The organism is Escherichia sp. E.sYA108 (genome assembly GCF_011754335.1).
GTDB classification, from domain to species: domain Bacteria; phylum Pseudomonadota; class Gammaproteobacteria; order Enterobacterales; family Enterobacteriaceae; genus Escherichia; species Escherichia coli.
Genome location: NZ_JAAQVZ010000002.1, coordinates 1 through 48356, shown reverse-complemented (window position 1 = coordinate 48356; position 48356 = coordinate 1). Strand labels below are relative to the sequence as shown.

Here is a 48356-nt window from a genome sequence, read left to right as displayed (position 1 = left end):
TTAACAGCCTTTGGCGTTGCCGCAAGCGTTTCAGACGTGCTGTTGGTGGCGCTACTGAGCTGAACTATCCCTTTCCGCGCAGTGGTCGCGTCCTGTGCGGTGTATTTAGCGTTAGCCAGGTCATATGCTGCCTTAACAGCCTTAGGCGTCGCAGCAAGCGTTTCAGACGTGCTATTGGTGGCGCTGCTAAGTTGAACAAAGCCTTTTGAGGTTAAAGTTGCATCAGGATGATTACGTGATTGCTCATGTTTCACAATGGCTTGCTTAAGCCGCTTTGCTGAAACAGCAAGGGAATCATCTGTACCTGCATCAATTTCTTGTTCATTAGCAAATCTTGCAACCCCAACAACAGTTTCGGTCGCGGGAGGATTAATAAACTCAACATCACCAAATATAATATTTTTAGTATCAAGAGTCTTGATTGCTATGTCACTTGATATTAAAGCAATAGTAGATGATGCTTTATTTATTATTGCTTGTTCTTGCGAGTATACAGCAAACAACGTTCCCTTATTTGTATACAATCCTATTGTATGGACAACATACTCATCTTTACTATCATCCTTCGCCGTTACATGAATTGTATCAGGGGAAACAACTTTGCCACCTATTGTGGTAAGTCGTTTTATTTCGTTTGTTATATTTGTTTGTGAGGTTGACGTGACATAATATCTACCACCTAAACCAACAGAAACAATCTCAACTTTATTTGTTCCTGTTTTGTTGGCATTAACCAACTCCTGACGCCCGGCGTCAGTCATCGTAAATAATAATTTACTCACGCTTAATTCCTTGAATAAACAAATTGCGAATTAACACTCGCCAATTAATCGTATATAAGACACAGGCTGACAAGCACCAACAATACCGACACCACCAGAAACATTGGCTGCTTGCGAAAATGTAAATAATGTTCTTGCCGACTTTGCGCTCTTGATACTTCTTAACGTATCTTCCAACATCTCTTTCGAAGGAACGGCACCATCAAAAGAGTTAATCGAAGCAACAATTGAGGCTGTATATGGTTCGCCAGGTGGTGATGTTTCAAACCATTCTATTATGTTTACCTCTCCACCCAAGCTATTTACTACATCTTCAACCGCTGCCCTTGTACCCTTTATTCGCTTTGTTCGTATTATTGATTTGAAAACAGAACGCTTTAACGATACAGGCCAACTATCCCTCCATGTATCAGCATTCCATTGCCAAGCTAAATGATCGAGGACAACTGAATCCAGGTTATCAACAACGCTATATATTTCTGTCTTATATATTAAATTGTTAATTGCTTGTAGTTCATCATCGATAGCTTTCGACATAGCTATCACGTTGGGATCGCTAGCTAAGTTAGGAGGTAAAACATCCAACAAGCTAACATTAAAGATATCAGCCATCCTCTAACCCCGCATACTGGCAATTTATATTTCTCTCTCTGGCGACCTGTGTCTCTCCAACCACAGTAAAAACAGGACTTGATATTTCTAATCTTTTAGCCCCAGCATTTTTTAAACGTTGAATAATTTCATCTGGATTTATATCTCTTCCCATAACCGAACGTTGCCATTGTTTATACTCATCAATAGCTTTCTCAACCTCACTTTGAATTAAAGTTGTTCTGTTTTTGTCCGATGAGTTAATCCAGTATTTAATTATTATATCGTATTCAATGCTCTCTGGTTTCTTAACAAGAACTTTATCTGTGAATGGTCGAATATTAGTTGCAGAGAGAACGCTATTTATCTGCTCTAATAGTTCATCAGAAGGTATATCTCCGTTCTCTAACAAAGAACGGATTTCTACAATTCCGGGCGATGGTGTATATACATTCACATCTTTTATATTCTGATTGGCTGTTCTTGTCCAATATTTATAAGAATCCTCCGGCCCTGCTGTAGACAGTTTTTCCGGCGACAGTTTTATTCTTTCAGCATAATTATCATCTGACTCCGTATCAGCACCAGAATTAGATGTTGTTACATTCCTTACGCTGGAAACATACGGCAACGGAGTCACCAACTCATTTATTTGCCCTGGTAAAAAGCCATTCCCAGATAAACCAGGTATAACAGCATATCCTGAGACTGTACCAACTGTTTTCCCAGCAGGTATTTCCAACAAAATATCTGTTTGGAAAATAACACCATTTCCAGTTGAAACTTGAGTGCCAGCAGGTATTGTATATATCCCCGATAATTTTGTTGACAGATTAAACTCAAATGTAGTCAAGGCAGATTGAGCTTCCAGCCTAGGCGTATCCGTCAGATAGCCTATATGGTCGAGATATTCACCTTCACCATATGTAAGAAGGTTTTGTTTTGCAGAAAAATCGATAGCTTTTCTTTGCTGTATAATAATCTCACACAATGATAAGATGAATAATCTACGTGGATCAGCAGGTGCTAATGTTTCACCTGTTATACTCTCAAAAGCCCTGATTGAACGAGTTGTTATATCAGTCGGGTTAGAATCTGCGAAAGTAATATCTGGCAAACCACCACGCGGCAACGTCATTCTCTAACTCCTATCACAAGTTTTGGCCTAATAAAACCATCAGAAACGTCCGTTCTTTCAAAAGTAACAGAATGGATAATCGCTCTAGGCTCAAACTCACTAATTTTTTGAATTATTTCTCGTGTTGCTGTAGCAATAAAAATTGGACTGGGGCTATCAACAAGACTTGAATTAACTCCTAATTTTCTGGCATATGGTACAGTGCCAATCTGAGTGTTAATAATAGTAGAGACATTTTGCAAAACTTCTTCTACAACTGTTTTGGGCGACCAATCAATCGAGTAAGAAGGTGATAATATGGTAAACGTATTATTCATAATAATTTACCTAACGCACTTCTAGTTTTTGACTCTATATTGCCAGCAATATCAACTAATGCTTCTTTCAGAGAGGTCTGTCCGACTTCCTGTAATTTAATGCCGACGATAATCACTCGCGGATTCCCAGTTGGACCGAAATAAGTCCATGATTCCTCTATATCTGTAATTATAAAATTACCAAAATACTGAATACCAATTACAACAGGATTTACTTCCTGAATTGATTGCATCGTCCTAAGTAATGAAAGCGCAGCCAATGGAACAATGCCAAGTGTTGTATCCAACCGCATATTAAAACTAACTTCATCCAGATCTGGACCTATATCCTCCAGAACAGGTTTAAGCCCAATAACATCATGGCGCGCTACACGACGCTTTGACGTCCTTTTAAAATTGTTGAACGTATTCACTACTATTGATGAGGCAACAAAAGGCATTGTACCAAGCATACCCACAATCATGCCTGAGCCTCCGTTGTCGGAGCGTATTCCCCCTGAGCTGTGTGATGGTGGCCTTTAGATTTAATCCCATCAACATCTATATCACCACCAACAACCTTAACATTCCCAGAAATTGTAGCTGCAACACCTCCAGCAGAAGATCCTTTCATTCCACCTTTGAAGGTTAGTAATCCTTCAACTGTAGCATTTCCGGTAATGATGGTTTCTGGAGCATCAATAGTTACGGTTCCTGTAGCCTTAACGGTTACATCTCCGACAGCATCAACAAGGAGTAAATTAGATTCTCTGTCTATCTCAATACGAGTTCCGTTATTAAATCTAATTACGCGTTTATTAACAGTATTAGATGGCGGCTTCTGTGTTTCATCATAAAAACTACCAAGAATAAAACCTTGTTGCGGCCCTGCGGGATGAAAGATACACAAAACTTGCTCACCAATATCTGGCATCCAGTAATCAGCATTCTTATCTGTATTTTTCACAATAACTGATAACTTTGCCGAAGTGACGTTATCCTGATCATCGAAAGTAACTCTTGCTGTAACATCACCATCATCAATATCAGAAACAACGCCAACTCTTATAGTCTGACGTAATAATGTTTCTAAATCATTCATAATTAATACCCATTAATTACTCTTCGGACATCAATCGAGGTGGTATAACCACTAGCCCCAATTGAATGCACAGCTTTCGATATAAGATATTTTCCAGAAAATGAACCAAATCCGTCCAGATTTATAGTTACACCAGCTACCAATCTGGTGTCTCCAACCAAAACTAAAGATCCGGTATTTTGATATCTATTTTTAAGCCGCAAAGCAGCCTTTGCCTTACGTTTTGCTTCATCTAAATTAGCTACCAGTTTTCTTATCTTAAGATTCGCCCCTTCTTCTACGGATGGATCTACCCAAGTATACGAAAGCGACTTTCTTTTTTTAGGTACGCGATATTTGCACGTGCAACTTTTATACAAATCTGTAGATTGTGTGCTAAAGCTATATCTGATTATCTCATCAATACCTAACGTAAGCGTAGCGATAGGATCTTTTTGCTCAAACATCTCTTGAGCAAATATTATTAATTGGCTATCAGTGACCTTTAACGACACCCCTTCATCCTGGCAAAGTCGATGGAGAAATTTTAAATCGCTTTCCTCCATTTGATCTTCACGCGCATAATATGGATTACTATCACCATCAATAAGAAACAACAGTTCAAGGTTAGCTAATTTAGCTATAGAAGTCGCTATATCTTTAAGAGTTGTTTTTTCCCATGCATTACTTTTTAAATCACGTCTAATGCCTGATGAAACAGGAACAGAAACAGCAGTCACCTCAACAACAGAAGGTGGTCCAGAGCAAGTTATGCCATCCACCTGGAATTTCCCACACTCAAGGACGATTTGATTTATAGGCTTAAAGCTCAAATCAATAAAATCACCCTTTTTAGGTGTCCAGTCTCCAGACCATTTCCCATCATCATTTTTTAATATAATGGAAATATCATCGACCTGACCATCTTCATTATCTGTATAAGACATTGACAAAACATCAGGTGACATATGAGCGGTAATATTTACATTCTGATATACAACATCAAAAAGCGTTTTACGTAACACTATTGCGTCTCCACGGAGGCAAATTATTTACTGATATTGGCATAACCGGAGCATCAGGAACTTTAAGAATAATTCCCGCAGAAAAAAGCACCGTAAAGCGGTGCTCAGTATTAGCATCAATAAGAAGATAAGACAGGTACTCATTACCATACAACTTTAACGCGATACTATCCCATGAGTCCCCTTGAACCGTTCTATAATCATCCAAAACTTAATCTCCGTTGTTGGAACATATGAGCACTCAATTTCTTCTCAAAATCAGAATATCCCGCATCTAATGCTCTTTTAGCTGCCGCCTCAGTTTCCTTTGGTGAACCAGCCGGAAGATTGATTACAGGTGAATAGGTTATTCCACCAGTCACAGCGTTAACGTTCTGGCGAGGTCCAGAAGTCCCGGCGGCAGATATCCCGTGAGGTGATAAATTTGATTGCCCGAACTTGGTTGCTATTGCATTCTGTAAGCTGTTATTCCTGCTAACACCTGATGCCAGAGTAGTCATTATTGCACCACCTGACTTTGTTAGCTGTGAGAATGGACCTTTTTTCGCGTCAGAGAACGGTAAATACTCACGTACAGAAGAAAAAACGCCTTTCACTTCATTAATTAAAGCATTTGCTTTTGATTTTATCCCAGTGATTAACGTCTCAATTATTTTTGCACCTGACTCACTCCAGTTTATTCCAGATAAATAAGCCGTTACAGATTGGAATGCTCTTATAAAGAGTCCAACTGGTGAAAAACGCATAAAAACAGATACCAGTGTATCTATGATTTTCTTTCCTGTTTCGCTCCAGTTAACACCAGAAAGATAATTTTTTACATATTTAAACGCTTTAATTAATAACGGAAGCGGAGACATCCATTTAAAAGCACTAATTAATGTACTGTAAATCTTTACTCCTGCCGAACTCCAGTTTATATTGGAAAGATAATCCCATGCTTTACCAAACATGGATATAATCCATCCATTGAGATCAAAGTTTAAGATAAAGTTTTTTATAGTCTCAAAAGACTTAACAGTGTAATCCTTAATAGCAGGCCAAACTTTTGATGCACATTCTTTTATTTTATCCCAATTCTGATACAACAATATACCTAACGCCACAATGGCTGATATGGCCATCTGAATCCACCCGAAAGGGGTTAGCTTTGTCGCTACAGATAAAGCCAGCATAGCTACCCTACACGCTATAACCACACTTTTCATGGTTAGAAACGCACCTGCCGCCATCACAATCTGAGAAACAAAATTGGGGTTGTTAGCTACAAATTCACTGATTTTTGTAATCAGCGGAACCAAAACACTAAGCGCGGCATTTAAAGCAGGTTGCAAGGCCTGACCAAAACTTAATGATGCATTGCTAGCCTGAATACGTAATTGTTTCAATCGCTCCGCATTATCTTTCGTTATGTTGGCAAAATCGCGGTCAATAACAGCACTTCCAGCTCCAAGAGATGTTGCTTTGATTCTCTGGTATTCCTTCCAGTTTTGAATCATCGGACGAACAAAGTTCTGAACCTGCATATCGCCAAATAGCTCACCAAGTAACTTCTGATCTCCGTTCTTAGTCATTTTCATGACAGAATGCATTGCAGCTTCGAATGGATTCTTCCCTTTTTTCTGCGCTGTTGTGACAATTTTATATAAATCTACACCGAAATTTTTCTTTGCTTTTTTTAGTGTTTCAGGGGAAAGTATTTTCGCCAAAAAGTTGTTCATATTATTAGCAGCCTCATCCGAAGTTGCAGCACCTTTGCGAGCTATCTGCAAAGCTGCCCCCATCGTCGCGGCGGCTTCTTTACCTCCCATTTTTAATGCCTGGAACTGAGCACCAAGCACAGGAAGATTTTTGGCCATATCTTTAAATTCAAAGTTTCCCTCTTTCCCTGCCTGAACCAGAATCCCCATTGCAGACTTCATTTGAGATGGATCAATCTTCAATGAGTCACTTAATGTAAATGATGCTTTCGAGACATCGAGGATATCAGAGCCAGTAGCTGTAGCTGTTCGCCCAATAGTTAGTAGATTCGCCTGAGCCTCTTTATAATCCTGCCCAGCAGCGACAAGAAAACCCTGAGCGGCCTGAATATCAGATGCAAACTGGTTGGTGGCCGTTCCGGTAACAAGCATCGCCTGCCCCATCGCCTGAACTTCTTCCGGCTTCATATCTGCCGTAAGACCAATCATTTTGTTTTCACGATTGAAATTTGCTGCATTGTTAGCAGCAGCAAATGCACCAGCCGCTACAGCACCAGTTTGTAATCCTGACCTTACAAGTTGACTCTTTGCCTCACCAAGATGCTCTCGCTTCAATTCACGCTGCCTTTCCAACGCGCGGTTTAACTCCTCCTGAGCACGTTTTACTGCAAGAACATTTTTCCGTGCTTCAGCCAACGCATTTTTATAGCTGTTAATTTTATCAATACGTTGTTTTTCTAATGCCCGGTTAAGTTCCTCCTGCTGTTTTTTCACTTGCTGAACATTTGCTCTGGCTAAAGCCAAAGCCGTTCTGTAGCGGTTAACCTGCTCAACGCTACGGGCCTGAGCCTCACGATTACGATCAATGCTGGCTTTAAGCTCTTTCTCTCTTGAGGCCAAAGCTCTGGCAGATGTATCAGCTCCCTGATAGGCAGACTTTAAAGCGGCCAGTTCTTCACGCTGAGAACGTAGTGATGCTCGTAAATTCGATGAATGTGTTTTTGCCTTCTCAAAGTCACGAAGCATCGCTCTGGTTGGATTGGCCGTGTTTTTTATTTGCTTCTGTAACTCTTCAACGCGAGCGGCAGCTTTATGATATTCGAGGGCAGTCTGTCCAACCTTTACTTTTACAGATTGTAGCTTTTGAATTTCCCCATGTTCTTTCGTTAATCCAGCAAGCTCGGCATTTAATTTAGCAACAGCCTGATTAGCTGTAGTAAAACTTTTGGGGAGAGAGGCGGCAACTTTGCCGCCAATTTCAAAAGCCAGCTTAAAGTTCTTATTGCTGGCCATTAGTATTAATCCTCATTAAACACGTCAATCCATGCGACGATTCGCCTCAACCGAAGCGAAAGCCAGTAGGATATAGGTGTTGATTGAGATGATTGAGATAGAGAACTCGCGGCCCTCATTATTTGCTTATCAATAGGTTTTTGCTCATCAAAACCTACGAGAGCAAAAAATTCTGTACCTTTTGACAAACTTTAACAAAGTCTTTCGCTGGTAATCCATTCAGATACTCTATTGGACGACCAATACAGCGAGCAGCCAAGGCTGCATGGACTTTATTATCAAGTGATGTTTGAACTGAAACATGCCCTTGAGATTGCAGTAAGTCCGATACCTCTAAAATATCACTGCCTTTTAGGTTGTCTAAATCAAGGTTGAGTTCAGTCACCGGCTCAAAGTCTTCAAAACGATATTCTTTACTTAATTTAACGGTTTCCATTTTGTCACCTTATAAACCTAAATCATCACGAACGCTTTTTAATATATCTTCACCATCAAAGATACAAATAAAGTTCAACTTATCAATTTCCAGGACTTCTTTCCCATCAATAAATAATTTGATATAGAGAACTTCAAATTCATTCTCTGAATCAGTAGCCTTTGCCACCTGTAGCGAACCTAAATCCAGTTTTTTAGGATTTAGCTTCATTGAAGCCCGAATAGGAACCGTTTTATATTTTCCTGTTCCTGCATCATAAACCTGCTGGCTACCGCGAAAATCTACCTGATGCGATGAGGATAGAAATAATTTTGTACCAGCAGAGGTCAGAGTTCGCCATTTAAGAGAGACAGTCATTGGTTTGAAATGCCCCAGCGTTCCGCTCTCAAGCTCTCCAGCGATACCTGCACCACTAACAGTTTCTGTCATCATCTCAATTGATGGCAGCTTTGCGTCAGCAACACCGATAATACGGTTTCCCTCACCGTATACTGTAAAGTTAATAAGTCTCTCAGGAATTTGATTGCTCAAAGCAACCTCCTATTATTTATTCAGAAAACAAGTTCAGCAGATAATCAGGATTATATTCCATGACGAACTCAATATCTCTGGCAGGTGAGAATGGTGTCATTTTTACATGGAATTTAACAATCCCGTCCATTAATGACGTAATCGTGTTTTCAGACTGATCAAAGGTAACAACACCACCTGCAATATCCTGATTACCTGTGAGGCCGTTAAGCCAAATATTCGCACTTGTAACAATCGATTCAATTAATCGACGGTTTGCAGGATTGTCTATTTTTGACCAATGCGAAAGAATTAACGTATTACCCACCCAGTTAAACATACGTCGGCAAACACGAAATGCGTCTTTGGGGTCTGTAGATGTTGGATAAATAGCATTACGGTTTCCCCATGATTTCCAACCATCAAAATTAAGGCTTGTTACAATCCCCTGTCCATTTAAGTAGTTTGCCTGGCTAATGTTAAGCCATACTTCACTGCCATCTTTACGTACAGCACCGTCCATCTGTAGTTTTATATTTGACGGAGAACGTGATGGAATATCACCATACTGACTATCCAGCAAGCATGTTGCGGCCGCTAAATGGGTTGAGTGATGGTAAATATTGTCACCAAGTTTCACCATCGGCCAGCACACTGTCTGGTTAGCGGCCATGTGATTATTGTTCTGTTTCCATTCAGGAACAGCCGAGTAATCACTGATAGTAGATTTATCGGTCGGCGCATCCGTTATAGCTTCTGCTTTGAACAATTCACTAATCAGCGCGGCTTTAGCCGCCATTAGCTGACCAACTTCACTATCAGAACTAAATCCAGGTGCAATCACTTGTCCAGGAACTAACTTGAAGCGGGGATACACATCTGACAGTAACTCAAGCCCTGTATTGGCTTTAGTGTTGGAATCCACACCACCGATAATGTCATTTTTAGTTACGGCACCGGGATCAAGATGCGTATAACTAACCTTAAGAGTAGCGTCTTTTTCGGTAATTTTTCCTCCGCTAATAGCTGTAATGACCGTATAGCCATTATCATCCAGCGCCAGCACATAATCGGTATCAACCGTTAACCCAGGTGAATCACCATCTGCTTTTTTCACAACAACAGATTTATATAAGACACCATCGTTAGAGAGCGTACCTTTCCCGCCAGAAAGTTTTACTAACTCATCAGTAACGTCTTTCTTATGCTTTGCTGGATCAAGCACATTGATAAATACAACTGGCGCAACACCATATATTCCAAATGCGACTTTAATTACTTCGCTTAAAGTATATTTCTCGAAGTTTGTGCTATATCCTATTTTAGATACGGCCTCTGCGTATGTATAAGCAATGATAGGTTTATTTACCGCTGAGGCTGGATCTTCTAACTGATTAACAGGAGCCGTACCAAATGCGACAATCAACCCAGCACTAACTTGCACTGGAGGAGTTATAGATGTAGCCAGTTCAGATATATAAATACCGTGGCGATATCCCATTATTTAATCTCCATGATAGAAGAAGAAACTCTAGAGTACATTACATACTCGACACTGGTTTTATCAGAAAGTCTTTTCTCTGCATCTGCAAAATCACTGGTTGCCACAAACAAACACTTTGCACCAGGAATATGTGATATTAATTTTTTACACTCTGGAGATAAGCCATTCTTAAATAGTTTATGCTTCAAAATTGAGAGTTGAGGGATTGTTGGTCCTATATATACAAATGTTTGAGCAACATCTTCCTTCTTTTCTATATCTTCTTTACTACTTTTCTTATTAGCCATTTAGATAAACTCCTGAGACTGAATATTCTGAGGCTTTAATACTAGCCACGTTCCAGTTGCTTCCGTTATCCAATATGGATACGGTTGATCATCAAACATTCGCCATCTGATATCGCCCTGAAAGAGAAATTTCTCTTCAAGTAAAGGCTTCTCCTGAAAATGAAACATCATCCTTTCAAGAAGAGCCATTACCCATTCATATCCAGTATGGTCCTCACAAAAACCACCTAGAAGAAACTTAACCTTAACTTCATCCGTTTCAGGCTGCATTCCTCCTTCCGTGGGCCTGATAATCACATGAGGAAATTCTGGCGGTTTATCTGGAGATGGTTGTGATTTAGGAGGCAAGTACCCTTTAAATATTGTTGGAACAAACAATTTAATATCGCTGTCTGTTTCATCATAAGGAGGTCCCTGCACTAATAAATCATGGGAAACCTCATGTTCCAACCGATTTTTTATTGCATCTATCAAAAGATTAATCAAATCGGCATTCCTCTGTTAGTATTAACAGTGAGAGTTATTTCCAATACACCAACATTATCTGATACTTCATTAACAATATAATTTTTACCGTTGATTTTCATTGACTGGTCTTTGACAGGGAGAACAGGAAAATCTTTTCTTGAAACAAATAATATTATTTGCCCCTGATTTATTCCCTCTGCAAACTCAGCATATGAGCGTTTATTCCGCTCATGAATAAGGTCTGTATCAATAACGGCAAGGATATCCTTGCCGTCTATGTTATATGTATCGGCAAACTCTTTTTCATTGAGGAATATTGCAGAAATATCTTGCGCTATAACCTCTTTGAAGGAGTTCATTACTTCTTATTACCTTTTTTTTGCGTTGATTTTTTCGCATTACTGGTATCAGAAGTAGCTACAGATTCAGATGAATCATCAGCAACCGTTTCCTCATTGCCGCCATCATCCTCAAACTCAACCTCGAATACACAGCTACCCGCCTCCGTTCGCGTAATCAACCCCGCGTCCACAGCATCATTAACAGCAGATGCGTATCCATGCTCAAAAGCTAACTTAGCAGCATCATAGCCCCCAGCCGATGCCAAATCACCATCCTCTTCGGTGGCAATAGCATGTCCTGACGCAATCAGTTCGGCAATTCTGGAGTTATCCATTAGCCCATTAAGCAAACGGCCCGCTTTTAGCGAGCCGTGGCTTATCGTATCAATGTTTTTAATCAGTCTGGCCATTTAAACCACCTTAGCCACCAGATAGGCATCAGCCACACCAGGATTAGGCAGTGGAGATGACTTCATGGCAACATAACGGCCAGCCGGCTTACGAGTTACCCAGGTGTCTGGAACTCGTGGTGACTCAACAATCGTTAGAGTCTTTTCGGCGTCATCTACAAGCTCTACAGCACCATACAGCATCGTTCCTCGACCAGGAGAGCCAAAGAGGATCTTATCTTCCGGTACTAATGGTTCTGGTTTTCCTGTTTTATCATTGCGAATAAGTTCGTCGTAACCATAAAAATCGACACCTTCAAGATTGCCATAATGAGTTACGCCTTCTTCTAACTCCTTAGGCTCAATATACCCAAGCTCTTTTCGGCGATTATCAAGATATTTAGTTACTGCTTCATTTTTAACGAAAGCATCAACAACTTTTGCGCCCATTACGGCAACACGAGGTGTAAAACCTGAAGTTAGTGATACCCGACGTTTCCAGTTGCGAACATTTACTAACGGATCTGAGTTTGCTGCACTCCATAAATCATCACCTGTCAGTTCAAGATATGGTTTATCTCCTTCCTCTTCAGGCCAAAAATAAACTGTGTCATCCACTCCTTCACCAACAATATCAACCTGCCCCGTAAACAAGACTTGTGCACACATCCATTCTTCACGGCGGTTAACCATTTCATCAAGCTCAAGCAAATCTTTACCTAATTGCTCGGCGGCTCGTTCTGCTGGCGATTTTGCGTTGTAAATATTCTCACCCGGAAGCCTGTTTAAAAGCAGCTCGGCTGTTGTTACCAAATCAGGTGCAACAAGTGGTGGCTCCAGAGTTCTCGTTACAAAGCCGCGTCGCTCAACGGTTTTTGAGCCAAAACCTTTACCAACAAACGGAGCCATAGTACGGCCACCGCGAACAAAATCCAGATCAACTTTCTTTGTATTAAAGGTCTGAACACCAGGAAAAAAGGTACGAAGAAGAAAACGACGAGCCTTGAAATTCTGAATAACAGGCTCAAGCATTGTACGTCGTTCAAAAATATCAATATTCGGCATAAAAATACGACCTCTTTATATTATGCAGATGGATTTTGTTGTGCGGTATTAAGGAATATCCCAACCTTCCGACAAGCCAGATATACATCGGCAATCTTTGCTGATTCAGGAAGGATAACTGCGTGTGCATTGAACATTCCGGTCAGCCATGCTGTTCCAACTTGCGCTGAATCAGTCGCATCAATACTATGTTGAGCGATACAATACGGTTCTTTTGCCACCCCCTCACCAGAGAGATTTATTGGTGCCACAGTGACAACATTTGTTGTCTGATCAATACTGACAAAAGCAAGCAACTCACCTCGATTTACTTTACCGCTGGCAAGTTTAATACTTGTTGTAATTGCTGGCATACCACCAGAAATAATCAGATTATCTGGTTCAAATGAAAAAGACTCTCGCATAAACTCACCTTAATTTTTATCGCGATTTTTAAATACTGACCCAATAACATTTTTTACTACTTCAGCTTGTTTATCGCCGTTGTTTTCTGGTTGATTAACATCAACTGAATTATTCACCTCATTTGCGTCTTCTTGCCGTTGATTAAGAAAGTTTTTGTTACGCGCTCGCTCTGCATTCATAATTTCCAAAGCAAGTTCAGCCGCAGAAATTCCCGTTTTGAATTTTGCATTCTTAACCAGGTCGTCATGACCTGGAATTACGCTATTCTCGATTGTTTCAATGCGCTCGCGTTCTGATTTAACCCCCTCGTCTTTACCAGCATTAAAAACCTGATTGTATAATTCTGGATGTTTATTTTTTAATTCATCAAGAGTCACAACATCGTCCTCATTTTGTTCATTTAATTCAGTAGATAATTCATTTTTATTTTGTGGCAACTTTGCGAGCGAATCAGGTAATTTTGAAAACCTTGATGCTTCAAAAGTTATTCCATTGAGCGAAAGCATCCCTTCCTTTATAGAAGCGGATAAGCGCATTGGTTTTTCAACTTCGTCAGCAAATCCAAGCTCTACAGCCTCTTCTGCATTTAGCCATGTTTCCTGATCCATTAGTTCAATTAATTTATCCTCAGAAAGCCCTGTTTTCTCCTTATATGCAGATAAAATACTATCTCGTACCTTATCCATCATCTCAGCAATATCACGTAGTTCATCCGCATCACCAGCAGCAAATGTCCACGGATTATGGATCATCATCATAGCATTAGATGGGATAACAACTTTATCACCTGCCATTGCAATAATGGTTGCAGCCGATGCAGCAATACCATCAATATAAACAGTAATATTAGCCTTATGACGCTTTAATGATGAAAGAATAGCTTGAGCAGTAAAAACAGAACCACCATAACTATTAATTTTTACGCTGATAGTATTTGATGAAATATCCTTTAATTTATTAACTATGTCAGAAGAAGAAACCTCATCAAATTCACCAATATACCCGTAAATTAAAAGTTCAGCCGGAGAGTCATCTTCACCCGTGCTATTTTTTATTTCCCACCAATTAGGCATCATCAGTCTCCATATTTTGTTCATTTACCTCAGAAACAGGAGGTGTAATAAGCCCCAACTCACGGCGAGCATTCTCTTCTCTGCCACAGATTTGTGCGGTTTCTTCCCAGTTAAGACCTGACATTTCAGCCGCTTCCTTTTCACGGGTAGAGAATGTTTCCTCAACACGCAGTTTTGCAGCTTTGACTTCTTTAAGGGGATCTAATTGGCCTTGTGATGGGCCATACCATTGAGCGCCACTCCATGCAGCGCGATATTCAGGCCCATAAAAAAAACCAGGGGCAATAACACGACCTTTAGCAACGGCTTCGGCCAACCATTCCTCATAGATCGGTTGGCAAAATGACTGAACCATCCAGTCACGTCGCATACGGAACATTTTCCAGGCTTCAAGTAATGCGGCCCTGCTTGCGCTATAACTTGCTGTAAAATGCTTTACCAAGAGTTCGTAAGGGAGTTCTAAAGCAGCCCCAATTTGACGGCATATGGCGACAACAAAACCATCAAATGCCGTATTTGGTCGCCCGGGATTTGCTGTATCTATCGACTCACCTTCACCCAAACTTACTATGGAGCCATTCCCCATTTCTTGGGTGTTATCATCATGGTTATCGATCTGCTCGTACTGAGGGATACCCGATTCACCGACTGGCCCATCAGGAGCGTCTGTTTTAATAAAGACAGTAAACATCCCTGACACAACCGCAGCAACCAATTCAGCATCGGTGTATCGTCCTAACTGCTTCAATGCTTCAATTACAGGAGCAAGGACAGGAACGCCACGGCGTTGCCCAGGCCTTTCAAAATCCTGCATGACATGCAGAATATTTCTTCTTCCTGTTTTACTCCCATATGCGGGAATACGTTCCCACTTGCGGGTTACAAAACCAGAAGTCCCGGCTGGGTGATGTTTTGCAACCCAGTACGCCACAGGCTCGCTAAATTCACCAACCTCTACGCCACCGTAAAGATTTGGTATAAAACGATCCTCTGGATTGCAAACACGATCACCTTCAATTAAATAGACGCACAAATCATATATAACACCCTTACGCTTAATAACTGGTAGCGCAGCAAATATATCGCCAGATGTTAACGCAGATATTTGAACCAATGATTGCAATTGTCCAAAAGTACACATTCTTGATGCATCACAATTTGGAGAATCAGCCCATAATCTAAACTCACGCTCAACATGTTTTTCCCATGCTCGCGCTTCTTCCTGCGTCATCCCCAAGAAATCGGCATCAATGTTCGCATTTAGTTTTAAACCGGAACCAACAACGTTTGTCCTGATAGTTTTTATTGCGCCAACCGATAGCGGGTTTCCCATGAAGAGATCACGAGAACGCTCACGCAATTTATCTATATTTTTAACAATATCATCATCAGGAGAACCAGCTTTACTAAACCAACCCCTTAATGATTTTTTATGAGTGCTTGCACCATGACGTGAATATCCAAGGTTATTAATACCTTCAAGTGCTTCTAACCGTTTTCTTGCCAAAGCTCGATTTAATGCCCTCTGAGGTGAAAACGGCGCAATAACTCGATCAAGAATATTCATAAATCTCTTATCACCACTCGTTTAATTCGTGGGCCTCGGCGTATACCTGCTGATAATCTTTCTACTTCATTACGCCAGTAATCCATCTCTTTTCTGACTTCTGATAAATCCGCACGAGTTAACTGCCGCGTACCAAATTTATATGACTGACCGCCAATAGCAATAGCGCGATATGCTTCCCGCCAGACAGATAACATCTCTCTGGCTTCAGTCAGAGAAAATGCTTCATTGTTCATTTATATTTCCTCTATATGTTTACGCCTTTACTTATAACTCTACGGCGTCTTCTACGTATACCTGACGAGTTCTGCACATACACATTACCTCGCATTTCCTGTTCGGCAAGCCAGTTAAAATTAGGGTTCAGAATTTCCATCGCGGCAGTTGCATAGTTACGGCAATCAAGAGGCTCGTTACGCTCGTAGACTTTCACCCACTTTTCTTTTGTCTGCCCATTTTTATATTCAAATATTTTTTTCTCTGATAATAATCCTTTAAAGTATTCGGTATCATATCCTCTGTCAGAATCTAATGGGAAATGCATATAACCAGGACCAGGATCATGTAGTTTAATTCTTGCCATGATGGTCCCTTTACCATCATCAACCCCCAAATTAAACAACATAGCACCCACACGGTTATTATTACTTGGCTTTCCTATAAATGGTAAACCTACCCCACCACGCCCCCTGATAGAGTATATTCGCCTTGATTCTCTCAGCTTAGTGAAGCGATATACCTCTGTCGTAAAATGCCCACCAGAGTCAATACAAACAGAAGAAATCTGTAATTTTCGACCGTCACGGAATGACCAGCTACGGAGTAAGTATTCATCAAGTTGTTTCCAGACAACATCTTGTGCGGGATCACCTGGGAATATTTTATATTCTATCCCCCATGACTCCTTACCTTTTCCCCAACCGACCAATTCACAAACTAAATACGTGTCCTGTACGTCAACACCAGCACTTAACAATAAAACATCATCTGGTAAAAACTCTTCAAACCTTATTCTGCGTTGCAACAAGTATTCAGGATCGATATCGTCTTTAGCATCCTCTTTCCATGGCTCACCCAGCTTAAGGTTAATAAACTCCATTAATCCATTTTTATCGCGGTTTCTGGTTGCTTCCGTAAATTCTTCAACCAGCTCTGACAATGCAACCCACGGGGAGTAAAGACTGTTAATATGAAAACCAACAATACCTTTAACTCCAGTATGTTCAGCTATCCATACCCCCTTTGCCAACCAATCAACGTCTGGTTTACCAGATCCGCGCATAATCCCGCCGCACTCACAGCACTCATATCTGGCCGTTTCCGGTAACGCCTCACCTGAATCGCTCTTATCCCATCTGACTTGCGACCATTTCATCACCTGCATGGTGCCACAACATGGGCAAGGAACATGGTAGTAACGCTGATCGGAGAGCTTAAACCACTTGTGGATTTTGCTCGTTTCCTCCAAAACAGGAGTAGAAACAAAAACTTTCTTACGATTATGAAAGTTGGTAGTACGCTGAATACCTAGTTTTAGTGGGTCGCCCTCCTGCGTCACACCGTAACGATCAATCTCATCAGCTAACAGTATTCGAATTGGCCTGGATGCAAGACCTGCTGGGGAATTAGCACCAACAAGTGCTATATATCCACCAGCGTAATGCTTCATACGTATAGTCGTGCTGGACTTTTTGGCTGCACCGCGCCCCTCTTTTCCTTCATGCAGCTTGTGTTTCAAACCAGGGGAATATTTGAACGTCGGATCAATACGCTCCTTTGAAAAAGCCTCAGCCGCCTCTACCGTTGGATAAATCATCAACTGAGGAGATGGCTCCTGATCTGCAAAGTAACCCATAACATTTAGCTGTAATTCGGATTTACCAATTTGCGAGCTACATTGCATCACTACTGTTTCTGTATCAGCGTCACCAATAACATCCATTGGTTCACGCAAATATGGCACTCGGCTTGTACGCCACGGCCCTGGCTCTGGAGACGTTCCCTGCGCTACATGACGATACTTATCAGCCCATTCGGAAACAGTTAGCCGTGATTTAGGGCGAAGCGCACGGAAAAAAGCGGTGCTCCATACTGTTTCGCCCATGAGGTTTATTCTTCCTGCTTAATAAATCGGGATTCCTGGAGCGCCTGAAGCGCAAAATTAATCTCGTCTTCAATAATGCGTTCGATCTCCCTGGCTGTTTTGCCTTCACAACGGGGAGCTGCTCTTGGAGCAATACTAAATAAGCGGCTACGCAATTCATTAGCTGCCAGAAATGCATCATCCCTGACCGTATCTTTAGCGATGAGAGAGCCTTCCTTTTCTTCAAATTCAAGGCGTTTCAGCTTTGCCTGATAAATTTTTTCTGCGGTCTTAGCCTTGTTGAATTGCACCGCAACACCGGAAGTACCACCAGCTAATCCGGCATCATCAGCGGGTAACTCTGGTTGTTCCGAAGATATCCCATGCCCTCTTTTTCCATTTTCAGCAGATACCTCACGACCAACCTGTCGGCTCGCTTCATAAGCCGCACTGGCTTTATCAAAATCCAGCTTGCCGCTTTTCAGCACTGGAATGCGACCGGAACGACAGAGCTTCGTAACCATTGCCGGAGAAATACCTTTCCGGCGGGCAAACTCTGACTTACTGACGATGGCCATTACTTGCAACCATTAGCAAGATACTGAACAAATCCCTCATGCGTTTCATGCGCATCGTGGTACTGACGATAAACATCCAGCAACAATGCAATTTCCATATCCGTCGCGGGAATACGTTCTTTATCAATAGCCAGGTACTTAATTTGAACAACAGGGGAAGAATTATCGTCTTCTTCCTGCGGCTGTTCATCGCTTAACATTTCGTCAAGCTCTGCATCATTAAACCCAAGCAGATCAATATCAAAATCATCATCCATTAACTCTTTGACTTCTTCGGCCAGAAGCTGCATATCCCAGCCAGCATTTAAGGCCAGCTTGTTATCTGCAATCCTGTACGCCTTCTTCTGTTTTTCAGAAAGGTTACTCAACCGAATCGCCGGAACTTTATCCATTTCCAGAATTTCGGCTGCTGCAAGCCGCCCATGCCCCGCAATCAGTTCATTCTTTTCATCGATCAGCACAGGATTAGTGAAACCGAACTCACGGATACTGTTCACCAACTGTTCAACTTGCTCATCTGAATGAGTCCGTGAATTTTTGGCATATCTGAGCAGCTTACCGACTGGTAAATATTCGATTTTTAGAGCCATTTTTTAACCGCCATAACACAACAGGTTAAAGAAAACTGTTTAACTTATTGATACTAAAAGAGAAAAATGACGATCTTTTTACTCATAAAAAATCACACAAACCAGCATAATTATCTGATTTTATTAAGTTTTTATAAGTAAAAAGGATCTTGCGATGGTGTTTTGGTTAAAAGATCGGATGTATTTGCATGATTTATAACGATTTTTATCAGAACAACATCACATTGGTTAAAGATCTGCGCGTATCTTGATGATCTAAAAGAAAATTTCCTACTTTCTTTTTACCAGCACAAATACAGCAAAAAATCACGTTTTCCCGATATTTTTCAATGAGATGAGTAAATTTCTTTTACCGCAACTTTTAACCTAACTTTTTTCACGTTTAGCTAGCCGAACATCGGGGTTCGAATGACCCGCATCCAACGCTTTTGGCCAGAAGGACCCAATTCTGCCGGACGATGAAACGATGCTCGTGCTCCCCCACAGACAGCCAGCGAGCGACGCTACAGAACACAGTGAATACACCCTGCATAACAACACCATCAACCACACGATGATTAACGAGAGAACGTCTTAGAAAGGATGTCATCAATAGCCTTTGTGACTTCATCAGCAAACGCATCCTCACCAGCACGCAGCGCCACGCCATGCCAATCAAGACGCTGCGAATAGCTAGGTTGCTGGATAAACGTAAGGATCAACGTAGGACGCCGCCCAACGCGCTGCCAGACGCCTGGTTGAAGCGGGTTACTTGTACCAGGTCGAACAACAAAAAACTCCGTAGGCTTGCCCTGACGGCGATTTTGATGCGCATCTCGCTGAACTCTTAGGCCAGATAAGACCTGCTGTAATTGCCCCCGCGAAATATTCCCGTATTTGTCCAGCTTTGCGCCGGGACCAGGAGCAAGCTGCCAGCCGTTAGGCAAATATCCACCAGCCCTTAGCGCCCCTTCTGAGCGTTTGTACTGTCGTTGGCCACCTTCGATTTGCGGAGTCAACGTTACAGGGGCTGGCGTTCCTCCCCATTCACGAGCATACACAATGGCTGTAGGATCACTCTTCTTTGCGGCCAAAACGTAAGTAGAGTTCTGAATCCACGGCGTGGGCCTGTCAAATACCCGATTAATTTCATTCTTAATCGCAGCCTGAGAAGCCTTTGCCGTTCTGGTTGCCGCAAGCGCCATTGCGAACGGCAATTCGCGTTCTTCAAGGCGCTGGAGTTGTCGTTGAATATCCTGAGAAGAAAAATCCATCTTTATCTCAATTCTGTCAGCCACCAGCGCCTCCTACACACTACTTAATCAACGGCCGGAAAGCCGCCAGCACATCATCAGATCGTCCGATTGTTGAACCACCAGGCAACGGCAACTCAAACTCAAAACGAACAGCTTTCTCCAGACTCGCCCAACTAAGGGAATCATCGTTAATGACGTGCAAATACCAGCTCTTACAGTTGAATATTGACCGCTTAATCCTGAAACCATGTACACGACACAACTGCTTCACTTCATCATCAGAGTGAAACTTCTGGTAAAACCAGTGCCCCTTCCGGTACAACGCGGTAAAACCGTTATGATCAATAAAATAAAGCCGGCTTTTGGAACTCGCCGCTTGTGTTTGCTTCAGGACTGTTTCCAGCTCTCCACGGCTACGACCAGAAAAGAATATTGACCCACCAGCTTTACACAGGCCTTTTAGAACCGTCAGAACGGACCATTCAGCCTCGACACTATCGACCGAGTTCAAAACGCTATCGCAAATCACGTAGTCGTAACGCCCTCGCGTTTTTAAGTCGTCCACCAGCGTATCAATCATCCGGTTTGTTGCGGCCCTATCCAGAGTGTTTCCAGCGCCCTTACGGCGGAAAAGCTCGAGATCATGCAGGTTATATCCCTTTGCCCTGAGCATTCGCGCGTAGTCTCCCTGCCCCGAACCAAAATCAATTCCTCTTGGCGTCTTGGCAATGATCGGGAGGATCAACGACTCATACAGGTTTGATTTCAGGCTGCCACCATTACGCAACCGCATAAGCTGCGCATACGTCTGGATGTATGTTGTTTTCTCCAGATGAGAATACTCAAATACACCATAAGTTTTATTCAGATAACTTTGGTATTTTTCCTTCTCAACATCAGGGATCACAAACACCGTTAGCGGTGTGCGCGTCATCTTCGCTGCTAATGCATACTGAGCACAGTGAATAACCTCACCAGACTGAGTCGCAACACAACCACCCCACGGACCATACTTGATAACCAGTTCCGCTATGTTCTTTCGAACATATGCCATTTTCGCGCGCATATTGCCTGAGATCTGGCTTGCCGATACCTGAACAAAACCATGCTTATCTTCCAGACCTGACACCCTGCAACGCTCATCTCCGCTATCAAAATCCGTTCCGTTATGCAGTTGGTTAAACCGTACTTCGTCGTATACCGTCGTTTCACAGGGCAACACATACACCGCAGCACGCGTTATTCCCAATTTACGTAGCGCCTTCGTCCTTTGGTGTCCCGCCACCAGCAAATCGCCGCGCACTATCAATGGCTTCACAAGCCCCAGCTCCCTGACGCTTTCCGCCAGCCTCGCAAGATCATCCTCACCGATAAAACGCGGGTTATATTCCGCGCCGCGTAGGTGCGTTATGTCGTAATTGAGGTGAAGCATCAGCACACCTCCCCAGCCAGCAATGCGGATACAAATCCGATATAGCTGCCATTATCATCAACATAACGAGACACCGCGCAGTCAAAACGATCCGCTTCCTCATCCGTTGCCGGGATTTTATGACCTCCAAATGACAGGTACTGAACTTTTACGCCTGATTTGGCCTCATCCTTCTCAAATGGGATATCCATACCCTCTGTGTCATCGTAGACCGCCGCACTCAATAAGTTATCCAGTTCGCGCTGAGTAAAACCAATTGAGTCCAGAGCAAAATCATCGGCCGCAAGATCTGCAAGCTCCGCGCTTAACAACTCTTCATCCCAACCAGCATTCAGCGGAATACGGTTGTCGGCCAGACGATATGCCTTCTTCTGATTCTCCGTTAGCCCTTCCAGAACAATGCAGGGAACATCATCCATCCCCAACTGAGTGGCCGCAGCAATTCGACCATGACCAGCAATTACAACATTGTTCTCGTCTATCAGGATCGGATTAGTCCATCCGTACTCCTGTATGCTGGCAACAATCTGATCTACCTGCTCCACGGAGTGTGTGCGAGCGTTCTTTTCATAACCAATCAACACAGAAAGTGGTAAAGAAACCACATTAAGATGTTTTGTCATGCCGTTTATCCGCTAAAATCCCCTCGCTTGTGCAAGCAAGTGGGCCTCGGTTTGTATCCACGGCACCCTGTGGGTATGAATGACTGTCGTCAGGTCGCAACTGACGGCGGTCGCCCACCTTCCAGTAATAAAAAAGCCACCAGCATTAACTCCACAGCGAGCTGGAGTTAATGAGGCAGCTTTGGTTTGCGCATTATCGCAGCCCCTGGTAAGCACAAGAGCTGCTGTAATGCATTACGCAGGGATCAAACGGATGCGGCCGTTATTTACCTCAATACGAGAGTATTCCGGCTTACCATCAACGATTCCAGTAATGACAAGTTCGCCATCAGACGAGCATTCTTCTTTGTCGTCTTCAAGTACCGCGCCTTCTGGCAAATCAACACAGGCAAAAACAGGGCAGCCTGGATAACGATCATCTTCCATCGCAATCAACATCGATTCACCGAACCACTCTGTGGTAGCACGACCATCAGCCGCCTGATAGTGAATCAAATACTGGTTTTCGCCATTTGCATACTGAGCACGGGCTTGAACTTCTCCCCACTCTTCACTGATACGCATTGTTACCAGTTGGGATAATTCAAACTTAAACGGAACAGACTCTGCACCAATGGCAATCGGTTTATCTTCTTTCTTTTCCATAACATCACCTGAAAATAAAAGCCCCGCGACACGCGAGGCTGTAAGAGTTACTTTCGATAGAAATCAAGGCGCATTTGCTCCCGCTTAAGCCGAAAAGCTCTCTGCGCCACTAAGATGCGCCACAGGACACCAGCAATAACCACCAGCGAGATACAAAAACACACAGCCACAACCATCAGAAAAATGCCAAGACCATTCATGAAACTATCCATTTTTCAATGAATACCTCCAGTAATATCAAGAGATACGCCGTACCCAGCGCGGTTCCTACCGATATAGCTAAGACAAACCTCAAAGATAACGAGGTATCTTTCGCTTTTCTCCAGACGTAAGCGCCAGCCAGAAATACCAACAAATCTCTTATTGGAAGCGGAAACCAGAACAAATCACTCGGCATAAGCACGATCATCTTCCGCTGCTGATTTACACGCCGCAGTTACTGATATATTGATAACCGGTGCGCTAATCGTGATGGACGACTCTGTCGGTTGACGCGATATAACTGAACGATGGTTATCAATGAAGTCCACAATCTCATTCAGGCATTCTTTAGCTGCCTCATCGTGACTTTTTCCGTATGCTTCACGGAGGACTTTCATCCTCATCATTGCTCCGTCACATATAGTCGAAAGCGCGTAAAGCACATCACTAACCGCCATTTCTTTTTTGGTGCTTGTCGAAGGCATCCCATGTTCTCCTTTGTCTGGATGTAAAAAAGCCCCGGCAATTGCCGAGGCTCGTTGTTCGTTATCGTTACGGTTTAATGCTCGCGTCGTCCGGCGACAACTTCGGATTTGTATTTCAGGTCGCCCAGCAAGAATTGCAGTTTAAGCATCTTTGCCGCCGTGTAGTTCCCTGATTCCACAACCTCTTTCATGAGGTCATAAACGGCCGCTACATCATCAGCCAGGAACTCTTTGCGTTGCTGCTCAGTCGCACGTTTGAAGGAAATACGCATCACTCATCATCTCCTGCCGCACATACAACCTCACAAAAAAAATCAGCAGAATGTTTCTCCTTGAACGAATGACGCTCAAAACCGCACTCAATATCAGGCGCAAAAACATCCACCACATACGGTCTTTCAGAATGTTTGTTTTCCCAACGATAAACCGTAGTGACGTTGAAATGTTTTAACGCTTCACGGAACTCAACGCTGCCCGTCAGGTTTTTTGAGGTCAGGTATTGCAGGAGGTTTTTTACTACTTCACGGTCTTGTACTTTCATCAGATTTCTCCGGTTTAACCAGGGCGGGTATCGCTCGGTTTCGGGTATAACCTTAGGAAATTTTTTCCCACCTGTAAAGCACTTTTTATATAAATCTATAATTATATAATTCTATGCCACTTGCCAGAGAGCATCATGCAACTGGATACCTCCATTGCACTGGTTGCCCCAGCCATGCCAACCATCAGGTAAATCACCGCGAGCAAACAGCTCAATACGAGGAACATCACCTAACAGCCTTACCAGCTTGTCACGAACCACATCAGGCTTCCGAGAATGCTCCAGACGAGGCGATGTAAACGACTGAATGATCCCCGCATCAAGGCGGGTCGGCAATTTGCCTTTTACCGCAAACAAGCAATCTTCACTGTTTGCACGAGTCATATGCCCCATCCCCATCACCAGCTTATCTGGTTGTCGGCTACCACATTTGTTCCATGTGAAGCCCTTCATGGTCATAAGCCTGAATCCCCATGCTTTCACCACCAGCAACGCTTCTTCTGGCTGAGTCGGAACCCACCACATGGCCAACAAACACGATTCAGGATTAGCAAGCTGCCAGACAGGAATACGAGCAATATCCTCAGCTTTCATCGTTGGATACTTAAAACCAGCTCCACGATTCCCATCCTTACACTTATCTTTGTATTCCCAGGGGGGATCTGCATAAATCAGATTAAACAATGCAATTGCCTCCATGTTAGTTGTGCCTCCGGCGCTTATCTCCGGCAGTCATAACGCTGGCCAGCTCTACAGCAGACACAACGAAAAGGGCACTAACCAGACTGATTAATGCCCTTGCCTGTTGTGTGCCGGATATCGCCCGACAACGCTGTTTTGGTAACACGGCTACAGTTCCGTGCCGCTCCAGCTTTTACCCCTTTGCGGATAACAGGCCCTGCCTGTACTCACTAACCAACGGCTTCCCGAAATGTGCACCAGGCACACATAAAGATGAGCACGAAGAAGTAACTCCACCGCGCTTATCTTTATGTGTGAGAGTGAATTGGTGGCCCCTACCGGACTTGAACCGATGACCGTGCGATTATGAGTCGCCTGCTCTAACCACTGAGCTAAGGGGCCATATTTGATTTGTTTGTCTGGTGTGGCGCCGCGCACGAAAATCCCAGCCAATAAATTCAGGATTTTTGGGCGCGGCGGCATATCAGACAAACATGGTTGATGCGTGCGCTAATGAGAAAAGCGCATAGAATGTTGTAACTATATATTTATATAATTATAGAAATATATATTACTTTGGACAGTTGATTTCCCATGCCCTGTTATGAGCCAGAATATCTTTCTTTGTCTGGCGGTCCATAACATCGATATCGTGATCAGTCAGGTAGATGGGCTTTACCCAATCACAGGCGGTATCAACCACCACCGGGACGCTTCCACGACTCCCGCAGCTCGCGATCAACATCGTCATCAGCCATATGGTTAACACTCTGCTGTACATTGCCCACCTCTTTTGTCACTTCTATACGCCGCTCCGCAGTGGCTTTTACGGCGGCTGCATTCTCATTAATGCGCTGCTTTTCAGCTTCATCTTCGGCCTTTTCTCGCCCCTTCATACGACCAAAACCAAACGCGCCGAATGCAACCAATATAATTGTGCCAATAAATGACAAAACGGCCTTCAAACCAGTCATACCACCACTCGCTCTTTCATCCAGCCGTAGACAAACGACTCATTCGCCTCGCGCTTCTCCGCCAACTCCAGATAGCGTTCGCCCTGCGTACAGTTCAGCGACGTCAGCATCACCCGTTCGCCGTCTTTTCCCCGATTCCCAAGATAAGCACGCAGCGCATTAATGGTACGTGGACCGATTCGTCCGTCTGCATCCAAATCGGGATACAGCTTCCCGCGCAGGTTGAACACATTCAGCCAGCGTTGAAGCATTTTTGACGCCACTGTTGGCCCCATGTTCACCCCCGTGTCACACAGCTCTGCAGCAATATCAGAGGATAATGCGGCCACCTGATCAAAGCGTGGTCCGTACCAGTAATCAGCCTCAAGGATTTCCAGTGCCTGTTCGCGAGTTAAATCGCGCATATCGCCACGGTATCCATGAGCACGGGCAGTGTTCTGAGTAATGCCCCACTTTGTTGGGCCTCCCTTGTCGTCAGGGTGATCAACATAACCGCCCTCTTTCCCAAGAATGCTGTTAAAAATCTCATCTTTGGTCATGATTAAACCCTAATGCGTCAACTATCCGCGCCAGATTGCCCCTGAAATACAGAACAACGATGCAGATAATCAGATTTCCAATAACCACCAGCCAGTGGGATTCTTGATAAAGACCGAACACATAACGGAAGGGAACATTGGCGTATACAATGACGTAGATATAAGCCAGAAAGGAAACAAATGGACGATGCCTGGAGTCTTTCCGTCGATAAAGCATCAGCGCCATTACTATTACTGTGCAAAGCACCGCATTAATCAGTGCTGACGGGTCACTGCTTACCATTTGAACCCCCTCCACGTAAGCGGGAAAGCATTCCAAAGATGCTACCGAGATCCTGGCTGTTTACGAACGTGAGGATTTTAATTGTCAATGCAGCCACAATAACCGCACCAAGCGCATCAAGAGGACGATCGTTGTAGCTGGTCCATTTGGCAAGAAATGAGCCAACTAACGGCGCTCCAATCACTCCAACAATGAACGATGTAAAGAAATAGCCAATCAGCTTGAGACGGCTAATATTCACCGCTGTAGCAACATAGAAAACAGCGCCAGCAAATGCCCCGAATACAACGCCGTAATCAATACCAGTTGCAATACCAAAAACGCTGGCACCCATCAGGCCACCAGCAGCAACGGCCGTACCGGAAATTGGTTCTGCTGACATTGAAATCCTCGTTAAAAAAAAAGCCCCGCCGAAAAAGGCAGGGCTTCATAAAGCAACAAATTACGCGGTAATCGCTTAACGCAGTTTTACTACGTTAAATGAAACACTACACCCAGTTACCACCTAAAACAAGGTTTCCCCATAAAAAAACCTTCACAATGTGGTTAATCGATCGATAAAAAAACAATACTTAACTTTTGACCAACCGAACATCCCGACCAGGACTTCCATAATATTCGCCGATATGCCACTGCTTAAGTTGAGTAATCTTCTCCAACTTAACTCCCATAGAGTCCAGTTTCTGCCATGTTTTCGGTTGTATGTGCTTCATTACCCGCTCTGAATATCTAAATACTGCTCGTAGCCTCGCTAAATTGCTCACTTGTCGCCTCCTTTACGAATCTGTTCCGCCCATTCTTCAAGGGATTTCTCCGCATATTCACCAGACAGGCCATCAATCGGATGCGCTTCATTAGCCAACTCTTCTTTCGCTGACAAAATCATGCGTGTAACGTCGAAAACTTCACGCAAAGACTTATTGATAAATCCGTGATTGAACGCAGCAGCAAGACGGCTGGCGGTATAGTTAATCCCCTCGTTGCGTGCTTCCGCACGAATTTCAGCCAGAAAAGCATCGGTGGCTGGAATATTTCCTGTTGCCTTCATGGCCTCCAAAATAACCAGAACGCCATCTCGCCCAACCTCCTCAGCGATAACCTCGGTGTTGTCGCCAACAACATCGCAGAATGCCTGAACTGCCTTACGAGCCAGTTCATTCTCCGCCGCCAGCGCCGCGAGATTAGTCTCAAGCTCTGCAATTCGACACATAGCATCAATATTTGTGTCCTCCAGGCGCTTAATTTCACCAAGCAGCTCCAGTGCAACCTTTGGGTTGAACGCGGCAACATAACGAGCGTTGTTCTCTGCATTTTTCTGTCCATCAAAGCCGGTCCATTTGATAACGTCTTCACATCGTTCATCACCGGGCGTGTGCACCGCATAAGTACCAGTATCCGTCGAAATAAATGCGACCCATTCGTCTGGTGTTGCCTTTTCTGCCGCCTCACGCAGTACCTGATAGTCAATTGTCATTCTCGCCATCCTTCACAGTTGTAATCACGACAGCCTTCAAAATCATATGGGCTGTACTGCCAGGTTATTTTTCCGCAATGCGGACAATTCCAACGCACCTTCCCGCTTCGCGACTTCTTTCTTCTGTTCTGCTCTTTCAACCAGTCAGGCATGACCAAACCTGCGCCCTGAACCATTGTTCTGCGGTTAAAGTTATTGATATTGAACGTCCGGCGCTTTGCTGCATCAGCAATGGAAAATGGCAACCAAACTATTCCTGGTTCGTTTTTGTTGGCGAAGCTAAAGATGGTCGCTTTACTGAAGTCATCTGTTGGCAATCCACCGTGTTGAAGCCAGTAAACATCGTTGCCGTTCCAGCTACCTTTTTTGTAGGCCACATACTCAGTGCAATCTGACTCAATCAGGCTTTCTGTAGGGATGTACTGGCAATCAACGTGCCACACAGCCATTGCATCCACACTATCGGCACAAACAGGCTGATCGATATCTCGCCCACAATTCCAGGCTTTTTGGGCTTCTTCCAGCGTGTAAATATGAGCGCGATCGATATCAGAACTGTAACCATTGCCGTTATGGCAATGGAATGAGGCGTTATTACCCACAGTTTCACGCAAGCACATCATGTAAAAGCGGTTATTCACTGGTTGCCTCCGCTTCCCACGTTTTCAGACTTTCACCACAGAATGGGCAAAATGAGACTCGAATAGGTGATTTAGAAAACTCACCGGAACGCAACATCACCAAATCAGGTCCACGGGTTAAACTCTCATTCCAGATTTTGTATAGCAGTAAGCCTTTTCTTACTGAGCATTCAGCATCGTGCTCAAGAGACTTTGCCAATGCAGCACACGGCTCTATTCGATTGCCATTAATTCGACAATTTGATCCACTCACTTCAACTCCTCCCGACGACGTTCCTGAAGCTCTAGCATTGCGGCTCGGAAATCCTGCCACCATTCCTCATCTGCAACGGGGGTGTTTCGCTCCAGCACCTTGTCCGCATCAGCGATCAGGTTTGCCAGACTCTTGTCTGAAATCTTCGTTACCAAAGTCGTTGGTTGCTCAACCTGCCCGATAGGTTTTATCGTGCTCAAAAGGAGGCGACGGCGGGAAAGTGGTGCGCCACAACGACGGCCATCTTCCTTGCGATATGTTTCTTTCGGACCAACACACCAGGTTGTCGGCGTTTCGCGTAACTTCACTTTTTTCTCACCATCAATGGTGATGATTATTCCGGTATGGGTTTTGATGCTCATGCCACAGCCCCTCTCAACGGCTTAACTTTGGCTAATAAGGTGTTAAACAACATGGAGTTAGGATTCATGCCAAATGGCAATTCCGGTTTAGCGGAGTAGTACAGGCAACCATTTATTTTCCTGGTTGTTATCTGTCCTTCGGCAACCATGCTTCTCAGTCTGCAACGCATAGAGTTCTGCGACACACCAATGTGCTCCGCGATTACGTCCACTTTTGAACATGGGTGATCGGTCAGGAAATTAATCACATCTTGGGGGTTAATAATTTTGCGTTTCATTGTCGAGGCGTCCTTATACATTTATATAAATATATAATTCTATATACGGCGGGAGACATCCCGCCGTAGGCTTACTGTCAGGCTTTCAATAGCGATTCTTTCAGATATCGGGCATCAGCCAGGGCATTTGGAGTAATCTTGCGAACCCATGCATTACGGGTTGGACTCCACTTAAAGGCGCGTGATTTAAGCAGCGAACGAATGTTTGCCTCTGGTTTGCCAGGGAAATAAAACAGGATGCGGTTATCCTCTGGATCTATCTTCATAGAAAAGTCGTCGTATTCTTCGCGCTGTGCTCCTGTTACAGACTTGACCGATTCAAGCTCCTTAATACGGCTCTGTAGTCGTTTGATCTCGGCGTTATTGTTGCTCAGTGCGTATGAAGGGAATCCGATGCGCCCACAGAAATCTCCGGCCAGTAACTCTTTGGCTTCGCTTTCTGTAAACCTGAGATCGATTAATGCAGAAAGCTGCTGTAATTGGTCTTTTTTGTATTTGCGAATGGCCTTATTTGCGGCCTTCATTTTGACGTGTGACTTCATGCAGCCTTGCAGCTTACGAAGCAACTTAAATAGCGCATCAGGATCATCAGACGAAATTCCATTACGACCAACACCTGCGGCTTTGCTCTCGTAGTGTGATGCTTTACTTTCGCATTCAACAAACGCTTTTCTGAATAACGCATCAGCTTTAGACAAACGGCGGCGATGGCCTTTCGCGCTATAATGGTCAACTAAAATCGGCTGGCCTAACGGGATCACATCCAACAGGTCATGCGCTCGCTTATGCGCTACCGCACCTTCTTTTCTGGCTTTTTCTGCACGAGCAATATATCGGGCAAGACGCGCGTTCTGGCGTTCCTGATAGGTGTTTACGTAATCATCTCCGCGCTGCTGCTGTTCAAGCCATGCTTTACGCAGATCTTCTGTTACGTCCACCAGCTCCGCAGGGATACAACCAGTTTGGGCTTCATAAGAGTAACCATCCTCATAGATACGCCCATCGTCTTCAACAAAGAAAAAGGTTTCGTGCTCATCGCTTTTGACCATACGACCATTAACATGGCGTAATAGGTAGCCAGTATCAGTGCTTAACAGGCTGTTAGGGTTGTTGATCCAGTCAGAAATAATTACTTGTTTATTCATCAGATTTCTCCGGTTTAACCAGGGCGGGTATCGCTCGGTTTCGGGTATAACCTTAGGAAATTTTTTCCCACCTGTAAAGCACTTTTTATATAAATCTATAATTATATATTTATAGATTTTCGATGTTCCCGATGTCTACACACCATCAAAACAGCTCAAAATGACACTTTCACTCTCTTCGCTTTTTCAAATAGTCGACAACATACGCCCTGGCTTTTGCCAGCTTCCGGCGATACTGTCTGAGACTAAGAGAAAGGGCGTGGGCTTTATCAATATGCGGTGCATTTATGTCGAGGCCCCGAATCTCCCACGCCCCGTATTCAATTCGGACAACCAGCGCCGCAGTCTCATCAACTACCGTGAGGGCCGTCACCGCTCCCTCGATACTGGTTTCCAGTGAGTCATTTGGTGCGCCGCCCCCTCCGGTAAACTGGCAACGCGTAACCATCATCATTTCTAACATCGACGCGAAACCGCTACGGGCGTTGCAGCCATTGCGCACCCACAGCGCCCATAGCTCAAACAAGCTATCCAGATCGCGTCTCACTGTTCAGATCTCCCGTATCGTGACGGGATAAAGCGCCTCTACCTGCTTTTTCTTCATGATGTAGACGTCTGTTCGCACACCTTTAGTGTCGACACAATCAATCGACCCATCGTCATAAAACACCATGAAATCAAGTTTATAAACGACACCACCAGGCAGATGAAAAGGCACCTGCATAAGAAACGTCACAACGCGGCCAGCTTTTCTCAGTAGCTTCAGTTCGCAGTAGTAATCAGCCTCTTTTTTGCTATCAAAAGCGATATCATCGACAACAGTTTTTTTATTGCCGTATTTGCTTTTCCTGGTCGCTGGTTTGCGAAAGCCGGTATATCTCATTTGGTATCCCCTGGTACTTCACCAAGACTAAGATCAAACCCAATTTCGTCTTTAACTGACTGCGGCAACAGCTCCCACGTCTGCGCACACAAAAATTCATCGGTGCCATAACGCTCAACAAAGCGAGCACAATTACTCAGGGGAGGGTGACGAACGGCAATATGCGGAGGCACGCGCCCACCACCAGGCACAACACCGCGATGATGTGGTGCGCACAACCCAAAGCTATGGAAGTGGCAATTCTCATCAACGCTGCCGTAATCAGGATCGTGATGTAGCTCCGTCCACAGCTCTGGATTCTCAATTTCACGGCCATCAATAATGCAAGCTATGCAACCCACGTGAGTGAGCACCGCTTGTATATAAAGTTTCTCTTTCTTCGTTGGTGTACGTCCGTTCATCAGCGCCCCTTACCATTGATAAAGAGGTTGAACTCGTTAATTAACTGGACATACATGCTTCTGGCCGCGTAGTTCTTTGCCAGCTCTTTACGGGATGAGATCCCGCAAAACTCACGCAGAATCACAGAGGCCTCAGAACTGTTTGAAATGTTCTTCCCTGTTTTACTGGTCAGAAAGCGCCAGAATTGGGGATTCTGGCAATGCATCGCAGCACCGCGAACATAACCACTCATTGATGGCCCCCGTCATTCCTGGTGCTTTTCACCGTGCGGCTGCTTAAAAACCTGCCATCACGAGAAACAGACACATCTCGTTTACCCAACCTCATTTCACGGCGGTAACATTCAGAAAATGCCTCGTCCGGCAGCATATAAATGCGACGCTTCGCCTCCGAATCCAGAAGGGAACGGCTTGGAGTTACATATAAAAACGACTCATCAATAGGGACAAAACCACGAGCAAGAATTGCTGGCAGAATGCCAGGAAGAACGCAGAAAACAGCTCCACGATGCAGCAACATCTGGTACTCCATGACCTCCGTGATCCCCGTGACTACTGTTACGGTGTCACGTCTGTTACGGCTGGCAACCAGTCGCTGCACACCTCCAATTTTCTGCTCTACAGATAGACGTTTACTATCGTTATCAATATGATCGATAACAAATCCTTTAATCGTTTGATCAAGGTAGTGCACCACCTGCGATTGAATCTGGTGATTATCACCAAAGAAGGCCAGAATCATCATTCCTCAAGCCTCCCAAGTGCTGAACGCCGAGCGTTGCTAATCTCCTTATGAATCAGCTCGATATCGCTGGAATCTTTATTCTTAAACTCCAGCATGGCAATCGCATCACGAACCTCTGAAACGGTTACGTGTGAGTGTTTCCAGCGAGCAATGAATCGCGGACCGCGTAGATTGCAATGCTCCGCAGGCATTCCCAGCTCAGAGAAAACCGCTTTCAACCTTGATAAGCAGTTAACAGGGAGATTCCCTTTGATCTTGTTCTGCCGAACCGATGTGCCATCGCTACGCTGGCGCTGACGTTCGGCAAAATCTGCCGCCCATTGCTGGACATTAATCCGGCCTTCCGAATACGCCACCAGCAGCGTCAGGTTATCCGCACGAGGGAATCTCTCGAAGCGATACCAGGCACCAATCAGTGATGACGTAAAGCCAAACTTTCTGGCAACACCAATTTGGCCTCCATTTTCATCAACCCACTCCTGAAAGGTCATTTAACTAACTCCAGTTAAACCACGATATGTGGTATTAAAACCACAAATCGTGAGTTTTTCAATGGGGAAACAAAAAATAACCTTCTATTTGTGGTCTACCTCTCGTCTTACCGTGTGAAAACCACTAAATGTGGTAATGTATAAATAACCCCCCCATTCACGATTGATGAGAAATGAAAAGCAACGACGAGAACATCAAGAAAGAAATAGGTCTGCGCATTCAGACTCTACGGAAACAATCCGGCATGACTGCCGGAGATCTCCAGCAAGTCACTGGAATAGGCTTAAGCACCTTGCAGAACTATGAGGCCGGATTAAGACAACCATCTATACCTGCCATCAAGAAAATCGCGCACGCCCTGAAAGCATCAGCGCCTTATATCGCGTGCTTAACAGATAACCCGTTCCCACCCCAGAATACTAACGCACCTGTTATTCCTGGGCTTGTAGCTATAAAAAATGACATAGCATCGCACGCCGGAGAAAAGCCAGTGCTGGCGATAGAACAGGAGATTCTACGAAGCAAGAACATCAACCCATCGTCTCTGTCTGTTCTCCAGAGCAACGATGAGCTAAAGCTAATGTCACCAACAATATCCCCTGGCTCCCAAGTCCTGATTAATACAGACGATACAGAGATTCATGAGGGGATCTATGCCCTTGAAGACAGAAATGGCCTGGTTGTTTTGAGGCACTGTAGAGTCATACCGGGTGACAATGCTGTTATGCTGTCAACCGAAAGGGATGCTGAAATGAACACTAAGCATCTGAATAACGAGGAATTTAAGCGTTATAAAGTTCTTGGCCGCGTAGTTAGTGTTGTCAACTGGTTATGATACACAGCACGGCGAAAGCCGTGCATTTCTACGCTCAAAAAAACCACGATTTGTGGTTTTGACAACATGAAAAAGTATAAAAGAGGCTACGCATGGAATTACATACAGCCAATAAAAACGAAACTCTGATCACTGCTGGAATCGAAATCCAAGCGTTGAACATAGCGATTGAGTGTATGTTATGCCAACTCATTGATAATGAGAAAGATATCGACTGGATAGAATCTATCCTTCATCTGGCATCAGAACAAAAAGTCTGCCTCAAAACGGCCTTACAATACGATGTGCCAGCGATATCGAAGCTGTGCCAGCCATTGATGGCATATAACAGGGCTATTATTTCTGTATGCCTCATGATTCTCGATGAAAACACCCCTCTTAGCGACCGCTCAGAAGCTGCTCTAACCCTCTCACGTAAACAGCGACAGCTAGCAAATCAACTGATATCAACGATAGCTGACCTCTGACTGCAAGCGGGCTAACGCCCGCTTATATGATTATAGATTTATATAATTATATAAAACACTTTTCATCCGCCAAAAAGTTGGTTATGCTTACCTCATTCTATAAATATAGATTTATAGAATTATATAATCAAACACATGGAGTCTCGACAAATGACTATATCTGTAGGTATTTTCAACGGAAAAGGCGGCGTAACCAAATCAACCATTGCTCGTGCTTTAGCAGTTGCTTATGCAAAGGCTGGCTGGAATGTATGCCTGATCGATATGGATGTGCTTAACGGAACGGTAACGCGTTGGGTACAACGCAGAATGGCCAACAATATCGAACCTGCAATCGCGGCGCAGCCGTGCGGCACGCCATCACAAGTCCAGAAAATCATCGAATCAGAAGTATACGACCTGGTTATCGTTGATGGCGGTGCCTACGCATCTGAATCAGTACCGAAGCTCTCTGAATTTCTGGATATGGTTATTTTGCCAACCAGATTCTCTACCGATGACCTGGAAACCACCGTTAACACAGCTCACGGCATCGTTAAAAAGGGTGTACCAATCAAGAAAATTTGCATGGTGTTTTCCGGCGCGGCTGAAAACGAAGCTGACTATATTGAAGCCCAAGAGTACCTGGCTAATACGCCATACTTTGTTGTCGATAAGTACATTCCCCACAAGCCAGCTCTGAGCAAAGCTCAGGATAAAGGCTTAAGCCTCATTGAGTGCTCATACGTTGCGCCACGCAAAAAAGCAGACGACGTTATTCAGGGGATTATCAACCAGCTTGAGGCTCTGACTACTGCCGCGTAATATATAATTATAGTTTTATAGATTTATATAAGAGAGGATACACATGGCCGCACCATCAAAACCACCAAAGAAGAACAGCAAAGGCGTACCGCCATCGATCGAACAACCGCAGGTTTTCGACCCGACTGAAACGCCAGCCAGAACCAAATCAGGTGGGGCACAAATGGCGTTTAACGTCGACCCTGAATTTAAACGCGAGTACAAAACGTTCGCCAGCTCAATGGATATGTCATTGAAAGAAGTGCTGACAAAATCTTTTGAGTTACTCAAGGCTCAATACAACCAGAAGTAAGAGAAGGTGACGGCCTCCAGCGCCAACTGTTGGCCGTAGCGACACAACAAGGGGAATTTGTTATGTCCGAGCAACAATATACACGGTTACTGAAAACTCGTCTAACCGACCTCAAACGGCTGCAAGCTGGTCGCTTATTTGCCCTGCTATCCACCAGGCCAGCATGGGTACGTGAAGCAGTTCTGAAAGGCTTAATGCGCTCCAGCGTTTAAATTCAACCATAAAAAAGGCCCCCGAAGGGGCCTAATCGCTACTTGCTGCTAATGTTTATCGTCACATTCAGAGCGTTATCAGTAATCTTCCAACCCTCTCCATGTGGCGTAAACAAAGCCCCAGTAACAACGATAAAAATACACATGTAGTATTTTTTCATTGTGTGGCCCTTACAGGCCGTTTCACGGCATCCCCACCGACGAAAATGACGCGAGAGCAAGCACGCTGTTTGTGCCTGCGTGGTACGGCAAGTGGATAATCCTTTCCTGAAAGTCAGTGCCCGGGTGCGAATCGGCGGAAAGGCCCCAAGCCATATTACACGTCATACCCTTCATAATGAAGGAATAAAAAACGCTTTTATTACATAAGATTACACGTAAATAAGTTAAAAACCTTCATTTTGCATGAGCTAATGAGCTAAATTTTTTTATATGAATAGTGGACTATTCACCTCAGTTGGGTAAGAATGTAGTTGCTGTTTGTGCTTGCGTGGTTGTATTAGTACAACGACGTTATGCTGAAAGGACCGCGAATCCGATCAGCACGAAAGGACCGTCCTCAATAGGACGGTTTTTTTGTTTCTTCACTCATTAAAAACCGTCCAAGACCTATTGATGACTCCAGATAATCTCGATTATCCATATCAGCGCCGTTATCGACCCAATTTCTATATGCTTCATCGCAACAATACATTACAGCAGTTGGAGTAACAGGGATGCCGCCCCCAAATGAGAATCCCATTGAGCTAATGCTAACTCTTTCGAATGGCCTATTTCTCAATGCTTCAAACCCCTTGCTGTTGAAGTAACTCAGCATCAGAGGCAAAAGGTTATCCTCATCCTGATCGATTGTTCCAGGGAAAAAGTAGTAACCACAGCGATTAAATTCGGGAATCAGTTTTTCTACCAACAACATGAAATTCATTGGACTAATATTAAGGGCAGAGCAAGCACCAAAAAGAGCATCAACCGTTAATACAGACTGCCCGTTCTCTATCTTTGTCCATGCGTTTGGTGTTTTTCCAGCCGCTTGAGCCAGCACTCCTTGATGCACACCTCTTTCTAGCCTAAGTTCTTTTATGATCATTAGGTGAATTGTTGAAAAACATGAGTTTTTTGACAGTTCAGTCATTTTTTACCTCCTCTGCATTAAATTCACTACCAATTTCCATTCTCAAAAGAAACCACATCCAATACAATGAAGTTCCCTACATTCAAATCATATCCAAAAAATTGGATGCAAAGCAACTTTTTTCAACAATAAATCACGTTAAGTTCCCAACGCTCACGTTAAAGTTCCTTATATTCACATGATATTCCCAAAATTCAGTATCAAACAAATTTGATTGGTCAAATCATGCGCTTAATGAGCAGAAAATTCCGTTTTTCAAACCCACGCTATGTGGTTGTCTCTGTTAAAATCCCGCCGTATTGACATAAATGCGCCATTGGTGGACACTTTCCTAGCCGTAGCAAAATCTACGGTCGGGATTGGAACCCCGTAGACACAATGGCGCATACCGCGTTAGCGGTTTTTTTATGCGTAAAGCACTGCTACACCCAAATTATGGTGGGGCGTGCGGGGGAGTCGTAAGACTCGCCGGTTCGTCATTGTGTCCGGTAGTTCCAACCCTGCACGTCTCACCACCCAATGATTGGAACCTGACGGTGGTGAGTATCCTTAACCTTTAAGGGAATCATCACAATGACAAACCTACCCCATGACTATTACGTCAACCTCGTAAAGATCCTTCTCAAGAAAGCCTCATACGCCGATAAATTCCGCCTGGCTGAAATCATCGAGCGCGAAGCTATGCGCATCGCCAGCAACGATAACGCTGTTTCTGTCGCAAAAATCTCCCTCGTAACCAAAGTAGTTATGGGAGGTGCAAAATGAAAACGCTTCCGACCGTTAACACCCTACAGCCTATCCTGCATAACCAGCTCCCCGTTATCACCACGGAGCTGCTTGCCAAACTATATGGCTGTAGCGTCGAATGTCTTCACAGAAATCACCACCGTAATAAGTCCCGGTTTACAGAAGGAAAACATTTCATAGTTGTAAAAGGTACAGATCTCCAAAGTTTGAAAATCTCTTTAAGAGATTTTCAAACCATCGCGAATAACGTTAGAAAGCTCATCCTCTGGACCGAACGCGGGGCTGCACGTCACGCTAAAATGCTCGAAACCGATCAGGCATGGGATGTATTCGAACGGCTGGAAGACTGCTACTTCAACCAGAACGCGCAAACGGCCGCGACCGTAACCGTCTCACCAAACAATGCTCGTGAGGTTGTCGATACGCTCAACGCTAAACCAATGTATTACGTTAAGGTGTGCAACAACGAGCCACTCACAACCTCAGCCGATGTTGCCCAAGCATTCAGCACCACAAACAATTCCATCGTTATGGCCATCGATGCGTTACGCATTCCTCGCACGGCTGCGGCGCGTCACTTCTTTAAAGAACAACGACCGCTGGAAGGAAGCGACCGCGAAATAACAATCTATCGCATGACAAAAGACGGATTTACCTTGCTCATGGAAAGTATCGACGGTCCAGGCGTGAAGGATATCAAGCTGGCCTACATTGAAGCCTTTAACGCTATCAGCAGCGTGTTAAAGGCAGAATACGAGCGAATGCTATACAACCGACTGTATCAGGAAACAAAGATTATCCGAACGGCAACAGAACATCATCGGCTATTAACGGAACCAAACTACCGCAAGACACTAATCAAAGAGTTTGACAAGGCGACGGAGAAAACTAAAGCGGCACTAAATCTACCAACAATGACTAAAGATGATGTGATATCAGCCTTACTTCTTGATCTGCTCAGAAACGCCAGAGCACTTATCAGTTTTGACGAAAACCTGAATCCTCAGCTCAAGCTACTACCACCGACAGGCAAAGTAATCGACCAGGCTGATCACAACAGCATACTCAGCGTACTGGATGCAAACCTGCCAGCCAGGACACTACAGGATCTGATAAAAACATGTGCTGATAAGCTGGCACAGAAAAGCAGACCATAACTACAAGGGGCTACGGCCCCTTACTCTTTTCTCTCTTATCAACACCAGAGACTTTCTGAAAATCCTTTCGAATAGCGTCAGCGTCACGCACCAAGCCCATACTGGAACGTGTCGCCATATGACGAAAATGATCAACTGCCGGAAACAAAGAAATAATGGACCCAATAGCTTGCAGCAAACTCGCTTTTCTACGCATCATAATTCCACCATAACCGATAACCACCCTTCAGACACACCCCCCCCTCCCCCCATACAGGGTGCCCTTTACCGGAGTTCCGGCCCCTTCTCAAAAGCATCAAAAAAAGCTCGAGATCGAGTACCGGAACTCATGCCACCAGATAGCTCCACATCGTTTCCAATGCTTCGCTGCCGTGTGCGCCCTGTGGCCCACAATCATGCCATTGGTCGTCTGATATACCTTCTTCTGCTCATTGAGCACAGGCGAGTTGTCGCACTCCTGCCTTTCTCAGACTCGACTTAGTTTAGATCGCTGTTCCTGGCTTGCGTCAGCACACTTTCCCCTTGTACGCATACCCGCGCGCCACTTCGCCCAAAAACACCGAACCCAACGAAGTAGCAAAGACAACGACGCGAGCGTGAGTCTGAAACGTGCACCAGTAAAAAAGGGGTTGCAGGCGCAAAAAGATTTGATTATCTTTAGACGCAAGAAAGCCGCCCCAATCAAGAGGTGTCTTTTTAAATCCAGCCTACCAAGCAAGATTTAAATTTCAGACTGAAAACCGCCCGGCAAGGCGGTTTTTGTCTTTCTGGCGCTTACATTACACCACCAGAAAACGATCCGTAAAGGATCATTTGATCCCTTGTTCCAATTCTGACGACACTTTAACCTTTTCCCATACAAGGGTTTGCAGCCTTAACAGAATCGCGTCTTTATCAAGGCGTGAAAGATCCTTAACCATATCGTCAAATGACAGAACGCGAATGGCCATCTCAATGACCCTCGGCGGCTCCCCCTTCTCATATCGCTTATATGTAGCCAACGATATCCCAAATTCTTCGGCGGCTCGCTCCTGCGTCCAGTTCATCCCACGACGCCATAATTTCAATTCATAACCCGTCATAGCATCCTCCTCGCACAATATTAACACTCGCAAAGTGTCAAAATGACACTTTACGCATTGTGTTTACTTAACGAGGAATAAAAATGATTTATTGTTCGGCGGTGTAATCGGGGCTGGCTCGCTTTTGCTCATGCGATCAGTGTACCAGGCCAGCTCCTTGTCAAAGTAAGCCTGATTAAAATAGGCCATGAATGTAGTTTCAAATCCATAACGACCGCTAATACGCAGCATCTGATTGCCGTTCTCTGTTTCCAGATATACCTGGGCACGTTCCTGATTCTCCTTCAGCCAGGTTAAAGCCTCATCGCACGAGGACACACGATACTCATCATCGTAGCCGTCATCGATGCGGCTTGAAGAAGAACGGCAAATCACGCCAACAGAACCAGCCAGGATAGTTTGAATTTTAAGGAAAGCGTTTTTGCGGATTTTAATCATGCTCATCGGGTTATCTCCGGTTTAACCAGGGCGGGTATCGCTCGGTTTCGGGTATAACACTAGGAAATATTGTCCCACCTGTAAAGCACTTTTTATATAAATCTATAATTATATAATTCCATGAGCACAAAAAAGCCCCTTTGCAACAGGGGCTTATCATTCGTTCTGATCAGATGTTAAACGCTATTCGTTTTCCTGTGGGAAGCTCAACATCCAGGCTTAATTTGCCTCCCATAGCTTCAACGTAACGCTTTAATGTCGCCAGCTTTAAATCATTTCCGCGCTGCTCCAGCTTTGTTACTGCTGGCTGGCTTATACCCATCGCCTCAGCAACCTGCTTTTGTGATAACTGGAGTTCTTCACGCATCATCTGCAAGCCGACCTCAAGAATCATCTCATCTGCCATTTCTTTAATTCGCGCCTGGCTTTCCGGTGAACGGCTGGCAATCACCTCATCTAATGTTCTCATTACTTGCTCTCCAGTGTGTTCAGATGTGCTGCAAACTCATCCTCAGCTATACGCACCAGTTTTTTATAAAACCGCTTATCGTTACTTTTGTCTCCTGCACAAAGAACGATAGCCCGGCGAATCGGATCGAACGCATAAAAGGCTCTTATCGGACGGCCAGAAAACTGAACGCGAAGCTCTTTCATATTTTTGTACCGAGAACCTTTTACGGTATCGGCATATGGCCTGGGTAACTCAGGTCCGTAAACCTGTAGCTTTTTCAAATCAGCCAAAACCTTTTCCTGAAGAGCGTCTTCTTGCTCATTTAGCCAGCCGTCAAATCGCTGGCTAAAAAGTACCGTCCACATGCTCAATCCTATAACCTGTAGTTTATATCACTAACTATATAACCTGTGAGTTATAATTTCAAGAAAAACGGGGCCATTTAACATAATGGACGTTATCGGCACCACCGGATCACCGTTCATTGTCGGATCTAAAAAATCCGCTCAAAAGATCATGTTTTCCTGGGCGTTTTCCACCGTTTTTTATGTTGCTTATTTGTTAATGAAATCTCGTTTTCAGTTTCGCCTCATTTTCGACGCGAAAGCCCTATTTTTGTGACTTTACTCCTGGCATATGGACTTCCCAGCGACGAATCCCCATAGCTGCGCAAAAATCAGCCACATAATTCAATCCCGCCCATTCGCGGATACCACCACGGGCTTTTTCAATGAAAACGGCAATCCCTTTTTTATTGAGAGCAAAAAGCCGCCAGCTTTTTGTCACTTCGTCCTGGGTAGCCACAACACAAGTGAAAGCTCCCATGCGATACAGGTCCAAGAACTCTTTGCGTGTTTTGCGTACAAGTTCCATAACAAACCTCATATTTGCATGTTTCAAACATCTGTTTTGTTATCAATGAAGATTAACCCTAACCCAGCGAAGTAACACAGCAGCGCCCAGGCTGCATACGGAATGCTGGATCTGGATGTGGACTCCTTTAACATCTGCCAGTTGCGAACATTGCGACTATCTTTTAAGCCTAGTTTTTTGGCCAACTGCGAGCCGCTCATTCCAGTCAGGCCAATGACTGCCCGAACTTCTCCACATGTAGGAGATTCCCATTCATCCGCTTTTTTTAAACAAGCCGGATTCAACATTTTTAAAACAGTATCTTTATCCATAACCATCTCCATTTATTATATCTACGATGGTAGGAAATCTTTTCCTATGTGGCAATAGAAATTTACTACATTGCGTATAAGACAAGTTTTCTATGTCTAATAGGAAATGATGTTTCTTACGTTTTATCGCGTTCTGATGGCTACTGTGTGCGTATTTATCGACGTTTATTGATAAGGCTCGCCCCTTCCTCCTGCAAAGCCCGGCCGTAGGCCTTATTTCGGCCTTATATAAATTGATTTTGTATAGTTCGAAACGTGCCGTTTCGAAAAGGATGATCGGGCTGCTCCATGCCTCCGGCAAGTGCCGGAGGAGGTATATTTGAGCGTAGCGACTCGAACCGGCGCGAGCTTTAGCTCGCTGCAAGGGCGAACATATTCACAGGCAAAGCCTGTGTAAGTTAAATAAAGAAAGTCTTAATAAAAGAAAGTGATTTTGCATTTATTTGTTTAGTGCATCTATTATAAAAAACCATTTGCATATACATATCAAAACTGTGGATAACTTTATTAGCCGATGCCTGTGAAGGCGATATTTTTGCTGTGTTCAGGTTTAGAGAAAATTAATTTAGGTTGTTTTTTGAACAGATATTTTATTGCGACGTAGATAATCCTCCGGTAAAACCGGATTCATCATTCAGGTGGGTTAATGTTGGAGTGATTTCCAGGTCTTTCTTAACCTGTTATAACGCTGCTCAACGAGGGATCGTAAATATGCAAGGTCAGCACCAGGATACATGCCATCAGCAAATTCCTGGCTAACCTCTCTAGTGATTTGATGACGAAGTTCGGCCTCTCCCTTTTCCTGAACAAGACGCGCAGCTCTCTCCGCTGCTTTCTGTTTTGCCTTTATCTCTCTGGCTGTCTTCCTCTGACGCCATACATTCTCCATCTGCTCCTGCATAACAATACGCTTATAATCAGCCTCCGTTATCGCTTTTTTAAGCCGTTCGCTATTCTTCGCATTGAAGTAATTAAGTTTCTGGCTAACCGCACGTCTCCATGCTTGTTCAGTAATACCAACGGTTTCCAGCAGTTGATCACGAATCTCTATTTTCGCTGGCCAATACTGTTTATTCACCCGATCCCAGCGACGTTCATAATCAATAAAACCTAACGCTTTCAGTTGCGACAACGCCCTTGTACAGCGTGTTATAGACTTGTTCCCAGCTTCGGATACGGTAGACAGGCCGCAAAAATCAGCCAACGCCTCAGCACTGGCCAGAACCCGCTTAGAAATGATGTTTACATGGTGCAAAATCGCAGCAATCACAGCATTAATCGCCCGACGACGATGCTCGTTTATCCGGCGCTTCCGCTCTGACGGCTGATTAACGTAGAACGCAACCTCACACGTAAGATCACGACCATTAATGCGCTGTAAAGCATCAGATAACACTAGCGGCAGCTTGTGCGTATGGTGCTTTGGAGGCTGGAACTCCGGCGACAAATTACAAACGTAAGCGGAACGTAGAGACGGCATTGGTCTATCCATATGTTCGCTCTTGCGTCCACGGAAAACCAACGTATAATGGGAGTTGTCGAGGCGCCCATGGATTGTTGTTGTTGGTTTTCCGTGGATGTCGCAAGAAGCCCGCAGATTTATCTGCGGGCTTTTTGTTTCCATATCTGGTCAGTTTCCAACCAGACACCCACAATCATAACCACGTTACGTGGTTTTAAGAGAACTCTACCACAACACTTTCGGTCATGCACGAAGTCTCTCACTGATCGAACGATAATCCACCAGTAAAAGGATCTAAATTGGATCTCGTTTTGCGAGCATCATACTACTGGCCTAACTCCAGTCAATGATTCCCAGCCGGAAACCTGCGGTAAAGCGTGGATAAGGTAACATCGAAGATAATCGCTATCCGCTTACGTGAAACACCATTCGCAATAAGTCTTCCGATCTGTTCCCATTGCTCTGGTGCCAGCTTTGAGCGGCGTCCTCCTATCCTGCCGTTAGCCCTTGCCACCGCCAATCCTGCACGCGTTCTTTCAATCATATTTTCCCGCTCCATCTCTGCGACTGCACTCAGCATCGTGTAGGCAAAGCGGCCAATTGAAGTGCTAATTTTTATCCCTTCCGTAATCGAAATAAACTCAATGTTGTTTGATAAAAAATGGTTAAGTAAATCAACAAGATGAATCAGGGAACGCCCCATTCGGTCCAGCTTCCAGACAATAACCGTATCGCCCGGCCGTAACACCTTAAGTAGCTTATCAAGTCCTGGTCGTTTTGATTTAGCACCGGATATTTTATCTTCAAAAATCCGGTCACATCCTAAACTCCTGAGCGCCTCCAGTTGTAATTCCAAATTCTGGTCAAAAGTTGACACCCTCGCATAACCATATTGCATACTTTCTAAACCGCGATTGTTGCTAAAAGCGGGAAAAAATATCGTTCAGACGACACAGAGGCAATTCGCAAAAACCTCGGTTTACAGGAAACGGTAAATCAGGCTTCTGGCGCATTACAGAAAAAACAGAACGGCGCAGATATTCCCGATAAAAAACTATTCCTGCGTAATATCGGCACAACAAATTCAACAACCATGTCTTTTAGTGGTGGTGCTGGATGGTTCAAACTGGCAACTGTAACAATGCCACAAGCCAGTTCCGTGGTTTACATAAGCCTGATTGGTGGCGCAGGGTATAACGTTGGCTCCTCGCATCAAGCAGGCATCTCTGAGCTGGTTCTGCGTGCCGGAAATGGGAATCCAAAAGGTATTACTGGTGCATTATGGCGACGGACATCGGTTGGATTTACTAATTTTGCATGGGTGAATACATCCGGTAATACCTATGATGTTTATGTTGAAATAGGTAATTACGCCACAGGTGTTAATATTCAGTGGGATTATACCAGTAACGCCAGCGTAACGATTCATACATCACCAACTTATACAGCGAATAAACCAACAGGCCTGACAGATGGAACTGTATATGTAATTTACAGTTCGCACATTAAACCGACTGCTGCTGAGGTTGGGGCGTTGTCATTATCTGGCGGTCAATTGAATGGTGCACTGGGCATCGGAACATCCAGTGCTCTTGGCGGTAACTCGATTGTTTTGGGTGATAATGACACGGGATTTAAACAAAATGGCGACGGGTATCTGGATGTTTATGCTAATAACGTCCATGTTATGCGCTTTGTCTCCGGCAGTATTCAAAGTAATAAAACCATAAATATTACAGGGCGTGTTAATCCCTCAGATTACGGTAACTTTGATTCCCGTTATGTGAAAGATGTTCGACTTGGTTCACAGCGATATTATGGCGTGAATAACTGGCAAACATGGAATTTCCAGTGCCCGTCAGGTCATGTATTGACTGGTATTAATGTTCAGGATACAGGGTCCAATTCTGCCGATAATATAGCGGGCGTTTATTACAGACCCGTTCAAAAGTATATAAATGGCACCTGGTATAATGTAGCGAGCGTTTAATATGATGCACTTAAAGAACATAAAAGCGGGTAACGCTAAAACACTGGAACAGTATGAATTAACAAAGAAACACGGAGTTGTCTGGCTTTACTCTGAGGACGGTAAAAACTGGTATGAGGAAGTAAATAACTTTCAGGACGACACCATAAAGATTGTATACGACGAAAATAATATTATTGTTGCCATAACCAAAGATGCCTCAACGCTTAATCCCGAAGGCTTTAGTGTCGTTGAGATTCCAGATATAACAGCCAATCGTCGTGCCGATGATTCAGGAAAGTGGATGTTTAAGGATGGAGCTGTAGTTAAACGGATTTATACGGCAGACGAACAGCAACAACAAGCCGAATCACAAAAGGCCGCATTGTTTTCCGAAGCTGAATCAGTCATCCAGCCGCTGGAACGCGCTGTCAGGCTGAATATGGCAACAGACGAGGAACGCACACGACTGGAAGCATGGGAACGCTACAGTGTTCTGGTCAGCCGTGTGGATACGGCAAATCCTGAATGGCCACAAAAGCCTGAATAAAAATTAAGGCCCGCTATCGGGCCTTGTCTCATTCAGGTTGTTCGGGAAATGTTACTGGCAGGCTGGAGGTGTCTGTAGATTCGACTTTCTGCGCATAGAGCATCCACTCGGTTAATTTTTGTTTATTCTCGTCGGAAATGATGCCCAGCCGTAGCTGTGAGTCCCATAGCTGGGTTTTATCCCTGACAAGTTGCAACAGGCTTTGCTTTTCATTCTCTGCCTGCTGCCTCTGTTCCTCCTCGGTATAAGTTCGCTTTATCACTACGCCATCTTTGAACATCCATTTACCCGAAATATCAGCCCGGCGATTTGCTGTAATATCAGGAACCTCAACGACGCTTGCGCCTTCTGGATTAATTGCTGAAACATCCTTTTCAATACAAATAATAACGTTGTTGTGGTCATAGACCATTTTCAACGTATCAGGCTGAAAGTTCTTTTGTTCCTCATACCAGTTTTTCCCATCCTCTGTATAAAGCCATTTGATGTTAAATTGTTTCGTTAGCTGGTATTGTTCTTTTGTTTTAGGGTTGCCAGCAGTAATATTTTTTAAGTGCATCATAATTAAATACTCCCCGCGTTATACCACGTTCCATTAATGCAATACTGAATTGGCCTTGCCTGAGTTGTATCAATTAATTCATCACGGTTTCCGTTAACTGAACCCGTAACGACATAACCTGACCTGTCAGACCAGCCGGGACCATTCCATGTCTGAACAGATGACAGACCGCCAAGGCGAATACCTGTAATAAACCTTGAGTTACATTCTGCCTGCGTATATGCACCAACATCTCCCGCAGAGGGTTTGCGTGTTGTGGTGTAAAACTCTGACCAGTTAGCTTCAAAGCCATAACCATCACGCGCTGAACGATAAAAGATACCGCCATTTCTGTAATTCACGCGGAACTGTACAGCAGGGCAACTCCCCGCATTCATATTAAAGTGGAGGATTAATGTTGATGCGCCTTTTAGGTCTGCATCATAAACACCGCTATTCCAGTTCCAGCCAACAGCTTTATCATTTGCAACCCTGTTTCCTGTCTGCCCTAAAGCAAATGCAGGTTGCAGGTTTTTCGTGTTGTAGTCTCGTCGCCAGCCAGGAGCGTAAGCATCACCATGATTAATATAAGTGAATTGAGCGTTAGTGATTCCGCCACCGCTGGAAGTGCTTGGTGTTGTTACACGGATGGTCATGGCACCTTTATTACCCATAACCTCAATAACGCAACCTGCAAGATGAATAGTTCCACAGCCAGTATCGGTAATAATTTTATTATTGCCGTATGACCATGAACATTTGCACATCCAGTATGGGTGATTGAATGCCCCTTGAGAATCCAGCCATTCAATCAATTGTGCCGTTGTCCAGTTCCCTGCCCCTGTACTAATAGCACCGTGAAAAGCGCGACATGCACCAATATTTTTTGTGAAGGTATCTTTTCCTGGAATATCTGCGCCGTTCTGGTTTTTCTGTAATGCGCCAGAAGCCTGATTTACCGTTTCCTGCAAACCGAGGTATTCGATAACAGCGGCAACGGTCGATTTCGCAAGAATATCCCGCCCGACTTTTGTCAGGGTTGCCAGGCTGGCGACATCATTCCCCGTAAAATACGGAAACTTGTCTGCCGCAGTAGCAAGCCCGGCCAGCGCCGTCAGAGTGGCATCTTTCGGTTGCTTACCCGCAAGCGCTTTAGTCATGGTGGTCGCAAAATTCGGGTCGTTTCCCAGCGCCGCCGCTAACTCGTTCAACGTATTCAGTGCGTCAGGCGACGAGTCTACAAGTGCGGCAATCGCGGCCATCACATAAGCCGTGCTTGCGATCTGAGTATTATTAGTCCCTTTTGGCGCAGTTGGCGTTGTTGGCGTTCCGGTCAGCGCAGGACTGTTTAAGGGCGCTTTCTTGTTCGTTTCATCCATTACCGCCTTAACAGCTTTTGGCGTCGCAGCCAGCGTTTCAGATGTGCTGTTGGTGGCGCTACTGAGCTGAACTATCCCTTTCCGCGCAGTGGTAGCGTCCTGTGCGGTGTATTTGCCATTAGCCAGGTCATATGCCGCC

Annotated in this window: 67 protein-coding genes, 1 tRNA gene and 1 pseudogene; 8 read left to right on the top strand and 61 right to left on the bottom strand. The window is 44.3% G+C overall.

Annotation, left to right across the window (positions count from 1 at the left end; genetic code table 11):
* From HBM92_RS24845 to HBM92_RS24610, 49 genes are all read right to left on the bottom strand, one after another.
* Nucleotides 1-782: phage tail protein (locus tag HBM92_RS24845; RefSeq protein ID WP_313885082.1), on the bottom strand; the 782-nt coding region annotated here is incomplete at its 3' end.
* 30 nt (nt 783-812) lie between these two features.
* Nucleotides 813-1394, bottom strand: coding sequence for a phage tail protein I (locus tag HBM92_RS24840; protein ID WP_000763348.1), 582 nt, complete (start codon nt 1392-1394; stop codon nt 813-815).
* Nucleotides 1387-2511, bottom strand: coding sequence for a baseplate J/gp47 family protein (locus tag HBM92_RS24835; protein WP_000174657.1), 1125 nt, complete (start codon nt 2509-2511; stop codon nt 1387-1389). Before HBM92_RS24835 ends, HBM92_RS24840 begins: the two co-directional genes overlap by 8 nt.
* Nucleotides 2508-2828 (bottom strand): hypothetical protein, encoded by a 321-nt coding sequence (locus HBM92_RS24830; protein WP_016265986.1) that lies wholly within the window; start codon nt 2826-2828, stop codon nt 2508-2510. The genes HBM92_RS24835 and HBM92_RS24830 overlap by 4 nt, the downstream gene beginning before the upstream one ends.
* The gene (locus HBM92_RS24825; protein ID WP_000635200.1) at nt 2825-3292 is read right to left on the bottom strand and encodes a phage tail protein; all 468 of its coding nucleotides are present in this window, start codon (nt 3290-3292) and stop codon (nt 2825-2827) included. The genes HBM92_RS24830 and HBM92_RS24825 overlap by 4 nt, the downstream gene beginning before the upstream one ends.
* Complete coding sequence (locus HBM92_RS24820) at nt 3289-3909, bottom strand: phage baseplate assembly protein V (protein ID WP_000998643.1); 621 nt, start codon at nt 3907-3909, stop codon at nt 3289-3291. The genes HBM92_RS24825 and HBM92_RS24820 overlap by 4 nt, the downstream gene beginning before the upstream one ends.
* 2 nt (nt 3910-3911) lie before the next feature.
* Nucleotides 3912-4913 (bottom strand): phage late control D family protein, encoded by a 1002-nt coding sequence (locus tag HBM92_RS24815; protein WP_000944895.1) that lies wholly within the window; start codon nt 4911-4913, stop codon nt 3912-3914.
* A 200-nt stretch (nt 4914-5113) separates the two neighbouring features.
* Nucleotides 5114-7906 carry a phage tail tape measure protein gene (locus HBM92_RS24810; RefSeq protein WP_000157872.1) on the bottom strand — a complete coding sequence of 931 codons (2793 nt, stop codon included), beginning with the start codon at nt 7904-7906 and terminating at the stop codon, nt 5114-5116.
* A gap of 154 nt (nt 7907-8060) precedes the next feature.
* Entirely contained in the window at nt 8061-8342 is a 282-nt protein-coding gene (locus HBM92_RS24805; protein ID WP_000450805.1) for a phage tail assembly protein, read from the bottom strand.
* A gap of 9 nt (nt 8343-8351) precedes the next feature.
* Nucleotides 8352-8873 (bottom strand): phage major tail tube protein, encoded by a 522-nt coding sequence (locus tag HBM92_RS24800; RefSeq protein ID WP_000070729.1) that lies wholly within the window; start codon nt 8871-8873, stop codon nt 8352-8354.
* Nucleotides 8874-8889: 16 nt separating this feature from the next.
* Entirely contained in the window at nt 8890-10353 is a 1464-nt protein-coding gene (locus tag HBM92_RS24795) for a phage tail sheath family protein (protein WP_000542268.1), read from the bottom strand.
* Nucleotides 10353-10643: a hypothetical protein gene (locus tag HBM92_RS24790; RefSeq protein WP_001284547.1), complete on the bottom strand. Its 291-nt coding sequence runs from the start codon at nt 10641-10643 to the stop codon at nt 10353-10355. The genes HBM92_RS24795 and HBM92_RS24790 overlap by 1 nt, the downstream gene beginning before the upstream one ends.
* On the bottom strand, nt 10644-11129 hold the full coding sequence (locus HBM92_RS24785; protein WP_000609135.1) for a hypothetical protein: 486 nt from the start codon (nt 11127-11129) through the stop codon (nt 10644-10646).
* Nucleotides 11126-11470, bottom strand: a complete 345-nt coding sequence (locus HBM92_RS24780) for a hypothetical protein (protein WP_001083981.1) — start codon at nt 11468-11470, stop codon at nt 11126-11128. Before HBM92_RS24780 ends, HBM92_RS24785 begins: the two co-directional genes overlap by 4 nt.
* Entirely contained in the window at nt 11470-11862 is a 393-nt protein-coding gene (locus HBM92_RS24775) for a hypothetical protein (RefSeq protein ID WP_000113177.1), read from the bottom strand. Before HBM92_RS24775 ends, HBM92_RS24780 begins: the two co-directional genes overlap by 1 nt.
* Complete coding sequence (locus HBM92_RS24770; protein WP_001132883.1) at nt 11863-12906, bottom strand: major capsid protein; 1044 nt, start codon at nt 12904-12906, stop codon at nt 11863-11865.
* Nucleotides 12907-12926: 20 nt separating this feature from the next.
* A complete protein-coding gene (locus HBM92_RS24765; protein WP_001209256.1) occupies nt 12927-13310 on the bottom strand; it encodes a hypothetical protein in 384 nt (127 codons plus the stop codon).
* A gap of 9 nt (nt 13311-13319) precedes the next feature.
* Nucleotides 13320-14384 (bottom strand): head maturation protease, ClpP-related, encoded by a 1065-nt coding sequence (locus HBM92_RS24760; RefSeq protein WP_001134427.1) that lies wholly within the window; start codon nt 14382-14384, stop codon nt 13320-13322.
* The gene (locus HBM92_RS24755) at nt 14377-15951 is read right to left on the bottom strand and encodes a phage portal protein (RefSeq protein WP_001022885.1); all 1575 of its coding nucleotides are present in this window, start codon (nt 15949-15951) and stop codon (nt 14377-14379) included. Before HBM92_RS24755 ends, HBM92_RS24760 begins: the two co-directional genes overlap by 8 nt.
* Nucleotides 15948-16187, bottom strand: a complete 240-nt coding sequence (locus HBM92_RS24750) for a DUF6148 family protein (RefSeq protein WP_001058287.1) — start codon at nt 16185-16187, stop codon at nt 15948-15950. Before HBM92_RS24750 ends, HBM92_RS24755 begins: the two co-directional genes overlap by 4 nt.
* A gap of 11 nt (nt 16188-16198) precedes the next feature.
* Nucleotides 16199-18055 (bottom strand): phage terminase large subunit family protein, encoded by a 1857-nt coding sequence (locus HBM92_RS24745; RefSeq protein ID WP_000504844.1) that lies wholly within the window; start codon nt 18053-18055, stop codon nt 16199-16201.
* A gap of 5 nt (nt 18056-18060) precedes the next feature.
* The gene (locus tag HBM92_RS24740; protein WP_001019010.1) at nt 18061-18612 is read right to left on the bottom strand and encodes a hypothetical protein; all 552 of its coding nucleotides are present in this window, start codon (nt 18610-18612) and stop codon (nt 18061-18063) included.
* Nucleotides 18612-19202, bottom strand: coding sequence for a ParB/Srx family N-terminal domain-containing protein (locus HBM92_RS24735; RefSeq protein ID WP_001185429.1), 591 nt, complete (start codon nt 19200-19202; stop codon nt 18612-18614). The genes HBM92_RS24740 and HBM92_RS24735 overlap by 1 nt, the downstream gene beginning before the upstream one ends.
* Before the next feature lie 557 nt (nt 19203-19759).
* On the bottom strand, nt 19760-20479 hold the full coding sequence (locus HBM92_RS24730) for a hypothetical protein (RefSeq protein WP_000775054.1): 720 nt from the start codon (nt 20477-20479) through the stop codon (nt 19760-19762).
* A 16-nt stretch (nt 20480-20495) separates the two neighbouring features.
* Nucleotides 20496-21869 carry a ParB N-terminal domain-containing protein gene (locus HBM92_RS24725; RefSeq protein WP_001443071.1) on the bottom strand — a complete coding sequence of 458 codons (1374 nt, stop codon included), beginning with the start codon at nt 21867-21869 and terminating at the stop codon, nt 20496-20498.
* On the bottom strand, nt 21869-22492 hold the full coding sequence (locus HBM92_RS24720; RefSeq protein ID WP_000160645.1) for a ParB/Srx family N-terminal domain-containing protein: 624 nt from the start codon (nt 22490-22492) through the stop codon (nt 21869-21871). The genes HBM92_RS24725 and HBM92_RS24720 overlap by 1 nt, the downstream gene beginning before the upstream one ends.
* A gap of 234 nt (nt 22493-22726) precedes the next feature.
* Entirely contained in the window at nt 22727-23137 is a 411-nt protein-coding gene (locus HBM92_RS24715; RefSeq protein ID WP_000412080.1) for a hypothetical protein, read from the bottom strand.
* 47 nt (nt 23138-23184) lie between these two features.
* Entirely contained in the window at nt 23185-23337 is a 153-nt protein-coding gene (locus HBM92_RS24710; RefSeq protein ID WP_001013684.1) for a hypothetical protein, read from the bottom strand.
* A gap of 186 nt (nt 23338-23523) precedes the next feature.
* On the bottom strand, nt 23524-23823 hold the full coding sequence (locus tag HBM92_RS24705; RefSeq protein WP_001141358.1) for a hypothetical protein: 300 nt from the start codon (nt 23821-23823) through the stop codon (nt 23524-23526).
* A 74-nt stretch (nt 23824-23897) separates the two neighbouring features.
* Complete coding sequence (locus tag HBM92_RS24700) at nt 23898-24095, bottom strand: hypothetical protein (protein ID WP_001222808.1); 198 nt, start codon at nt 24093-24095, stop codon at nt 23898-23900.
* Entirely contained in the window at nt 24095-24364 is a 270-nt protein-coding gene (locus tag HBM92_RS24695; RefSeq protein ID WP_000867916.1) for a hypothetical protein, read from the bottom strand. The genes HBM92_RS24700 and HBM92_RS24695 overlap by 1 nt, the downstream gene beginning before the upstream one ends.
* A 111-nt stretch (nt 24365-24475) precedes the next feature.
* Complete coding sequence (locus HBM92_RS24690) at nt 24476-25063, bottom strand: MT-A70 family methyltransferase (protein ID WP_000387271.1); 588 nt, start codon at nt 25061-25063, stop codon at nt 24476-24478.
* Between the two features lie 308 nt (nt 25064-25371).
* Nucleotides 25372-25447: transfer RNA gene (locus HBM92_RS24685), tRNA-Ile, on the bottom strand.
* A gap of 293 nt (nt 25448-25740) precedes the next feature.
* Nucleotides 25741-26019 (bottom strand): hypothetical protein, encoded by a 279-nt coding sequence (locus tag HBM92_RS24680; protein WP_000147212.1) that lies wholly within the window; start codon nt 26017-26019, stop codon nt 25741-25743.
* Nucleotides 26016-26561 carry a glycoside hydrolase family 108 protein gene (locus HBM92_RS24675; protein WP_024179329.1) on the bottom strand — a complete coding sequence of 182 codons (546 nt, stop codon included), beginning with the start codon at nt 26559-26561 and terminating at the stop codon, nt 26016-26018. The genes HBM92_RS24680 and HBM92_RS24675 overlap by 4 nt, the downstream gene beginning before the upstream one ends.
* A complete protein-coding gene (locus HBM92_RS24670; protein ID WP_000254764.1) occupies nt 26545-26841 on the bottom strand; it encodes a phage holin family protein in 297 nt (98 codons plus the stop codon). The genes HBM92_RS24675 and HBM92_RS24670 overlap by 17 nt, the downstream gene beginning before the upstream one ends.
* Complete coding sequence (locus HBM92_RS24665) at nt 26828-27223, bottom strand: phage holin family protein (protein WP_001271967.1); 396 nt, start codon at nt 27221-27223, stop codon at nt 26828-26830. The genes HBM92_RS24670 and HBM92_RS24665 overlap by 14 nt, the downstream gene beginning before the upstream one ends.
* Before the next feature lie 378 nt (nt 27224-27601).
* Nucleotides 27602-28315 carry an ead/Ea22-like family protein gene (locus HBM92_RS24660; protein WP_000151167.1) on the bottom strand — a complete coding sequence of 238 codons (714 nt, stop codon included), beginning with the start codon at nt 28313-28315 and terminating at the stop codon, nt 27602-27604.
* Entirely contained in the window at nt 28312-28956 is a 645-nt protein-coding gene (locus HBM92_RS24655; RefSeq protein ID WP_001065193.1) for a hypothetical protein, read from the bottom strand. The genes HBM92_RS24660 and HBM92_RS24655 overlap by 4 nt, the downstream gene beginning before the upstream one ends.
* Complete coding sequence (locus tag HBM92_RS25560) at nt 28949-29209, bottom strand: hypothetical protein (RefSeq protein WP_071526260.1); 261 nt, start codon at nt 29207-29209, stop codon at nt 28949-28951. The genes HBM92_RS24655 and HBM92_RS25560 overlap by 8 nt, the downstream gene beginning before the upstream one ends.
* On the bottom strand, nt 29206-29571 hold the full coding sequence (locus HBM92_RS24650) for a hypothetical protein (protein WP_000023818.1): 366 nt from the start codon (nt 29569-29571) through the stop codon (nt 29206-29208). The genes HBM92_RS25560 and HBM92_RS24650 overlap by 4 nt, the downstream gene beginning before the upstream one ends.
* Nucleotides 29568-29849 carry a hypothetical protein gene (locus HBM92_RS24645; RefSeq protein WP_000823235.1) on the bottom strand — a complete coding sequence of 94 codons (282 nt, stop codon included), beginning with the start codon at nt 29847-29849 and terminating at the stop codon, nt 29568-29570. Before HBM92_RS24645 ends, HBM92_RS24650 begins: the two co-directional genes overlap by 4 nt.
* A gap of 77 nt (nt 29850-29926) precedes the next feature.
* Entirely contained in the window at nt 29927-30994 is a 1068-nt protein-coding gene (locus HBM92_RS24640; protein ID WP_001041904.1) for a DUF3560 domain-containing protein, read from the bottom strand.
* A 169-nt stretch (nt 30995-31163) separates the two neighbouring features.
* Nucleotides 31164-31541, bottom strand: a complete 378-nt coding sequence (locus HBM92_RS24635) for a hypothetical protein (RefSeq protein ID WP_001250512.1) — start codon at nt 31539-31541, stop codon at nt 31164-31166.
* 3 nt (nt 31542-31544) lie between these two features.
* A complete protein-coding gene (locus HBM92_RS24630; RefSeq protein ID WP_001270824.1) occupies nt 31545-31877 on the bottom strand; it encodes a DUF1064 domain-containing protein in 333 nt (110 codons plus the stop codon).
* Entirely contained in the window at nt 31874-32278 is a 405-nt protein-coding gene (locus tag HBM92_RS24625) for a Ref family recombination enhancement nuclease (RefSeq protein WP_001014473.1), read from the bottom strand. The genes HBM92_RS24630 and HBM92_RS24625 overlap by 4 nt, the downstream gene beginning before the upstream one ends.
* Entirely contained in the window at nt 32278-32511 is a 234-nt protein-coding gene (locus HBM92_RS24620; RefSeq protein ID WP_000017467.1) for a hypothetical protein, read from the bottom strand. Before HBM92_RS24620 ends, HBM92_RS24625 begins: the two co-directional genes overlap by 1 nt.
* The gene (locus HBM92_RS24615) at nt 32508-33023 is read right to left on the bottom strand and encodes a hypothetical protein (RefSeq protein ID WP_000972942.1); all 516 of its coding nucleotides are present in this window, start codon (nt 33021-33023) and stop codon (nt 32508-32510) included. The genes HBM92_RS24620 and HBM92_RS24615 overlap by 4 nt, the downstream gene beginning before the upstream one ends.
* Complete coding sequence (locus HBM92_RS24610; RefSeq protein WP_000143879.1) at nt 33020-33514, bottom strand: hypothetical protein; 495 nt, start codon at nt 33512-33514, stop codon at nt 33020-33022. The genes HBM92_RS24615 and HBM92_RS24610 overlap by 4 nt, the downstream gene beginning before the upstream one ends.
* A 173-nt stretch (nt 33515-33687) precedes the next feature.
* Here HBM92_RS24610 and HBM92_RS24605 point away from each other — a divergent pair, with 173 nt between their 5' ends.
* The 4 genes from HBM92_RS24605 to HBM92_RS24590 all read left to right on the top strand — a co-directional run bounded on the left by HBM92_RS24605 (nt 33688) and on the right by HBM92_RS24590 (nt 35913).
* A complete protein-coding gene (locus HBM92_RS24605; protein WP_000839974.1) occupies nt 33688-34350 on the top strand; it encodes an XRE family transcriptional regulator in 663 nt (220 codons plus the stop codon).
* A 92-nt stretch (nt 34351-34442) separates the two neighbouring features.
* Nucleotides 34443-34817: a hypothetical protein gene (locus HBM92_RS24600; RefSeq protein ID WP_000418975.1), complete on the top strand. Its 375-nt coding sequence runs from the start codon at nt 34443-34445 to the stop codon at nt 34815-34817.
* 150 nt (nt 34818-34967) lie between these two features.
* The gene (locus HBM92_RS24595; protein ID WP_000156167.1) at nt 34968-35621 is read left to right on the top strand and encodes a ParA family protein; all 654 of its coding nucleotides are present in this window, start codon (nt 34968-34970) and stop codon (nt 35619-35621) included.
* A 43-nt stretch (nt 35622-35664) separates the two neighbouring features.
* Nucleotides 35665-35913 carry a hypothetical protein gene (locus HBM92_RS24590; protein ID WP_000730007.1) on the top strand — a complete coding sequence of 83 codons (249 nt, stop codon included), beginning with the start codon at nt 35665-35667 and terminating at the stop codon, nt 35911-35913.
* Between the two features lie 771 nt (nt 35914-36684).
* On the opposite strand, the gene HBM92_RS24585 is transcribed toward HBM92_RS24590, so the two are convergent.
* Nucleotides 36685-37257 (bottom strand): helix-turn-helix domain-containing protein, encoded by a 573-nt coding sequence (locus HBM92_RS24585; RefSeq protein ID WP_000137931.1) that lies wholly within the window; start codon nt 37255-37257, stop codon nt 36685-36687.
* 573 nt (nt 37258-37830) lie between these two features.
* Between HBM92_RS24585 and HBM92_RS24580 the strand changes: the two genes are divergently transcribed.
* Complete coding sequence (locus HBM92_RS24580; protein WP_000183352.1) at nt 37831-38022, top strand: hypothetical protein; 192 nt, start codon at nt 37831-37833, stop codon at nt 38020-38022.
* Nucleotides 38019-39161: an ORF6N domain-containing protein gene (locus HBM92_RS24575; RefSeq protein WP_000854799.1), complete on the top strand. Its 1143-nt coding sequence runs from the start codon at nt 38019-38021 to the stop codon at nt 39159-39161. Before HBM92_RS24580 ends, HBM92_RS24575 begins: the two co-directional genes overlap by 4 nt.
* Nucleotides 39162-39171: 10 nt before the next feature.
* Here HBM92_RS24575 and HBM92_RS24570 read toward each other — a convergent pair whose 3' ends face one another.
* From HBM92_RS24570 to HBM92_RS24530, 9 genes are all read right to left on the bottom strand, one after another.
* Nucleotides 39172-39360, bottom strand: coding sequence for a hypothetical protein (locus tag HBM92_RS24570; RefSeq protein WP_000986262.1), 189 nt, complete (start codon nt 39358-39360; stop codon nt 39172-39174).
* Nucleotides 39361-39970: 610 nt separating this feature from the next.
* Nucleotides 39971-40243 (bottom strand): helix-turn-helix domain-containing protein, encoded by a 273-nt coding sequence (locus tag HBM92_RS24565; protein ID WP_000148349.1) that lies wholly within the window; start codon nt 40241-40243, stop codon nt 39971-39973.
* Nucleotides 40244-40306: 63 nt separating this feature from the next.
* Entirely contained in the window at nt 40307-40687 is a 381-nt protein-coding gene (locus tag HBM92_RS24560) for a hypothetical protein (protein WP_000061764.1), read from the bottom strand.
* Between the two features lie 163 nt (nt 40688-40850).
* Entirely contained in the window at nt 40851-41150 is a 300-nt protein-coding gene (locus tag HBM92_RS24555; RefSeq protein WP_001259436.1) for a helix-turn-helix domain-containing protein, read from the bottom strand.
* Nucleotides 41150-41497: a type II toxin-antitoxin system RelE/ParE family toxin gene (locus tag HBM92_RS24550; protein WP_000269913.1), complete on the bottom strand. Its 348-nt coding sequence runs from the start codon at nt 41495-41497 to the stop codon at nt 41150-41152. The genes HBM92_RS24555 and HBM92_RS24550 overlap by 1 nt, the downstream gene beginning before the upstream one ends.
* Nucleotides 41498-41741: 244 nt before the next feature.
* The gene (locus HBM92_RS24545; RefSeq protein ID WP_000424604.1) at nt 41742-42005 is read right to left on the bottom strand and encodes a hypothetical protein; all 264 of its coding nucleotides are present in this window, start codon (nt 42003-42005) and stop codon (nt 41742-41744) included.
* 23 nt (nt 42006-42028) lie between these two features.
* A complete protein-coding gene (locus HBM92_RS24540; RefSeq protein ID WP_000356589.1) occupies nt 42029-42316 on the bottom strand; it encodes a hypothetical protein in 288 nt (95 codons plus the stop codon).
* Between the two features lie 643 nt (nt 42317-42959).
* Nucleotides 42960-43940, bottom strand: a complete 981-nt coding sequence (gene repA / locus HBM92_RS24535; RefSeq protein WP_228465520.1) for a plasmid replication initiator RepA — start codon at nt 43938-43940, stop codon at nt 42960-42962.
* A gap of 181 nt (nt 43941-44121) precedes the next feature.
* Nucleotides 44122-44676 (bottom strand): recombinase family protein, encoded by a 555-nt coding sequence (locus tag HBM92_RS24530; protein WP_001199265.1) that lies wholly within the window; start codon nt 44674-44676, stop codon nt 44122-44124.
* 165 nt (nt 44677-44841) lie between these two features.
* Between HBM92_RS24530 and HBM92_RS24525 the strand changes: the two are divergent.
* Both HBM92_RS24525 and HBM92_RS24520 read left to right on the top strand, forming a co-directional pair.
* Nucleotides 44842-45768: pseudogene (locus tag HBM92_RS24525) on the top strand (phage tail protein); the annotation flags it as partial.
* A 1-nt stretch (nt 45769) separates the two neighbouring features.
* Entirely contained in the window at nt 45770-46297 is a 528-nt protein-coding gene (locus tag HBM92_RS24520) for a tail fiber assembly protein (protein WP_000972103.1), read from the top strand.
* A gap of 28 nt (nt 46298-46325) precedes the next feature.
* Here the strand turns inward: HBM92_RS24520 and HBM92_RS24515 are convergent, their stop codons facing one another.
* Entirely contained in the window at nt 46326-46859 is a 534-nt protein-coding gene (locus HBM92_RS24515; RefSeq protein ID WP_000972173.1) for a tail fiber assembly protein, read from the bottom strand.
* A 2-nt stretch (nt 46860-46861) separates the two neighbouring features.
* The coding region (locus tag HBM92_RS24510; RefSeq protein ID WP_166726892.1) for a phage tail protein at nt 46862-48356 on the bottom strand (1495 nt) is incomplete at its 5' end.

Excerpts from the sequence above, each read along its gene's own strand:
- HBM92_RS24605 (WP_000839974.1), top strand. The coding sequence starts at position 33,688 with ATGAAAAGCAACGACGAGAACATCAAGAAAGAAATAGGTCTGCGCATT.
- HBM92_RS24630 (WP_001270824.1), bottom strand. The coding sequence starts at position 31,877 with ATGAGATATACCGGCTTTCGCAAACCAGCGACCAGGAAAAGCAAATAC.
- HBM92_RS24775 (WP_000113177.1), bottom strand. The coding sequence starts at position 11,862 with ATGGCCAGACTGATTAAAAACATTGATACGATAAGCCACGGCTCGCTA.
- HBM92_RS24820 (WP_000998643.1), bottom strand. The coding sequence starts at position 3,909 with ATGAATGATTTAGAAACATTATTACGTCAGACTATAAGAGTTGGCGTT.
- HBM92_RS24835 (WP_000174657.1), bottom strand. The coding sequence starts at position 2,511 with ATGACGTTGCCGCGTGGTGGTTTGCCAGATATTACTTTCGCAGATTCT.
- HBM92_RS24795 (WP_000542268.1), bottom strand. The coding sequence starts at position 10,353 with ATGGGATATCGCCACGGTATTTATATATCTGAACTGGCTACATCTATA.
- HBM92_RS24740 (WP_001019010.1), bottom strand. The coding sequence starts at position 18,612 with ATGGCCATCGTCAGTAAGTCAGAGTTTGCCCGCCGGAAAGGTATTTCT.
- HBM92_RS24540 (WP_000356589.1), bottom strand. The coding sequence starts at position 42,316 with ATGGATAAAGATACTGTTTTAAAAATGTTGAATCCGGCTTGTTTAAAA.
- HBM92_RS24780 (WP_001083981.1), bottom strand. The coding sequence starts at position 11,470 with ATGAACTCCTTCAAAGAGGTTATAGCGCAAGATATTTCTGCAATATTC.
- HBM92_RS24825 (WP_000635200.1), bottom strand. The coding sequence starts at position 3,292 with ATGATTGTGGGTATGCTTGGTACAATGCCTTTTGTTGCCTCATCAATA.
- HBM92_RS24760 (WP_001134427.1), bottom strand. The coding sequence starts at position 14,384 with ATGCCTAATTGGTGGGAAATAAAAAATAGCACGGGTGAAGATGACTCT.
- HBM92_RS24645 (WP_000823235.1), bottom strand. The coding sequence starts at position 29,849 with ATGAAACGCAAAATTATTAACCCCCAAGATGTGATTAATTTCCTGACC.
- HBM92_RS24810 (WP_000157872.1), bottom strand. The coding sequence starts at position 7,906 with ATGGCCAGCAATAAGAACTTTAAGCTGGCTTTTGAAATTGGCGGCAAA.
- HBM92_RS24725 (WP_001443071.1), bottom strand. The coding sequence starts at position 21,869 with ATGCTTCACCTCAATTACGACATAACGCACCTACGCGGCGCGGAATAT.
- HBM92_RS24520 (WP_000972103.1), top strand. The coding sequence starts at position 45,770 with ATGATGCACTTAAAGAACATAAAAGCGGGTAACGCTAAAACACTGGAA.
- HBM92_RS24660 (WP_000151167.1), bottom strand. The coding sequence starts at position 28,315 with ATGACAATTGACTATCAGGTACTGCGTGAGGCGGCAGAAAAGGCAACA.
- repA (WP_228465520.1), bottom strand. The coding sequence starts at position 43,940 with ATGGAAACAAAAAGCCCGCAGATAAATCTGCGGGCTTCTTGCGACATC.
- HBM92_RS24640 (WP_001041904.1), bottom strand. The coding sequence starts at position 30,994 with ATGAATAAACAAGTAATTATTTCTGACTGGATCAACAACCCTAACAGC.
- HBM92_RS24590 (WP_000730007.1), top strand. The coding sequence starts at position 35,665 with ATGGCCGCACCATCAAAACCACCAAAGAAGAACAGCAAAGGCGTACCG.
- HBM92_RS24600 (WP_000418975.1), top strand. The coding sequence starts at position 34,443 with ATGGAATTACATACAGCCAATAAAAACGAAACTCTGATCACTGCTGGA.
- HBM92_RS24610 (WP_000143879.1), bottom strand. The coding sequence starts at position 33,514 with ATGACCTTTCAGGAGTGGGTTGATGAAAATGGAGGCCAAATTGGTGTT.
- HBM92_RS24595 (WP_000156167.1), top strand. The coding sequence starts at position 34,968 with ATGACTATATCTGTAGGTATTTTCAACGGAAAAGGCGGCGTAACCAAA.
- HBM92_RS24650 (WP_000023818.1), bottom strand. The coding sequence starts at position 29,571 with ATGAGCATCAAAACCCATACCGGAATAATCATCACCATTGATGGTGAG.
- HBM92_RS24565 (WP_000148349.1), bottom strand. The coding sequence starts at position 40,243 with ATGACGGGTTATGAATTGAAATTATGGCGTCGTGGGATGAACTGGACG.
- HBM92_RS24570 (WP_000986262.1), bottom strand. The coding sequence starts at position 39,360 with ATGATGCGTAGAAAAGCGAGTTTGCTGCAAGCTATTGGGTCCATTATT.
- HBM92_RS24710 (WP_001013684.1), bottom strand. The coding sequence starts at position 23,337 with ATGAATGGTCTTGGCATTTTTCTGATGGTTGTGGCTGTGTGTTTTTGT.
- HBM92_RS24695 (WP_000867916.1), bottom strand. The coding sequence starts at position 24,364 with ATGAAAGTACAAGACCGTGAAGTAGTAAAAAACCTCCTGCAATACCTG.
- HBM92_RS24530 (WP_001199265.1), bottom strand. The coding sequence starts at position 44,676 with ATGCAATATGGTTATGCGAGGGTGTCAACTTTTGACCAGAATTTGGAA.
- HBM92_RS24765 (WP_001209256.1), bottom strand. The coding sequence starts at position 13,310 with ATGCGAGAGTCTTTTTCATTTGAACCAGATAATCTGATTATTTCTGGT.
- HBM92_RS24705 (WP_001141358.1), bottom strand. The coding sequence starts at position 23,823 with ATGCCTTCGACAAGCACCAAAAAAGAAATGGCGGTTAGTGATGTGCTT.
- HBM92_RS24790 (WP_001284547.1), bottom strand. The coding sequence starts at position 10,643 with ATGGCTAATAAGAAAAGTAGTAAAGAAGATATAGAAAAGAAGGAAGAT.
- HBM92_RS24560 (WP_000061764.1), bottom strand. The coding sequence starts at position 40,687 with ATGAGCATGATTAAAATCCGCAAAAACGCTTTCCTTAAAATTCAAACT.
- HBM92_RS24670 (WP_000254764.1), bottom strand. The coding sequence starts at position 26,841 with ATGGTAAGCAGTGACCCGTCAGCACTGATTAATGCGGTGCTTTGCACA.
- HBM92_RS24770 (WP_001132883.1), bottom strand. The coding sequence starts at position 12,906 with ATGCCGAATATTGATATTTTTGAACGACGTACAATGCTTGAGCCTGTT.
- HBM92_RS24545 (WP_000424604.1), bottom strand. The coding sequence starts at position 42,005 with ATGGAACTTGTACGCAAAACACGCAAAGAGTTCTTGGACCTGTATCGC.
- HBM92_RS24745 (WP_000504844.1), bottom strand. The coding sequence starts at position 18,055 with ATGGGCGAAACAGTATGGAGCACCGCTTTTTTCCGTGCGCTTCGCCCT.
- HBM92_RS24830 (WP_016265986.1), bottom strand. The coding sequence starts at position 2,828 with ATGAATAATACGTTTACCATATTATCACCTTCTTACTCGATTGATTGG.
- HBM92_RS24750 (WP_001058287.1), bottom strand. The coding sequence starts at position 16,187 with ATGAACAATGAAGCATTTTCTCTGACTGAAGCCAGAGAGATGTTATCT.
- HBM92_RS24620 (WP_000017467.1), bottom strand. The coding sequence starts at position 32,511 with ATGAGTGGTTATGTTCGCGGTGCTGCGATGCATTGCCAGAATCCCCAA.
- HBM92_RS24755 (WP_001022885.1), bottom strand. The coding sequence starts at position 15,951 with ATGAATATTCTTGATCGAGTTATTGCGCCGTTTTCACCTCAGAGGGCA.
- HBM92_RS24720 (WP_000160645.1), bottom strand. The coding sequence starts at position 22,492 with ATGACAAAACATCTTAATGTGGTTTCTTTACCACTTTCTGTGTTGATT.
- HBM92_RS24715 (WP_000412080.1), bottom strand. The coding sequence starts at position 23,137 with ATGGAAAAGAAAGAAGATAAACCGATTGCCATTGGTGCAGAGTCTGTT.
- HBM92_RS24615 (WP_000972942.1), bottom strand. The coding sequence starts at position 33,023 with ATGATGATTCTGGCCTTCTTTGGTGATAATCACCAGATTCAATCGCAG.
- HBM92_RS24690 (WP_000387271.1), bottom strand. The coding sequence starts at position 25,063 with ATGGAGGCAATTGCATTGTTTAATCTGATTTATGCAGATCCCCCCTGG.
- HBM92_RS24735 (WP_001185429.1), bottom strand. The coding sequence starts at position 19,202 with ATGGCTCTAAAAATCGAATATTTACCAGTCGGTAAGCTGCTCAGATAT.
- HBM92_RS24575 (WP_000854799.1), top strand. The coding sequence starts at position 38,019 with ATGAAAACGCTTCCGACCGTTAACACCCTACAGCCTATCCTGCATAAC.
- HBM92_RS24840 (WP_000763348.1), bottom strand. The coding sequence starts at position 1,394 with ATGGCTGATATCTTTAATGTTAGCTTGTTGGATGTTTTACCTCCTAAC.
- HBM92_RS24550 (WP_000269913.1), bottom strand. The coding sequence starts at position 41,497 with ATGTGGACGGTACTTTTTAGCCAGCGATTTGACGGCTGGCTAAATGAG.
- HBM92_RS24665 (WP_001271967.1), bottom strand. The coding sequence starts at position 27,223 with ATGTCAGCAGAACCAATTTCCGGTACGGCCGTTGCTGCTGGTGGCCTG.
- HBM92_RS24805 (WP_000450805.1), bottom strand. The coding sequence starts at position 8,342 with ATGGAAACCGTTAAATTAAGTAAAGAATATCGTTTTGAAGACTTTGAG.
- HBM92_RS24515 (WP_000972173.1), bottom strand. The coding sequence starts at position 46,859 with ATGATGCACTTAAAAAATATTACTGCTGGCAACCCTAAAACAAAAGAA.
- HBM92_RS24585 (WP_000137931.1), bottom strand. The coding sequence starts at position 37,257 with ATGACTGAACTGTCAAAAAACTCATGTTTTTCAACAATTCACCTAATG.
- HBM92_RS24555 (WP_001259436.1), bottom strand. The coding sequence starts at position 41,150 with ATGAGAACATTAGATGAGGTGATTGCCAGCCGTTCACCGGAAAGCCAG.
- HBM92_RS24700 (WP_001222808.1), bottom strand. The coding sequence starts at position 24,095 with ATGCGTATTTCCTTCAAACGTGCGACTGAGCAGCAACGCAAAGAGTTC.
- HBM92_RS24580 (WP_000183352.1), top strand. The coding sequence starts at position 37,831 with ATGACAAACCTACCCCATGACTATTACGTCAACCTCGTAAAGATCCTT.
- HBM92_RS24680 (WP_000147212.1), bottom strand. The coding sequence starts at position 26,019 with ATGACTGGTTTGAAGGCCGTTTTGTCATTTATTGGCACAATTATATTG.
- HBM92_RS24625 (WP_001014473.1), bottom strand. The coding sequence starts at position 32,278 with ATGAACGGACGTACACCAACGAAGAAAGAGAAACTTTATATACAAGCG.